This window comes from Mesorhizobium sp. M0894, from assembly GCF_040319725.1.
GTDB lineage: Bacteria > Pseudomonadota > Alphaproteobacteria > Rhizobiales > Rhizobiaceae > Mesorhizobium.
The window spans coordinates 161,887-216,107 of sequence record NZ_JAMYOG010000008.1; the positions used below are offsets into that span (position 1 = coordinate 161,887).

68 protein-coding genes (1 of these 68 running past the window's edge) are annotated in these 54,221 nt (G+C 63.5%); 58 read left to right on the plus strand and 10 right to left on the minus strand.

Going from position 1 to position 54,221, the window contains the following annotated elements:
- Window positions 1-88: 88 nt before the first annotated feature.
- Entirely contained in the window at window positions 89-475 is a 387-nt protein-coding gene (locus NKH91_RS17700) for a helix-turn-helix domain-containing protein (RefSeq protein ID WP_352884277.1), read from the minus strand.
- 73 nt (window positions 476-548) lie between these two features.
- Between NKH91_RS17700 and NKH91_RS17705 the strand changes: the two genes are divergently transcribed.
- From NKH91_RS17705 to NKH91_RS17930, 46 genes are all read left to right on the plus strand, one after another.
- Entirely contained in the window at window positions 549-833 is a 285-nt protein-coding gene (locus NKH91_RS17705; protein WP_352704975.1) for a helix-turn-helix domain-containing protein, read from the plus strand.
- Window positions 830-1,027 (plus strand): hypothetical protein, encoded by a 198-nt coding sequence (locus tag NKH91_RS17710; RefSeq protein WP_352884280.1) that lies wholly within the window; start codon window positions 830-832, stop codon window positions 1,025-1,027. The genes NKH91_RS17705 and NKH91_RS17710 overlap by 4 nt, the downstream gene beginning before the upstream one ends.
- 134 nt (window positions 1,028-1,161) lie before the next feature.
- Window positions 1,162-1,653, plus strand: a complete 492-nt coding sequence (locus NKH91_RS17715; protein WP_352884282.1) for a hypothetical protein — start codon at window positions 1,162-1,164, stop codon at window positions 1,651-1,653.
- On the plus strand, window positions 1,650-2,084 hold the full coding sequence (locus NKH91_RS17720; RefSeq protein WP_352884284.1) for a hypothetical protein: 435 nt from the start codon (window positions 1,650-1,652) through the stop codon (window positions 2,082-2,084). The genes NKH91_RS17715 and NKH91_RS17720 overlap by 4 nt, the downstream gene beginning before the upstream one ends.
- A complete protein-coding gene (locus NKH91_RS17725; RefSeq protein ID WP_352884286.1) occupies window positions 2,081-2,563 on the plus strand; it encodes a GcrA family cell cycle regulator in 483 nt (160 codons plus the stop codon). The genes NKH91_RS17720 and NKH91_RS17725 overlap by 4 nt, the downstream gene beginning before the upstream one ends.
- Complete coding sequence (locus tag NKH91_RS17730) at window positions 2,560-3,123, plus strand: hypothetical protein (protein WP_352884288.1); 564 nt, start codon at window positions 2,560-2,562, stop codon at window positions 3,121-3,123. The genes NKH91_RS17725 and NKH91_RS17730 overlap by 4 nt, the downstream gene beginning before the upstream one ends.
- 367 nt (window positions 3,124-3,490) lie before the next feature.
- Window positions 3,491-6,205 carry a DNA methyltransferase gene (locus tag NKH91_RS17735; RefSeq protein ID WP_352884291.1) on the plus strand — a complete coding sequence of 905 codons (2,715 nt, stop codon included), beginning with the start codon at window positions 3,491-3,493 and terminating at the stop codon, window positions 6,203-6,205.
- Window positions 6,202-6,462 carry a hypothetical protein gene (locus NKH91_RS17740; RefSeq protein ID WP_352884294.1) on the plus strand — a complete coding sequence of 87 codons (261 nt, stop codon included), beginning with the start codon at window positions 6,202-6,204 and terminating at the stop codon, window positions 6,460-6,462. The genes NKH91_RS17735 and NKH91_RS17740 overlap by 4 nt, the downstream gene beginning before the upstream one ends.
- Window positions 6,455-6,787, plus strand: a complete 333-nt coding sequence (locus NKH91_RS17745) for a hypothetical protein (RefSeq protein ID WP_352884297.1) — start codon at window positions 6,455-6,457, stop codon at window positions 6,785-6,787. Before NKH91_RS17740 ends, NKH91_RS17745 begins: the two co-directional genes overlap by 8 nt.
- Window positions 6,780-7,073, plus strand: coding sequence for a hypothetical protein (locus NKH91_RS17750; RefSeq protein WP_352884300.1), 294 nt, complete (start codon window positions 6,780-6,782; stop codon window positions 7,071-7,073). The genes NKH91_RS17745 and NKH91_RS17750 overlap by 8 nt, the downstream gene beginning before the upstream one ends.
- Window positions 7,061-7,309: a hypothetical protein gene (locus NKH91_RS17755; RefSeq protein WP_352884303.1), complete on the plus strand. Its 249-nt coding sequence runs from the start codon at window positions 7,061-7,063 to the stop codon at window positions 7,307-7,309. Before NKH91_RS17750 ends, NKH91_RS17755 begins: the two co-directional genes overlap by 13 nt.
- Window positions 7,309-7,551, plus strand: coding sequence for a hypothetical protein (locus NKH91_RS17760; RefSeq protein WP_352884306.1), 243 nt, complete (start codon window positions 7,309-7,311; stop codon window positions 7,549-7,551). The genes NKH91_RS17755 and NKH91_RS17760 overlap by 1 nt, the downstream gene beginning before the upstream one ends.
- A 5-nt stretch (window positions 7,552-7,556) precedes the next feature.
- The gene (locus tag NKH91_RS17765; RefSeq protein ID WP_352884309.1) at window positions 7,557-9,620 is read left to right on the plus strand and encodes a DNA cytosine methyltransferase; all 2,064 of its coding nucleotides are present in this window, start codon (window positions 7,557-7,559) and stop codon (window positions 9,618-9,620) included.
- Window positions 9,617-10,459: an adenine nucleotide alpha hydrolase family protein gene (locus tag NKH91_RS17770; protein ID WP_352884312.1), complete on the plus strand. Its 843-nt coding sequence runs from the start codon at window positions 9,617-9,619 to the stop codon at window positions 10,457-10,459. Before NKH91_RS17765 ends, NKH91_RS17770 begins: the two co-directional genes overlap by 4 nt.
- Window positions 10,456-10,974, plus strand: coding sequence for a hypothetical protein (locus NKH91_RS17775; protein WP_352884315.1), 519 nt, complete (start codon window positions 10,456-10,458; stop codon window positions 10,972-10,974). Before NKH91_RS17770 ends, NKH91_RS17775 begins: the two co-directional genes overlap by 4 nt.
- The gene (locus NKH91_RS17780) at window positions 10,971-12,206 is read left to right on the plus strand and encodes a DUF7146 domain-containing protein (protein ID WP_352884318.1); all 1,236 of its coding nucleotides are present in this window, start codon (window positions 10,971-10,973) and stop codon (window positions 12,204-12,206) included. The genes NKH91_RS17775 and NKH91_RS17780 overlap by 4 nt, the downstream gene beginning before the upstream one ends.
- 20 nt (window positions 12,207-12,226) lie before the next feature.
- Window positions 12,227-14,014: a DNA primase family protein gene (locus tag NKH91_RS17785; protein WP_352884321.1), complete on the plus strand. Its 1,788-nt coding sequence runs from the start codon at window positions 12,227-12,229 to the stop codon at window positions 14,012-14,014.
- 359 nt (window positions 14,015-14,373) lie between these two features.
- Window positions 14,374-15,210, plus strand: coding sequence for a hypothetical protein (locus NKH91_RS17790; RefSeq protein ID WP_352884323.1), 837 nt, complete (start codon window positions 14,374-14,376; stop codon window positions 15,208-15,210).
- 93 nt (window positions 15,211-15,303) lie between these two features.
- Window positions 15,304-15,840, plus strand: a complete 537-nt coding sequence (locus NKH91_RS17795; protein WP_352884325.1) for a phage tail protein — start codon at window positions 15,304-15,306, stop codon at window positions 15,838-15,840.
- A gap of 142 nt (window positions 15,841-15,982) precedes the next feature.
- Window positions 15,983-16,618, plus strand: coding sequence for a hypothetical protein (locus tag NKH91_RS17800; protein ID WP_352884327.1), 636 nt, complete (start codon window positions 15,983-15,985; stop codon window positions 16,616-16,618).
- The gene (locus tag NKH91_RS17805) at window positions 16,615-18,741 is read left to right on the plus strand and encodes a phage terminase large subunit family protein (RefSeq protein WP_352884329.1); all 2,127 of its coding nucleotides are present in this window, start codon (window positions 16,615-16,617) and stop codon (window positions 18,739-18,741) included. The genes NKH91_RS17800 and NKH91_RS17805 overlap by 4 nt, the downstream gene beginning before the upstream one ends.
- Window positions 18,738-20,342: a phage portal protein gene (locus NKH91_RS17810; RefSeq protein WP_352884331.1), complete on the plus strand. Its 1,605-nt coding sequence runs from the start codon at window positions 18,738-18,740 to the stop codon at window positions 20,340-20,342. The genes NKH91_RS17805 and NKH91_RS17810 overlap by 4 nt, the downstream gene beginning before the upstream one ends.
- Complete coding sequence (locus NKH91_RS17815; protein WP_352884333.1) at window positions 20,342-20,629, plus strand: hypothetical protein; 288 nt, start codon at window positions 20,342-20,344, stop codon at window positions 20,627-20,629. The genes NKH91_RS17810 and NKH91_RS17815 overlap by 1 nt, the downstream gene beginning before the upstream one ends.
- Entirely contained in the window at window positions 20,620-21,543 is a 924-nt protein-coding gene (locus tag NKH91_RS17820; protein ID WP_352884335.1) for a S49 family peptidase, read from the plus strand. The genes NKH91_RS17815 and NKH91_RS17820 overlap by 10 nt, the downstream gene beginning before the upstream one ends.
- Before the next feature lie 117 nt (window positions 21,544-21,660).
- Window positions 21,661-22,089 carry a hypothetical protein gene (locus NKH91_RS17825; RefSeq protein ID WP_352884337.1) on the plus strand — a complete coding sequence of 143 codons (429 nt, stop codon included), beginning with the start codon at window positions 21,661-21,663 and terminating at the stop codon, window positions 22,087-22,089.
- A gap of 64 nt (window positions 22,090-22,153) precedes the next feature.
- On the plus strand, window positions 22,154-22,933 hold the full coding sequence (locus NKH91_RS17830; protein WP_352884339.1) for a hypothetical protein: 780 nt from the start codon (window positions 22,154-22,156) through the stop codon (window positions 22,931-22,933).
- 70 nt (window positions 22,934-23,003) lie between these two features.
- The gene (locus NKH91_RS17835) at window positions 23,004-24,059 is read left to right on the plus strand and encodes a major capsid protein (protein ID WP_352859786.1); all 1,056 of its coding nucleotides are present in this window, start codon (window positions 23,004-23,006) and stop codon (window positions 24,057-24,059) included.
- A 59-nt stretch (window positions 24,060-24,118) separates the two neighbouring features.
- Window positions 24,119-24,355 carry a hypothetical protein gene (locus NKH91_RS17840; protein WP_352859788.1) on the plus strand — a complete coding sequence of 79 codons (237 nt, stop codon included), beginning with the start codon at window positions 24,119-24,121 and terminating at the stop codon, window positions 24,353-24,355.
- Window positions 24,355-24,786 carry a hypothetical protein gene (locus NKH91_RS17845; protein WP_352884340.1) on the plus strand — a complete coding sequence of 144 codons (432 nt, stop codon included), beginning with the start codon at window positions 24,355-24,357 and terminating at the stop codon, window positions 24,784-24,786. The genes NKH91_RS17840 and NKH91_RS17845 overlap by 1 nt, the downstream gene beginning before the upstream one ends.
- Entirely contained in the window at window positions 24,783-25,544 is a 762-nt protein-coding gene (locus NKH91_RS17850; RefSeq protein ID WP_352884342.1) for a hypothetical protein, read from the plus strand. The genes NKH91_RS17845 and NKH91_RS17850 overlap by 4 nt, the downstream gene beginning before the upstream one ends.
- Entirely contained in the window at window positions 25,541-25,744 is a 204-nt protein-coding gene (locus tag NKH91_RS17855) for a hypothetical protein (RefSeq protein WP_352704917.1), read from the plus strand. Before NKH91_RS17850 ends, NKH91_RS17855 begins: the two co-directional genes overlap by 4 nt.
- On the plus strand, window positions 25,744-27,258 hold the full coding sequence (locus tag NKH91_RS17860; RefSeq protein WP_352884344.1) for a phage tail sheath subtilisin-like domain-containing protein: 1,515 nt from the start codon (window positions 25,744-25,746) through the stop codon (window positions 27,256-27,258). Before NKH91_RS17855 ends, NKH91_RS17860 begins: the two co-directional genes overlap by 1 nt.
- A 39-nt stretch (window positions 27,259-27,297) precedes the next feature.
- A complete protein-coding gene (locus NKH91_RS17865; protein ID WP_352884346.1) occupies window positions 27,298-27,663 on the plus strand; it encodes a phage tail tube protein in 366 nt (121 codons plus the stop codon).
- A gap of 2 nt (window positions 27,664-27,665) precedes the next feature.
- Window positions 27,666-27,971, plus strand: a complete 306-nt coding sequence (locus NKH91_RS17870) for a hypothetical protein (protein WP_352884348.1) — start codon at window positions 27,666-27,668, stop codon at window positions 27,969-27,971.
- Between the two features lie 139 nt (window positions 27,972-28,110).
- On the plus strand, window positions 28,111-29,910 hold the full coding sequence (locus NKH91_RS17875) for a phage tail tape measure protein (protein WP_352884350.1): 1,800 nt from the start codon (window positions 28,111-28,113) through the stop codon (window positions 29,908-29,910).
- Window positions 29,910-31,046 (plus strand): DNA circularization N-terminal domain-containing protein, encoded by a 1,137-nt coding sequence (locus NKH91_RS17880; protein ID WP_352884352.1) that lies wholly within the window; start codon window positions 29,910-29,912, stop codon window positions 31,044-31,046. Before NKH91_RS17875 ends, NKH91_RS17880 begins: the two co-directional genes overlap by 1 nt.
- 48 nt (window positions 31,047-31,094) lie before the next feature.
- Entirely contained in the window at window positions 31,095-32,156 is a 1,062-nt protein-coding gene (locus NKH91_RS17885) for a phage baseplate assembly protein (protein WP_352884354.1), read from the plus strand.
- Window positions 32,153-32,602, plus strand: a complete 450-nt coding sequence (locus NKH91_RS17890) for a phage baseplate assembly protein domain-containing protein (RefSeq protein ID WP_352884356.1) — start codon at window positions 32,153-32,155, stop codon at window positions 32,600-32,602. The genes NKH91_RS17885 and NKH91_RS17890 overlap by 4 nt, the downstream gene beginning before the upstream one ends.
- The gene (locus NKH91_RS17895; RefSeq protein ID WP_352884358.1) at window positions 32,602-33,144 is read left to right on the plus strand and encodes a phage GP46 family protein; all 543 of its coding nucleotides are present in this window, start codon (window positions 32,602-32,604) and stop codon (window positions 33,142-33,144) included. The genes NKH91_RS17890 and NKH91_RS17895 overlap by 1 nt, the downstream gene beginning before the upstream one ends.
- Window positions 33,116-34,192: a baseplate J/gp47 family protein gene (locus NKH91_RS17900; RefSeq protein WP_352884360.1), complete on the plus strand. Its 1,077-nt coding sequence runs from the start codon at window positions 33,116-33,118 to the stop codon at window positions 34,190-34,192. Before NKH91_RS17895 ends, NKH91_RS17900 begins: the two co-directional genes overlap by 29 nt.
- Window positions 34,185-34,907, plus strand: coding sequence for a putative phage tail protein (locus NKH91_RS17905; RefSeq protein ID WP_352884362.1), 723 nt, complete (start codon window positions 34,185-34,187; stop codon window positions 34,905-34,907). Before NKH91_RS17900 ends, NKH91_RS17905 begins: the two co-directional genes overlap by 8 nt.
- Before the next feature lie 12 nt (window positions 34,908-34,919).
- Window positions 34,920-35,687: a phage tail protein gene (locus tag NKH91_RS17910; protein WP_352884364.1), complete on the plus strand. Its 768-nt coding sequence runs from the start codon at window positions 34,920-34,922 to the stop codon at window positions 35,685-35,687.
- A gap of 60 nt (window positions 35,688-35,747) precedes the next feature.
- Complete coding sequence (locus NKH91_RS17915) at window positions 35,748-37,160, plus strand: hypothetical protein (protein ID WP_352884366.1); 1,413 nt, start codon at window positions 35,748-35,750, stop codon at window positions 37,158-37,160.
- Window positions 37,157-37,537 (plus strand): hypothetical protein, encoded by a 381-nt coding sequence (locus NKH91_RS17920; RefSeq protein ID WP_352884368.1) that lies wholly within the window; start codon window positions 37,157-37,159, stop codon window positions 37,535-37,537. Before NKH91_RS17915 ends, NKH91_RS17920 begins: the two co-directional genes overlap by 4 nt.
- A 2-nt stretch (window positions 37,538-37,539) precedes the next feature.
- Complete coding sequence (locus NKH91_RS17925; RefSeq protein ID WP_352884370.1) at window positions 37,540-37,902, plus strand: hypothetical protein; 363 nt, start codon at window positions 37,540-37,542, stop codon at window positions 37,900-37,902.
- Window positions 37,892-40,906: a hypothetical protein gene (locus NKH91_RS17930; RefSeq protein WP_352884372.1), complete on the plus strand. Its 3,015-nt coding sequence runs from the start codon at window positions 37,892-37,894 to the stop codon at window positions 40,904-40,906. Before NKH91_RS17925 ends, NKH91_RS17930 begins: the two co-directional genes overlap by 11 nt.
- Here the strand turns inward: NKH91_RS17930 and NKH91_RS17935 are convergent.
- The 3 genes from NKH91_RS17935 to NKH91_RS17945 all read right to left on the minus strand — a co-directional run bounded on the left by NKH91_RS17935 (window position 40,885) and on the right by NKH91_RS17945 (window position 42,661).
- A complete protein-coding gene (locus tag NKH91_RS17935) occupies window positions 40,885-41,991 on the minus strand; it encodes an acyltransferase family protein (RefSeq protein WP_352884374.1) in 1,107 nt (368 codons plus the stop codon). The genes NKH91_RS17930 and NKH91_RS17935 overlap by 22 nt on opposite strands.
- A 143-nt stretch (window positions 41,992-42,134) precedes the next feature.
- A complete protein-coding gene (locus tag NKH91_RS17940; protein ID WP_352884376.1) occupies window positions 42,135-42,281 on the minus strand; it encodes a hypothetical protein in 147 nt (48 codons plus the stop codon).
- Window positions 42,282-42,433: 152 nt separating this feature from the next.
- Window positions 42,434-42,661, minus strand: a complete 228-nt coding sequence (locus NKH91_RS17945; RefSeq protein ID WP_352884378.1) for a hypothetical protein — start codon at window positions 42,659-42,661, stop codon at window positions 42,434-42,436.
- A gap of 32 nt (window positions 42,662-42,693) precedes the next feature.
- On the opposite strand from NKH91_RS17945, the gene NKH91_RS17950 reads away from it, so the two are divergent.
- The 8 genes from NKH91_RS17950 (at window position 42,694) to NKH91_RS17985 (ending at window position 46,861) form a co-directional block, all read left to right on the plus strand.
- Window positions 42,694-43,686: a peptidoglycan-binding domain-containing protein gene (locus NKH91_RS17950; RefSeq protein ID WP_352884380.1), complete on the plus strand. Its 993-nt coding sequence runs from the start codon at window positions 42,694-42,696 to the stop codon at window positions 43,684-43,686.
- 4 nt (window positions 43,687-43,690) lie between these two features.
- Window positions 43,691-44,038: a hypothetical protein gene (locus NKH91_RS17955; RefSeq protein ID WP_352884382.1), complete on the plus strand. Its 348-nt coding sequence runs from the start codon at window positions 43,691-43,693 to the stop codon at window positions 44,036-44,038.
- Between the two features lie 146 nt (window positions 44,039-44,184).
- Window positions 44,185-44,496, plus strand: a complete 312-nt coding sequence (locus NKH91_RS17960; protein WP_352884384.1) for a hypothetical protein — start codon at window positions 44,185-44,187, stop codon at window positions 44,494-44,496.
- Complete coding sequence (locus tag NKH91_RS17965; protein ID WP_352884386.1) at window positions 44,493-44,711, plus strand: hypothetical protein; 219 nt, start codon at window positions 44,493-44,495, stop codon at window positions 44,709-44,711. Before NKH91_RS17960 ends, NKH91_RS17965 begins: the two co-directional genes overlap by 4 nt.
- Window positions 44,708-45,202: a hypothetical protein gene (locus NKH91_RS17970; RefSeq protein ID WP_352884388.1), complete on the plus strand. Its 495-nt coding sequence runs from the start codon at window positions 44,708-44,710 to the stop codon at window positions 45,200-45,202. Before NKH91_RS17965 ends, NKH91_RS17970 begins: the two co-directional genes overlap by 4 nt.
- A gap of 47 nt (window positions 45,203-45,249) precedes the next feature.
- Window positions 45,250-45,462, plus strand: coding sequence for a hypothetical protein (locus NKH91_RS17975; RefSeq protein WP_352884390.1), 213 nt, complete (start codon window positions 45,250-45,252; stop codon window positions 45,460-45,462).
- Window positions 45,463-45,565: 103 nt separating this feature from the next.
- A complete protein-coding gene (locus NKH91_RS17980) occupies window positions 45,566-45,916 on the plus strand; it encodes a hypothetical protein (RefSeq protein ID WP_352884392.1) in 351 nt (116 codons plus the stop codon).
- 99 nt (window positions 45,917-46,015) lie between these two features.
- Window positions 46,016-46,861, plus strand: coding sequence for an ATP-dependent DNA ligase (locus tag NKH91_RS17985; protein WP_352884394.1), 846 nt, complete (start codon window positions 46,016-46,018; stop codon window positions 46,859-46,861).
- Between the two features lie 3 nt (window positions 46,862-46,864).
- On the opposite strand, the gene NKH91_RS17990 is transcribed toward NKH91_RS17985, so the two are convergent.
- Complete coding sequence (locus tag NKH91_RS17990) at window positions 46,865-47,116, minus strand: hypothetical protein (RefSeq protein WP_352884396.1); 252 nt, start codon at window positions 47,114-47,116, stop codon at window positions 46,865-46,867.
- Between the two features lie 51 nt (window positions 47,117-47,167).
- Between NKH91_RS17990 and NKH91_RS17995 the strand changes: the two genes are divergently transcribed.
- Window positions 47,168-47,368 carry a hypothetical protein gene (locus NKH91_RS17995; protein ID WP_352884397.1) on the plus strand — a complete coding sequence of 67 codons (201 nt, stop codon included), beginning with the start codon at window positions 47,168-47,170 and terminating at the stop codon, window positions 47,366-47,368.
- 585 nt (window positions 47,369-47,953) lie between these two features.
- On the opposite strand, the gene NKH91_RS18000 is transcribed toward NKH91_RS17995, so the two are convergent.
- A complete protein-coding gene (locus NKH91_RS18000) occupies window positions 47,954-48,421 on the minus strand; it encodes a YidB family protein (RefSeq protein WP_352844906.1) in 468 nt (155 codons plus the stop codon).
- Between the two features lie 159 nt (window positions 48,422-48,580).
- On the opposite strand from NKH91_RS18000, the gene NKH91_RS18005 reads away from it, so the two are divergent.
- Window positions 48,581-48,838 (plus strand): GlsB/YeaQ/YmgE family stress response membrane protein, encoded by a 258-nt coding sequence (locus NKH91_RS18005; protein WP_023717513.1) that lies wholly within the window; start codon window positions 48,581-48,583, stop codon window positions 48,836-48,838.
- A gap of 45 nt (window positions 48,839-48,883) precedes the next feature.
- Here the strand turns inward: NKH91_RS18005 and NKH91_RS18010 are convergent, their stop codons facing one another.
- From NKH91_RS18010 to NKH91_RS18025, 4 genes are all read right to left on the minus strand, one after another.
- Window positions 48,884-49,507 (minus strand): peptidoglycan recognition protein family protein, encoded by a 624-nt coding sequence (locus tag NKH91_RS18010; protein ID WP_352484574.1) that lies wholly within the window; start codon window positions 49,505-49,507, stop codon window positions 48,884-48,886.
- 141 nt (window positions 49,508-49,648) lie between these two features.
- Complete coding sequence (locus NKH91_RS18015) at window positions 49,649-50,098, minus strand: GFA family protein (protein ID WP_352844905.1); 450 nt, start codon at window positions 50,096-50,098, stop codon at window positions 49,649-49,651.
- 19 nt (window positions 50,099-50,117) lie between these two features.
- Window positions 50,118-51,005: a DMT family transporter gene (locus NKH91_RS18020; protein ID WP_352643576.1), complete on the minus strand. Its 888-nt coding sequence runs from the start codon at window positions 51,003-51,005 to the stop codon at window positions 50,118-50,120.
- An 80-nt stretch (window positions 51,006-51,085) separates the two neighbouring features.
- Window positions 51,086-52,291 carry a glycosyltransferase family 87 protein gene (locus tag NKH91_RS18025; RefSeq protein WP_352884400.1) on the minus strand — a complete coding sequence of 402 codons (1,206 nt, stop codon included), beginning with the start codon at window positions 52,289-52,291 and terminating at the stop codon, window positions 51,086-51,088.
- 300 nt (window positions 52,292-52,591) lie between these two features.
- Here NKH91_RS18025 and tuf point away from each other — a divergent pair, with 300 nt between their 5' ends.
- Both tuf and NKH91_RS18035 read left to right on the plus strand, forming a co-directional pair.
- Complete coding sequence (gene tuf, locus NKH91_RS18030) at window positions 52,592-53,767, plus strand: elongation factor Tu (protein ID WP_127294065.1); 1,176 nt, start codon at window positions 52,592-52,594, stop codon at window positions 53,765-53,767.
- Window positions 53,768-53,917: 150 nt separating this feature from the next.
- Window positions 53,918-54,221, plus strand: partial view of a COG3904 family protein gene (locus NKH91_RS18035; protein ID WP_352844903.1) — the beginning only. The gene runs 1,382 nt beyond the window's last position; the window shows 304 of its 1,686 coding nt (coding positions 1-304); it begins with the start codon at window positions 53,918-53,920; its stop codon lies beyond the right edge, outside the window.

Here is a 54,221-nt window from a genome sequence, read left to right on the forward strand (position 1 = left end):
CGATCTCCGAGCGCATTGCCAGGGACACGCGATCAATCGCAGAGGCGATGAAAGAAATCCATGGCGGGCACTGGCGCGTGCTTATCGATCACGATGTTGGCGTGGTCGCGGTTTCGCGGGATTTTTCGGTGCCGCTCGGCTCGCCCAGCGCGAATCTGGCATAGGTCAGCACGGCGGCCTGGACCTCCCGTGGCGCCGCCGCCAAGCGCATGAAAACCTCGCGCAGCTCGTCGCTGCCGTCTATATCCTGCGGTGAGCCTTCGCCGGTGATGAGCCAGGCTTCCCTGACCCTGTAGGCGCGGGCATAGTCCTTGACCGCGCGGGTGATGCCGGTCCGGCCGCTTTCGTGCTGGATGTAGGTGTTGTAGTTAAAGCCGAAACGCTTCGCGGCGGCCTTTGCATTGTCGAAGCCGCGCATCTCGCGCGCCTGGCGCAGCCGTGCCGCCTGCTCGTCTACTCGGGTTACATCCGTCATGGCGTGACTTTTTCACATTTCTGGTGTGAGTTTCTACTTGACAGATTGATGTGACTTTCTCACACTATCGGTCATGATGGATCATTCGTTCGAACTAGAGACGGTTGTCGACGTGGTCGCCCTGCGAGGCGAGCTCGGCTGGACGCAGCAGCAGCTCGCCGACCATTGCGGCGTCGACCGCTCGACCGTCTCCACCTGGGAGACGAGGCCGCCGACCAAGGGGCCGGCGCTGATCCTGTTGCGCCAACTCCAGGCGTCGCTTTCCGATGCTGCTCGCCCCGGCGGCGTCGCGGCCGGTCCCGAAAAATTCCCCCAAGCCGGGACCGGCCACCCTCTTTCTAGCGAGGCGGCCGAATGACCGCGCTCCGCTGCTCGCCTTCGTTGACCTTCTTACCGCCACCGGCTGAGCCGGTGCACCGGTTGCCGCCAAAGACGCTGCGGCTGTTGAAGCTGCTAGCCGCCTTTGCCCGCGAGCATCCTGCCGACCTTCTGGCGCGCCTGTTACGTGACGAGGCGCGGCGGACGCTGCGTTTGCCGAGGGAACCGCCGTGAGGCTGTGAATGCGGGTTTTCATGCCCGCGAGTTGAACCGCTTTCCACCTCGTCCCGCCATGGGAAATGCAGACCGCATTTCCCGCGCCGGGAAAACTGTGCCCGCATTTTGTTTGAATGAGAAAGAGGGCCGACATGGCCGAAATTTCCAGTCAGTGGTTTTACCGCCTCAAGGCAGCCCAGCGCGACCTGATCGAACGCTGCGGCACGATCGAGCGCTCCGCTTCCATCGCCTCGCTGTCGAAGAGCCAGATGGGCCGCTTCAACAATGCCGGCGATCCCGAGCTGATGCCGCTGTCGGCGGTGCTTTTGCTCGAAGCCGAGTGCGGCACGCCGATGGTCACCAGTGTCATGGCCGAACTGAACGGCCGGCGCCTTGCCGATGCCGACGCGCCAGGTGCCGCCAACGCCACGATGATGGCGGCGCATGCTGATGTCGTCGTGCAGTTCGGTGAACTGATCGCGTCGGCCGCCATGGCTTTCGCCGACGGCAGGCTGACGCCAGCCGAGCTTGCCGGCATCGACCGGGGTGCGGCGAAACTGGAAGTCGCACTTGCCGAACTGCGCAAGGCGGCGGCCGCAGCCCGCGGCGCCGGCGGCCTCAGCCTGGTCAGCGGTGCGGCATGAGGTTCGTCAAGCAGCTGTTCCGGCACGATCCGGCCAATGGTGTCTATGGCGACTGCTACCGCACCGTCGTCGCCTGCCTGCTCGACCTCGATCATGACCAGGTGCCGCATCGGCACGAAGTGCTGAGCAATGAAGAGCAGTGCGGCTCGATGGACGCCTTCCTGCGGGATAGAGGGGTCCACACGATCCGCATCGCGCTCAATGGCGGCGATGTCGACGGCGCACTTGCCGTCGCCGCGACGCTGAGCGACGGGCTGCCCTACCTATTCTCCGGCCAAAGCCGCAACGGCACCAATCACGTGGTGATCGCCCGCGACGATCGCATCATCCACGATCCGTCGCTTGATGACAGCGGCATCGTCGGCCCGACCGATGTTGGCCAGTTCTGGGTCGAATGGCTGGTGTTGCCCCTGAAGGGGTATCCGGTATGAGCGACTGGTCCGCCGACGACCTGCAGGCGCTGCGCGATCTGGCCGGCCAAGGCCTTTCAGCCGCGCAGATTGCCGCTTGTCTGCCGGGTGAGCGCAGCCGCAATGCTGTGATCGGCAAGCTGAAGCGCGGCAACGGCAAGCTCGGCCAGTTGCTCGGCCAGCCGAAGAACCAGGCGATCGGCAGGGCAACGCCCAAGACCGAGACGCCGCCAAAGCGGAAATACCGGCCGGTCATCGTAGCGAAAGCGTCGCCGGTCGAAATCGCACCCGCGCCAGCGGCGGTCGCCAACCTGCCGGCAACGTTGCCGATCACCTTCCTGCAAGCGGTGATGACCGACCGGTGCCTTCACTATGCCGGCGCGCCCTACGATCCTGACGGGCCGGATATGCCGGTCTGCGGCGCCGAGCGGGCGGCGGAACCGCTGCATACGCGGTACTGCCGGCGTCACCTGATCGCGAAGCGGCAGGTTGCGGCATGAAGGCGCTTGGCATCCAAACTATCTACGGCACCGATGGCGAGTACCAGACGCCCTACATGACGCGCGTCTGGGTTGGCCGCCTACGGTTGCACATCTTCCATCGCGGCGACGCCGACCCCGATCCGCACGATCATCCGTGGGATTTCTGGACCTTCCCGCTAACAAGCTATGTCGAGGAATTCACACTACGCATTCTCGACAGTGATCGCAGCCATGATGCGTTGCCGATGGTCGCCCTAAAAATGGGCTGGGTGACAAAGCGCAGACTAGTGCGCGCTTTTCGTATCCACCATCGCCGGGCGAATTATCTACATAGGGTGCTTGGCCGATTTTCTGGAAATTGGTGGCACGACTGGCCAGGTCGATTGCGCGGTCATCCACCTTTGCCATGTTTCGATGGACGCAAGATCGTCACCATCGTTTGGGTCGGCCGGCAGTCCAGAAAGTGGGGCTTCCTCCGCTACCATGACGGCAAATGGTGCTGGACGCCTTGGCGCGACTACATCTTCGGCGGCGGCAAGCATGCGCCCTGTGAGCCACGCGATGGGGGCGCGCAATGACACTCTCTGATCGGCCACGAGTTTACACGCTTTGTGGGAGTAGCCGCTTCCCTGAAGCTTTCCACTTGGCAAATGCTCACCTAAGCATGTGCGGCCACATCGTTATTTCGTTAGGCCTGTTTGGCCACGCTGATGAACCGCGCGGCTCTCGATTCCTGACATCAGACGGTAACGAAGCCTCGCCCGAGAAGAGGAACTTGGATCAGCTTCATTTCCGGAAGATCGATCTCGCTGATGCGATTTTCGTGATTAACGTAGGCGGATACATCGGCTCTTCGACAAGGCGGGAGATTGCATATGCAGTATCCCAAGGTAAGGCCGTCGAGTGGCTGTTTGCGCCCACGACATCGGTCGACGGTGCTGCCGCATGACCGCGCATCCCGACTATGCCGAATTCCTCAAGGCCAAGGTGCGCCTGGCGCCGGCGCTCGGCTTCGACGTCGACCCGGCAACCGTCAATCCGCTGCTGAAGCCGATGACGCAGGCGATTGTGCCATGGGCCTGCCGCGGCGGCCGGCGCGCGCTGTTCCTGCGCTTCGGCCTGCACAAGACCTCGACGCAGCTCGAGATCCTGCGCCAATCGATGATGCATGCCGGCGGCCATGCGCTGCAGGTCGTGCCGCTCGGCGTCAGGCATGAGTTCTTCCTGGAGCAGGCGGAACGGCACCCCGACATCGAGCTGAAGTTCGTCAACCGGCCGAACCAGATGGAGGAGGCCAACAAGCCCGGCCCGGGCAGGAAGTTGATCCACCTGACCAATTACGAGCCGATCCGCGACGGCAAGCTCGACCCTTGCCTGTTCACAGCGGCCTCGCTCGACGAGGCGGCCTGCCTGCGCGGCTTCGGCGGTACGAAAACCTTTCGCGAATTCATGGCGACCTTTGCCGGCGATGATCGCAAGAACGGTCGCAAGCATGCCGGCGTGCGCTATCGCTTCGTCGCCACCGCCATCCCCGATCCGAACGAGTATATCGAGCTGCTCGCGTATGCCGCCTTTCTCGGCGTCATGGATGTCGGCGAGGCCAAGACGCGGTTCTTCAAGCGCGACAGCACCAAGGCCGACCGGCTGACGCTGCACCCGCACAAGGAGGACGAGTTCTGGCTGTGGGTGGCGAGCTGGGCGCTGTTCGTGCAGAAGCCGTCCGACCTCGGCTATTCCGACGAGGGCTATGAGCTGCCCGAGATCGACGTGCGCTGGCACGAAATCCCGTCCGACCATGGTGCGGCCGGCGAGGACAGATCAGGCCAGGCGCGCATGTTCGCCGACGCCGCGCATGGCGTCGTCGACGCTGCCCGCGAGAAGAAGCGCAGTCTCGATGCGCGGATCGAAAAGATGCTGGAAATCCGCGCCGAGGATCCGGCAGCGCACCGCATCATCTGGCATGATCTCGAGACCGAGCGCGTGGCGATCGAGAAGGCCATTCCGACAGTCAAGGCGGTGTGGGGCACGCTCGACGACAAGCCCAAGGAAGATCGCATCGTCGGCTTCGCCCGGGGCGAGTTCGCCGAGCTGGCGACCAAGCCGGTGATCAGCGGTTCCGGCTGCAATTTCCAGAAGCATTGCTGGTGGAACATCTATCTGGGCATCGGCTTCAAGTTCCACGATTTCTTCCAGTCGCTGTTTCGTACCCAGCGATTCGGCCAGACGCGCCGGGTCCGGGCCGACCTGATCCACACCGAGGCCGAGCGCGGCACCAGACGCGAGCTGGAGCGCAAATGGCGCGAGTTCGAGCGCCAAGCCGAGAAGATGTCGGCCATCATCCGGCAATACGGGCTGGCCGAACAGGCGCTGGAAGGCGCGCTGAAGCGCTCGATGGGCGTGACCCGGCGCGAGGTTCGCGGCGAAAACTACCTCGTCGTGCACAACGACACGGTCGAGGAAACGCGCTCGATGGCCGACGACAGCGTCGACCTGATCGTCACCTCGATCCCGTTCTCGACGCAGTATGAATACACGCCGTCTTTCAACGATTTCGGCCACACCGACGACGACGCGCATTTCTGGGCGCAAATGGATTTCTTGACGCCGCAGCTCTTTCGCGTGCTGAAGCCCGGCCGCGTCGCCTGCATCCACGTCAAGGACCGGATCGTGCCGGGCGGCATCAATGGCTACGGCTTCCAGACCATCAATCCGTTCTCCGACGATTGCGCGGCGCACTTCCGCAATCACGGCTTCGCCTTGCTGTCGCGGGTTACGATCGGCACCGATGTCGTACGCGAGAACAACGGCTCCTATCGGCTGGGCTGGACGGAGCAATGCAAGGACGGCACGCGCATGGGCAACGGCATGCCCGAATATGTGCTGCGCTTCCGCAAACCGCCGACGGACCGCTCCAACGGCTATGCCGACCAGCCGGTGGTCAAGGACAAGAACCTGTCCTTCGCCGACCCGACCGAGCAGCCCGACAAGGCGCTGCCGATCGGCGACAATGTCCGGCTGGTGCCGCACGACAAGAAGCTGCGACCGGCACCAGGTGCGGGCTATTCGCGCGGCCGCTGGCAGGTCGACGCGCATGGCGTCTGGCGTTCTTCCGGCGACCGGCCGCTGCTGCCGGACGAATTGCGCCGGCTGATCCATCTGCATCCCAAGCTGATCTATCGCGGCTGGAAGAAATGGTCGGAGGAAAACCCCTACGACCACGCCATCCATGTCGAGCTGACCGAGGTGCTGGCGTCGGAAGGCCGGCTGCCGGCCACCTTCATGCTGGTGCCGCCGCATGCCGAGCACCCCGATATCTGGACCGACGTGGCGCGCATGCGCACGCTCAACATGCTACAGCAGCGCAAGGGCCGCGAGATGCATCTCTGCCCGCTGCAGTTCGACATCGTCGAGCGCGAGATCGAGCAGCATTCGATGGCCGGCGAGACGGTGTTCGACCCGTTCGGCGGCATCATGACGGTGCCCTATTGCGCGCTGCGCATGGGCCGCAAGGCGGTGGCGGTCGAACTCAACCCGGATTACTTCGCCGACGGCGTCACCTATGCCGAGATCGCCGCCGGCGGCGGGCAGGGGCCCAGCATGTTCGACCTGCTCGAGGCTGAGACGGGCGAGGCCGGGCAAATCGACGAGGCGGCGGAATGAACCTCGCGCCGATCGTCACCGACGCCTTCGATCCCAGCCATGTCGATTTCGACGTGTTCGCCATGTTCCTCGAGGCGCGTCGCGTCCATCGCCGCAAGAAGCCGCGCCAGGTCGCCAAAGAGGCCGAGGTCGGGCTCGACGCGGTGCTGCGCGCCGCCCGCGGGCGCAACCCTGGCAGCTACGAGTTCTTCGCGCTGTGCGACTGGATCGGCGAGGAGCCGGCGCTCTTCCTGAAAAGGGAATTCAGGCATGGCTAGTGGTCCTCCCTCATGCGCGCCTGCGGCGTCGCGGCTGGCCACCTACGACTATCGCGGGCTGGGCAGGCTGTTGCGCGCCAGACTGGAAGATGACGGGCGCGGCTGGCGGGCATGCGCCGCCGAGATCGGCGTCTGCGCCTCCGACCTGTCGCGCATCTGCAATGGCCAGAGCGTCTCGGCGCCCAAGGCTATCGCCGTCTGCGACTGGCTGAAGCTCTCCTTCCGCGCCTTCTACGACCCGCCGGACGGTGCCGATCCGGAGCGTGAAACACAGGAAGTGTTTCACGGGAAGAGCACTGAAACAGAGGGGCGGGCAGATGGCTGATGATCCCAAGCGCTACGTCTATTGGGTGCAACTGGTCAACGGCTTCGGGCCCAAATCAAGAGCCTTCGTCGTCGTCTTCGAATGCTTGCACGCCACCACCGCCGACATCGACCGGGAGCTGCGCCAGCACGGCGTCGTCAACGGCTCGCGCCTCGACACTGTCGACGACGGCAAGGGCGGGCGGCTGATCCGCAGCCGCGCCGATTTCATGTTCGGCGTCGCCGGCCTGGTTTCCATCCAATCCTATCACAAACCTTGCTGGGAGCCCGAAGCATGGCCGCTATGAAGAAATCTGCCGCACCCGGCTTTGGCAAGCCGGGCAGCATCGACCCGGCCAGGCTGATGAAGCTGCCGCTCGCCATGCAGGCCGAAGGTATCAGGCTGCTGTTCGAAATGGGCCTGACCGCGAGCCATGTGAAGGCTCGCCTCGGCCTGTCGTCGGGGACAATCAACCAGATCCTCGACAAGGCGCGTCCGTTCACGCGCGGCGGCGACGTCAATGTCGTCGCGGAGGGGATGTGATGCTGCGCCACAAGCTTTCCACACCCGACTTTTCCGAGGTCGAACTCCGGCAAGCGCTGATGCGGCTGGGCGGGGGATGGCTGACCGGCGACGTCGCCCTTGCGGCGATCGTGCTTTGGTCCAGCGGCCAGTTCGACACAAACGCCATCGCCGCCGTCCTGACCGTTCGCGAGGATGCGGTCTGCCGCACCTTGGCGATGGCGCGCGACGGCGCACGTGCGGATGCGAGGGCTCAACGATGAACGCAATGACTGGTTTTGCCCTCGATAACCGCATGACGATCGTGCTGTTCGCCGGCATGGGCGGCGGCTGCGACGGGCTGGAAGAAGCCGGTTTCCACGTCCATGTCGCGATCAACCACGACCCGGTCGCGGTCGCCGTGCATGAGAAACGTCATCGGCACACGAAACACCTGCGCTGCGACGTGTTCGAGGCCGATCCGCGCAAGGTCACCAATGGACGCGGGGTGCGTGTCCTGCATGCCTCGCCGGACTGCACCCATTTCTCGGTTGCCAAGGGCTCGAAGCCGGTCAGCAAGCGCCGCCGCTCACTGGCTTGGGTCATATGCCGCTGGGCCGGCACCGTCCGCCCCGAGACGATCACTATGGAGAACGTCCAGGAGATCAGGACCTGGGGCCCGCTGATCGCCAAGCGCGATCCGGCGACGGGCCGCGTCATGCGGCTCGACGGCTCGATTGCAGCTAAGGGCCAGCGGGTCCCGGTGCAGGATCAATGGCTGATCCCGGATCCTCGCCACAAGGGCCGCATCTGGCGCGCCTGGCTGAAGCATCTGCGCGGGCTCGGCTATAGCTTTGACTATCGGATCCTGGTCTGCGCTGACTATGGTGTCACGACGATTCGGAAGCGCTTCTTCGGCGTCGCCCAGGCAGACGGCCGGCCGATCGTGTGGCCGGCCCGCACGCACGCGCCGCGCAAGGATGCCAAGCAGCTCGGCCTGAAACCATGGCTCGGCGCGCATACAATCATCGACTGGTCTCTGCCGGTGAAATCGATTTTTGGGCGCAAGAAGCCGCTGGCCGAAGCGACATTGCGCCGGACGGCACGCGGCGTCATGCGCTACGTCGTCGATGCGGCAAAGCCGTTCATCGTGCCGATCACGCATTCGGGCGGCGACAGGGTGCACGATGCCGGCGAGCCGCTGCGCACGCTGACCACGGCGCATCGCGGCGAGCTGGCGGTGGTGGCGCCGGCCTTGATCCGGACCGATCAGCAGAGCGCGGCGGCTCGCAACGGCGTGCATTCGGTCGAGGAGCCGATCAATACGCTGCATACGTCGTCTGGCATCGCGATGATGGGCGCGACCATCGTCGGCGCCGGCGGGCGGGCAGCGCAGTTGTCGCCTCGCGATCTCGAGGAGCCGCTTGGAACGACCACGGGCAAGGAGGATCGCGTTCTGGTCGCCGCCCATATGACCAAGTTCAACCAGAACGGCGACGGCTACATGCCGACCGAGCCGTTGGATACAGTCATGGCCGGCGCGCCGCGGCATGCCGTGGTTGCCGCCAGCCTGGTGCAGGCGGGCTATGGCGAACGCGAAGGCCAAGCGCCGCGCAGCCTCGACATCGAGGCGCCGCTTGGCGCACAGGTGGCCGGCGGTGGCAAGCATGCGCTGATCGCGGCTTTCCTTGCACAGCACAACGGCGATCCGCGTGTCGACGGCAGCAATGAGGCGCGGCCCGGCCGGCCGATCGACGAGCCGCTCGGGGCCTTCACCACCAGCCCGCAAGTCGGCGTCAGCGCCGCATTCATCGCACAGCACAACACGGGCGAGCCTGGCCGTTCAGCCGAAGACCCGTTGTCGACTATCGTCACGCTCGGCTCAACGCAGGGCGTGGTCGCCGCAGCGCTCGGCAACATGCATGGCACGAATCGCGACGGCCGGCCCATCGACGAGCCGTTGGCGACCGTTGCCGCTGGCGGCAATCATGCGCATCTGATCCTTGGCTTCCTCCAGCACTATTTCGGCTCTGGCAAGCAGGATGACGACGTGCGCCAGCCGCTCGGCGCGCTCACCGGCAAGGCACGCTACGGCCTGGTCGAAGTGATGGTGAAGGGCGTCCCGCACTACATCGACGACATCGGCATCCGCATGCTTGAACCGGAAGAGGGCGCCGCCGCGCACGGCTTCAAGCCCGGCTCGCTGCCGGACGAAATCACCATCGCCGGCAAGACCCGCCGCCTGACCAAGACCGAGAAATATCACCTGGTCGGCAACAGCGTGCCGCCGCGCATGATCAAGCTGATCGCCGAATGCAACGTCCGACACGCTTTCGCGGAGGCGGCAGAGTGAATCCATATCTTATCACCGGCCCAGCGCTGGTTTCGTTCTCGGGTGGGCGCACCAGTGGCTTTATGCTGCACGAGATACTGCGGGCCTATAACGGCAAGCTACCCGACGATGTGATCGTGGCTTTTGCCAACACCGGCAAGGAACGCGAGGAGACGCTGCGCTTCGTGAATGAGTGCGGGTTGAGATGGGGCGTCCGCATTCATTGGGTAGAATGGCGCGATGGTAAGCCCGGCTTTGCAGAAGTTGACTTCAGCAGTGCCAGCCGCAATGGCCAGCCGTTCTCGGCTCTCATCGCCAAGAAATCCCGTCTCCCCAACGGCCATGAGCGCTGGTGCACCGAGTACCTGAAAGTGCGGCCGATCTTCGAATTGATGCGGCATCAGCTTTGCCTGGAACCGGGCAGCTATGAGGAAATTATCGGCCTGCGGCACGACGAGGGTATGCGTATCTTCCGAGGTATGGACCGCGCTGCGAAAGATGGCCGCAGCGTCTCGTATCCTCTCGCCAAAGCGAAGGTGCTCAAATCTACCGTGTCTGCCTTTTGGGAGACGCAGCCCTTCTTCCTCGATCTGGAGCCATGGGAAGGCAATTGCGACCTTTGCTTCCAAAAAGGGAAAGGGATCCGAAAGCGGATCATCCGAGATCACCCATCCGCCGCAGCGTGGTGGGCCGGTGAAGAGGCCGGCATTGGAGGGCAATTCGACAAGCGGGATAGCGTGGCTGGGCTCGTGAACCAGGTCAGGGTCACTCCTACACTATGGGAGGAATTTTCCGACAGCTTTGACGACAGCATGGAATACGACGTCGAGTGCGGCCTTCACTGCGGGGTGGCAGCATGAACTTGCAGCCCTTCTTGATTGGCGATGGCTGGATAGAAGTGCTCGACGGCAACGATACGGCACGGGACATCTTTAAGCGCCACTACAGTTATAGGTCGCGCCAGCAGATGCGCCGAGCCGAACTCATCATGGGCCCGGGTTTCAAGCTGCTCCTGTTGACAGCAGATGCCGGCGCGCTTTGCGCGTGGCGGAAGGAGAAGCACCGGGCAGACGGGCAGTTCGGTGTCGAATGCGCGATCTTTCGTCGTGAGGGCGGTGACCTTGCCAGCGGATTGCTGACGGCGGCGATGTCGATCGCGTGGGCTCGCTGGCCGGGGGAACGGCTCTTCACGTTTGTCGATCCGCGTGAGGTGGTTCCAACCATGCGCGCGTCGCGACCCACCTGGGGCCATTGTTTCTATCAGGCAGGCTGGCGCTTTGTCGGGATCACCAAAAAGCGCCTCCACATTCTCGACTGCCGCCCGGAATATTTAAACCGCAACAGTGGCAATCCCGCTGCAGGATCGCGCTCATGAGCGAGGCGATAAAACTGTTCATCGAAGATGCGCGCGCGGTGTCGATCGAGGAGGCCGCGAAGATCATGCGGCTGACTTTCAAGCGGACTGGCGTCGAGCATCCGCAGCCTTGCCCGCATTGCTTCGGCACGGACACATTTTCGTTCAACACGAAGAAGGAAAAGTGGAACTGCCGGGCCGGCGGCATAGGCGGCAACGATGCGATCGGCATGGCCGCCCATTGCGAGGGCCTTGACATCAAGAGCCGCGAAGGTCTCCTCGAGGCCTGTTCTGTCGTGCTCGACCGGGACATTCCGGATGAAGGCGAGCGCGAAAGCGACGAGGATCGCGCCGCGCGCAAGAAGCGGCTGGAAGAACGTCGCCTGCAGAACGATGCCGACGCCGCCGCGCGTGCTGACAGCCAGGCCGAATTCCGCGAGAAGGAAAGAGCGAAGGCGCGCGGCATCTATGAAGCGGCTGCCCCTGTTGGGCGGCACGGCCGTCCTGTCGCGGATTACCTCGAGGCGCGCGGCTGCGGCCAGATCGGCCCGGCGCAATGGCTGCGCTATGCGTCCGATCTTCCCTACTGGCACGGCCAGGACGAGCGCGGGCGGCCGCTGGAGCTCTATTCCGGCCCGGCCATGGTCGCGCCTTTCATCGGGCCCGACCTGGTCGCTATCGGCTGCCACATCACCTGGCTCGACCTGAATCGGCCGCCGAAGTACCGGCCACAGCTCTCCGACTCGGACACTGGTGAGTTGCTGCCGACCAAGAAGATGCGCGGCTCGAAGAAGGGCGGGCTGATCCCGCTGTTCGGCGATCCTTCGGTCAAGCGATGGGTCGGCGGCGAGGGGATTGAGAACGGTGCCGCCTTCGCGGCATGGGAAGGTTTTCGCGAGGATACGTTCTACTTCGCCGCCGGCGATCTCGGCAATCTCGCCGGCCCGGCCGATCCCTCGTCACGCTTCGCGCACCCGACGTTGAAGAAGCCGGACGCCAAGGGCGTCGCGCGGCCGGTGATGGTCGCCGGGCCCATACCGAAGCGCGACCAGGATGCCGCCGACGCCATGTGGGTGGCCGATCACGTCCGCGAGCTGGTGTTGCTTGCCGATGGCGATTCCGAGCGGGTGATGACGGCTGCCGCAATGGCTCGGGCCCGTGCAAGGCATGCCCGGCCGGGGCGCATCATCCCGATCGTCTGGCCGCGCGCCGGATATGACTTTTCACGCATGGCAGTCGAGACGGGGGAATAGTGGGCAAGAAAAAGACTGGCATGCCTGAAGAGGTGGCCACCATTCTCGACGAAGCGACGCGCCAGGCCGAAGCAGCCGGGCTGTCCCGCACCCCGCTCGATGTCGATGTGACTGTCGACGAACTGGATGATGGTGAGCCGGGCACCGGGCCGCGCCGGGGCAGCAAGGTCGATATGGAGGCGGTCAAGGCTTGTGCAGGCCTCGACCATTCCGATACCGACAATGCCGAGCGTCTGCTTGCCCACTTCGGCGAGGATCTGCTTGTGCTGGCCCAGGCGAAGGCGCGCAAGGCCGCCTACGCGGTTTGGACTGGCACGCATTGGGATATCGACACCGGCGATCCGCGCTCGCTGGCGGTGGCACAGAACCTCGGCGGGCGCATCGCGCTGGAGATCGAATTCATCGATCACACACCGGCTGAGAAGATCGCGATCGAGCGCGGCCATGAGGCGCTGAAGAAGCTGGAGCAAGAGCGTTCTCCTGGCGAGAAGAAAGTCGCCAAGATGGCGGAGGCGGCCCAAAAGAACCTCGCTGCGCGCATCAGCCGGCGCATGTCGCACGCCGTCTCCTCGAAAAACAAAGGGCGGCTCGAGGCGATGCTCGCCTGTGCAGCACCCCACGTCATGCGCGGGCCTGACGAATTCAACGCCGACCCGCTGAAGGTCGCGCTGCGCGGCCATACCCTGTGCTTCCGCAAAGTGATCAAGACGGTGCGCAATCCCGCCTTCGACGATCCCGACGACAACCGCGAAAACCTGCCCGAATTCATCGTGGCGCCCGTTGCCGAACTGAAGGTGGTCAAGGGCCATCGCCGGCAGGATCTGATCACACAGGTCGTGCCGGTCGATTACGATGCAAAGGCCGGCTGCCCGAAGTGGCTCGCCTTCATGACGCGCATGCTGCCGCACGAAGAGGTTCGGCGCATGGTCCAGGTGGCGGCCGGGCTCGGCCTGATCGGGCTGACCGTGCAAAAGCTATTCTTCCACTATGGCTTCGGCGCCAACGGCAAGTCGGTGTTTCTCGAGGTGCTTTGCCGCCTGCTCGGCGAGGCCTCGGTCACGCTGCCGTCAGAATCGTTCACCGGCGAGGGCAAGGCCGGCGGTTCGGCCAATCCGGATATGGCGCGGCTCTATGGCCGCCGGTTCCTGCGCGTCAAGGAGATGCCGGAGGGCGAGGATCTCCGCGAGAACCTGGTCAAGGACCTGACCGGCGGCGAGCACTTTGCCGTGCGTGACCTGTTCCAGGGCTATTTCGACTTCAAGCCGATCTTCACCGGCCACATGTCCGGCAACGGCTATCCGAAGATCTCCGGCACCGACAACGGCATCTGGCGGCGCATGGCCGTCGTCCACTGGCCGGTCGTCCTCGAGGCGAGCGAGCAGCGCGAGTTCGAGGAGGTCGTTTCCGAATTCCTGCCGGAGCACCCCGGCATCCTGAACTGGCTGGTCGAGGGCGTGATGATCTTCCTGCGCGAAGGCCTCATCGTGCCCGAGGCGGTGCTGGCGAAGACACAGGAGTATCGCGACCAGATGGACCCGACGGCGGCCTTCGTGGCGCGCTGCGTGGTGCGCGAGGAGGGCGAGCCGGTGACGGCCAAGCAGTTCTATCAGGCGTATGTCGACTTCACGGTCGACCAGGGCGGCAAGCCGGTCTCGCTGACCCGCTTCGGCCTGATCATGCAGAAGAAGTACCGGCGCGAGGATGGCCGGATCGTCCACTACCACGGCATCCGCCTCGTCGACGTGCCGCCGCCCAAGCGCGAAGGCGGGTCCGGCCAGCATGATTTCGAGGAGCATCTCCGCTCATGACGCGTCTCCCCGCGACCCCTCGTTCGGCTTGCAGTTTGGCCCGCAAACCCATGCGCGCCTTGAATTCATTGGCTTTTCCATGGCGACACTTGGAGACAGTCGCGCCAGTTCGCGCTACTCGTTTCGCAGTGAATAAGACAGCGAAAACAAAGGGTTGCGACAGTCTGCACCACTTTGGCGAGGGCTATAGGTGTGAAGAGGGGTCCGGGGGAGAAAAGGTTTTATGCGTATAGGCATCGAATAACTATCGCTACTCCCGCAACGACACGTCAACGCATTGAAATCGCTAAACGAACTGTCGCTTAACAACTATCGCTAAACTCCCGCAAACTATCGCAAACTGTCGCAAGGATAAGAAGATGAAGACCGTGACCATTGAGGAATTGCTGACCTGGGCCTTCGTCAATGAATTGCCGAAGGGCGGCGGGGTTGACGGGCTGGACAACGCCAACTCGGCCTGGCGGATGCTGGAGGCGTCGTCATGGGGCAAGATCACCAGCTTTGCCGAGCTTGGCGCGATCATCGACAGGGGAAGGGGTGATACCGAGAATTACTGGATCGAGCAGGGCGAGCCGCATGACGACGCGGTTGCGGTCGGGCGGGCGGTTGCCGGGCTGTCGCGCTGCGACGTGGCGGTGCCGAGGGACTGGAACGCGCTGGCCGACTGGCCGGACACCGAAGGCATGGCCGAAGCGGCGGTCAAGAAGGCCGTCGAGCGCTACATGGTGCGCACGCCGCAACGGCGCGCCGCCGGCATCGTCAGCCTTGTCGTCGGCACCGCCATCCTCGGCCGCGAGCCGGACTTCGTGGCCGAGCCGTCCAAGACGCGCATGATCGAGCGCAGCGGCAAGCCGGCCTGGTTCGTCATGAAGCGGCTGACCGACATCCATGGGCAGACCTATGACCTGGAGGTTCACGGCTATGACGAGCGCAAGCAAAGGCCGGTGAAGGGCGCCTATCGTAAATACGAGTTCTCGACCGATCCGACCGGCGACATCCTCGGCCGGCTCGATTACCAGATATGGGTCGCGGCCCTGCGCCGGCTCGAGGTCGAGATCGCCATGCAGCTGACGGGGCACAGGCTGGTTTATTCGGATCGCTCGATGACGCCATGGCTTGAGGCCGACAGGCCTGGCGTCGCCATCGTCGAAAGGGCGGCAGAGCGGCCCGCGAAAAAAACTGCCGTTGCTTGTTGACGTGCGGGAGAAACTTGACATACATCTGAACACGGTAAAAAAGAAATCACCCCGGCGCCCCAAGCGACCGGGGTTTTTCATTGGGAAAAGGCCGTGACCGTCGAGCTTCATGTCGATGCGTCCGACTTTGAGCAGCTCGGCCGCGCGATTGCCCGGCTGCCGGAGCAGATCAAGGCCAAGGCCGCTGCCCGCGCCATGCGGCGTGTCACCGAGATGGCGCGCAGCCGCATCGTCAAGCGCAATGCCGAGCGCATCGACATCCCGCCGTCGCGGGTGCGGGCGGTGACCACGGCGCAGTTCAATGCGGGCGGCAACACGTCCGATGTTATCCTGAGATCGGGCTGGCTGCCCCTCTACAAGCTCGGCGCAACCCAGACGGCCAAGGGTGTGCGCGTCCGATTGAGAGGATCATATCGCTCTGCCTTCATCGCTGAGATGAAGAGCGGCCATGCTGGCGTGTTCAGGCGACAGGACAAGGACAGGCTTCCGATCCGCGAGCTGTTCGGGCCAAACCCGGCGCACGACATCACGAACAACCCGGAGGTCTACCTCCAGGTGCTGACCGAGCTGATCGAGCAGAGCCTGATGCCTCGCTACCTGCATGAGGTCGAGAACCTCCTGCCCCGCTGACCCCACCCCCGGTGTAGGGACCGTACCAGCGTCTCCGACCCAGACGGGCCCGGGGGAGCCCGGGATTTTTCTAGTAGGCGCGTCGGAAAGCGGTACACGCAAGAACGTGTGATGCACGCGTGCCGCACGGGACACTGCACGCATGGACATCGAAACCGACGCCGACGCAGGCGAGTGGATTTCGATCACGGATGCTGCGGCGCGTTTGAGCGCGGCTGGTGACCGGATCGATCGCTCGACCTTGTCGCGCTACCTGAAGCAGCACGCTCAAGCGTTGCCGACGCGCGAGGAGGGTAAGTCCCACCTGGTCGAGTTCGGCGCGCTGGTCGCGCACCGTGGCGAGAACATTCGGCTGCGCTCGGTCCCGCCGGTCTCCGGGCAGACTGGCCTCGGCCTCAAAGCGAAGGCGCCGCCTTCAAGGTTCGCCGGCAGCCAGTCCGACGGCTTCGCCCGCAAGGCGCAGGCCGACGCCGAGATGCGCGAGATGGACCTCGCCAAGCGTCGCGGTGAACTGACACCGACGGCAGAGGTCGACAAGGCCGGCCGCGATGCGATAGCGCTGATGCAAAGCGCTTTCGACCGGGCGATCGAGAGCGAGGCGGCGAGCCTCTCGGTAAAATATGGCTGGGACGAGCGCGTCGCGCGCATTGCCTTGAAGGGCTTTGTCCGCGTCGGCCTTGACGACTTCAACCGCGAGATCCGCGAGCGCCTCGACCAGCACGAGCGCGAGCGCGCATCCGGCGACACCGGGCCATTCGACCAGGCCGCCTTGCAATGAGCTATCACGATGCGCGGCTTTCCTTTCCGGATCTGCCGCATGGCGCCGAAGTCCTGTTCGCCGGCCTCGAGGCCGCCAGCCGGCCCGTCGCTGACCTGACGATCTCGGAATGGGCCGACCGCTACCGCTTCGTCTCGCCGGAATCGGGGTCGCCCTGGCCCGGCCAGTTCAAGACCGACCGCGTTCCCTACCTGCGCGAGCCGCAGGATTGCCTGCATCCCGACCATCCGGCACGCCGCGTGACCTGCCGCTGGGCGGCGCAGCTCGGCAAGTCGACGGCAATCGAGAACTGGTTCGGCTTCATCGTCGACCAGGCGCCCGGCTCGATGATGATCGTGCTGCCGACCCTCGAGGAAGCGACTAAGTTCAACCGGGTCAAGCTGCAGCCGACGATTGAGGCCAGCCCGCGCATCACCCACAAGGTGATGCCGGTCAACAGCCGCGACGAGCAGGGCTCGACCACTTCGTTCAAGCGCTACGCCGGCGGCTTCTGCCAGATCGTCAATGCGGGCTCCTCCAAGGGCCTGCAGATGGTGTCAATCAAATACCTCGCGATGGACGAGGTCACCGGCTATCCGCGCGACGTCGACGGCCGTGGCAGCCCGCGCGACCAGGCCCGGGCCCGCCAGAAGATGTATGGCGACCTCGCCAAGGAATGGGAAGGCTCGACGCCCGGCATCTCCGGAGAATGTGCAATCACCGGCGATTTCGAAGTCGGCGACCAGCGCTACTACTACGTGCCCTGTCCGCATTGCGGCATCTATCATGTGCTGGAATTCGACCAGTTTCGCGAGCAGCTGCGCGATCCTGATCCGGCGCGCAATCTGCCGGTTCATGTGGCCTGCATCGCCTGCAACGGCGCCATACTCGACGGCCACAAGGCCGAGATGAACGCGCGCGGCCACTGGATCGCCCGCCGCGTCCATGACGGCGAGGAGAAGGTGCCGGACGCGATCGCGCCCCAAGACATCGGCCGCTGGCGCTGCGACCCCTGTGAGGGCCGCTGCCGCGACTGGCAGCCGAGCTATCATCTGTGGGCGGCCTACGCGCCGCGCGAACGCTTCGCCGACATCTGGCACCGCTTCAAGGACGCCGAAGGCGACACGACGAAGCTGCGCACCTTCTACCAGCAGGATCTGGCGTTGCCCTACGATCCGGGCGGCGTCGCCGTCGAATGGGAAAAGATCGTCGAGGCGGCGCGCAAGTTTCCGTTCCCGCGAGCGGTCATCCCGGCCGAAGCGGGCATCATCGTCTCGGCAGCCGACGTCCAGGGCTACGGCATCAAATGGTCGGTCTGGGCGATCGGACCGCGCGACCGCGCCTGGCTGATTGACCGCCAGGTCTTCATGGGCGCGCCGGACCAAGTCGACGATGCTTGGATTGAACTCGCCGACGCGCTCGGCAAGACCTACCGCACGGCCGGCGGCGGTGAGAAGGGCATCGACATTTCCGGCGTCGATTCGGGCTTTGCCACCGACCGCGTCTACCGCTTCTGCGCCTCGCGGCCGAATGTCTACGCGCTCGATGGCCGCCACCAGATCGGCCTGCCATGGCTCGGCACACCGGTGAAGAAGGATATTCGCGACCAGCGCAAGCGCATCATCGCCAAGGTCATGCTCTATCCGGTCGGGCTCTACGACATCAAGACCTCGGTGATGGCAGCACTTGCCAATTTCGTGCTCGGTCCCGACGAGAAGGGCAGCTGGCCGCGCAACACCATCCACCTGTCGAACGAGCTTTGCGACGACGAGTTCGCCAAGGAGATGACGGCGGAGCGGCTGGTCGATCCGGACGAGGAAGCGCGCGCCACGGTCTCGCGCCGGGCGCGCAATTTGATCAGCCCGAAGGCGCCGCGCGAGTGGAAGAAGATCCTCGGCCGCGCCAATGACTGGTTCGACACGACGGTCTACGCCTTCGCGCTGGCCTGGCATCTGAAGCACAAGCGCCGGCTCAATGCCGAGCGCTGGGCCGATCTGTTGACTGAACTGCACGGTAAGCCGGCCGAGCCTGACCTGTTCGAAGCGGCCGAGGACGGGCCGTTCGTGAAGAAGAAAACCGCGCCAACGCCGGAAAGTGATGCGCGGCGCGAGGCCAGAAAAAAGAAGTGGGCGAACCGAAGTTGAGCGCGAAACCCCGTTACCGCATCAAGGCTGGCAGCTCGGTTGTTTCCGATACTGCTCGTCCGCGCCCGGCAGGTAGCTATCTTCGCGACACGCGTTCCGCAATCATCTCGACTCGTCCTGCGATCATGCGCGAGCATCGCGACGAGGTTCGCGCCGCCTGGCGCCGTGCCGCTGGCCTGGCAGCCGACATCATCCAGAATTCCGGCCGCATTCGCGGCGCGGTCGACCAAGTGCTTGCCGACACCGTCGGGGAGGAGTTGGTGCTCACGCCGAAACCGAACCTCTCCAGGCTCGGCTATGACGCCAATGAAACGGTCGAATTCGTCAAGCTGGTCAAGGAATGGTGGAAGAAGCGCGCCTGGAACCAGCGTGAATGCGATTTTCGTGGCAAGTTCACGCTGCCGCAGATGATCGACATGGCGTTGCGCGCCGATGTCGTCTTTGGAGAAGCGGTCGGCGTCTTGAGCTATTTTCCGATATCTCAGCGCCGCCGCTATGGCATCGTCAGCGGAACCAAGCTCTGCCTGATGTCGCCGACCACACTGGTCCAGGATACTAACGAATTCGTCGGCCTTTATCAGGGCGTCATCCACGATCCGAACGGCCGCCCGGTGGCCTACCGATTCGAGGAGCGTCAAGACGGCATCCTGACCAAGCGCGATCATCCGGCCTATGATGCGAACGGTCGGCAAGTCGTCGTTCATGTCTTCGACCCGATGGCGCCAACCGATGTACGCGGCATCTCGCGGCTCGCATCCGCCATCCGGAAGCATATCCAGCATGAAGTGCTGGTCGACGCGACGATCCAGACGCAGATCCTGCAGACGATCTTCGGCATCGCGCTGACCAGCCCCGAACCCTCCAAGGAAGCGTTCGAGGCGATCGAGGCGCTGCCGGACGATAGCGAGATCAGGACCGACTTCATCGACTATTTCCAGGCCGCGCTCGATCGTGCCGCGGAAGGAAAGATTTCGATCAGCGGCGATCCCAAGGTCTCTCACCTGGCGCCCGGCGAGGATCTGAAATTCCTGACCAGCGGCACGCCCGGTCCGCAGTTTCTTCCGGTGTCGGCGGAACTGTCGCGCGACATGGCGCGTGCTCTGGGCATCACCTATGGCGGCCTGACCATGGACAACACCTCGGCGACCTATTCGTCGGTCAACATGGACAACGCCTCGATCTGGCCGATCGTCACGCGACGCCGCAGCCGCGTCGCCTCGCCCTTTTGCCAGGCCTATTATGAGAGCGGCCTGGACGAGGAGATCGGCGAGGGCCGTATCCCGTTCAAGGGCGGCTACGAAGCCTTTGCGGCCAATCGCGATGACGTGCTCTGGACCCTGTGGAACGGGCCGGCCAAACCGACGGCCGACGACGGCAAGAGTGCGAAAGCGGCGACGGAACGGCTTGTGAACGGCACGTCGACCTTCGAGGCCGAATGCGCCGAGCGTGGGCTCGATCCGGAGGAAGTTTTCGAAAGCCGCAAATATTGGCATGACCGCTTCGTGGCTGCCGGGCTGCCTTCGCCCTTCGTCGCTCGAAACGGCGGTGCGCCCGACAACAACGCCGCGGCTGAAGAAGAGCCGGCAAAGAAAGCCGCCTGATGCCAACCATGATCAAAATCGCCGGCGTCTCGGTCGACGCGGAAGACCCGTGTGCGCTCTATCAGGCGCTTTATGCGGCCAAGCTGAAGCTGATTGCCGGCGAACGGGTCGAGGAGACGGAAGTGCGATCGCCGGTAACCCACCGGCGCGTCCGCATATCGGTCGGCAGCGTCGCTGCGCTCGACGCCGAGTTGATGCGGCTCGCCGCAGCCTGTTCGGCCAAGCAAGGCAAGCGCTCCCGCTACGCCAAGACGATACGCTTTGTTGGAGGCGGTCCATGTCGATAGCCTTTGAACGAATCTGCGGCGCCCTCTTCGACAGGCCGCATCTCTATCATGCTGGCAAGGCCGAGACTTTGCTGCAGATGCTCGGGCCGCGCCTTACAGGTCACCCGATCACCATCGTCAACGCACCAGGCGCGGTCGACCATGTCGCCTTTGCCAATGGCCGTCCGTCTGCTGGTGTGCTGGGCGATAGCATGGGTCGCCGCCTCGACCAGCGCGGCATCGTCCCGTTCGAAATGATCGAGAATGTCGCTGTCATTCCGGTCGAAGGCACTTTGGTCCAGAAGGGCGCGTGGATCGGCGCGTCGTCTGGCGAAACGTCGTACCAGGGACTGATCACGCAATTCGCCCGTGCCGAGCGCAGCACGGCTGTCAAGGGAGCCGTGGTCGAGATCGACAGTTTCGGCGGGCAGGTCAACGGCGCCTTCGAGGCTGCAGCCGCCCTACGCTCGCTGTCCAAGGCCAAGCCGACGATCGCCATCCTGACCGACTTCGCCTATTCGTCCGGCTATCTCCTCGCCAGCCAGGCGCGGCAGATTATCATGCCGGAGTTCGGCGGCGCCGGTTCGATCGGCGTCGTCATGATGCATGCCGATTTTTCCGGCAATCTCGAGCAGGAAGGCATCAAGGTCACCTTCATCCATGCCGGCAAGCACAAGGTTGACGGCAATCCCTACCAGCCGCTGGCCGCCGGCGTTCAGGAGAAATGGCAGACCGAGGTCGAGCAGATGCGCGACCGGTTCGCCGGTGTCGTCGCGCAAGGGCGTGGCAAGCGGATGTCAAAGGCGGCGGCGCTGAAGACCGAGGCAGAAGCCTTTTCGGCGGCCGAAGCTGTCGAGCTCGGCCTCGCCGATGCGGTCGGCGACAGCCAGGAGGCTTTCGCGGCTTTCATAAAGGACATCAACGGAAAGGCCTGACAGATGGCGAACAGCATGTTGGCCGCAGTCCGCGCAGCAACGCTCGCGGCAGCGGATGAGCTTTCCCCCGAAGGGGAAAATACCGGCGCCGATGCGCCTCACAGCAAGGAGACTGACATGTCGAAAGACGCGCAGCCCGCCGGCGGCAGCAACACCGAAGCCGGCATTCCAAAAGCAGATCACGATGCGGCTGTAGCAACCGCCGAAAAGACCGGCCGAGCGGCTGGCGCACAGGAGGCGACGGAACGCCTCTCCGCCGCTATCGGCGCCGAAGGCGTCAAAGGCGATGCGGGCCGCATGTCGGCGGCGCTCGATCTGGTGGTCAAGTCGCCGGGCATGAGCGGTGCCGATGTCGCCGCCTTCGTCGTCGCCAATGTTGCGGCGGCCAAGCCAGCAGCAAGCGCGGATGCCGCGGCTTACGAGAAGACCCGCCTGGCCGCCGCCGGCCTGGCGCAGCCCGGCGGTAAGGACGCATCTCAGGACGCGACCAGCCGGATCCTCGGCAACTATCGCGCCTCGACCGGAGCGCCTGCCAAACAAGGCTGACGGCCGCGCCGGCTGACAGCTCAATCCCAGCAACGACAACTACAACTCACCGAAAGGGTTGATCATGACCAGCATTCCTTTTGCACAGCCGGGCATGGCGGCCCGCGACGTGTCCGAAACCTTTACGTCCGCCGAGATCTTCAACTCGGCCATTCCCCATCCGGTCACGGAAGATTTTCCGGTGGCTGCCGATGTGGCCCTGCAGGCCTTCTCGGTCGTCGGCCTCGCAGCATCCGGCCTGAGCCTCGCCATGGCGACGCTGCTTTATGCGCCTGGCAGCAAGGCCACCGGTCGGCTGGTCTTCTCCGGCGTCGGCACCGTCGACGACACGATCACCATCGGCGCGACTGTCTATACGTTAAAGGCGGCGCCGACCACTGTCGCCGGGCAGGTGAAGATCGGCGCCACGGCGGCCGAGACCGCCAGCAACCTGATCGCGGCCATCAATGCCGGTGCAGGTGCTGGCACGGCTTATGGCTCTCTCACCGTGGCGCATCCGGACGTCAGTGCGCAATCTGACGCGGCCGGCATCGTCGGCCTTGTCGCCAAGGTGGCAGGCGCGGCGGGTAATGCGATCGCTACCACCGAGGCCGGAACGGCAACTGCCTTTGCCAATACCACGCTGGTCGGCGGTGTCGATCAGGTCGGCGTCGCGCCGATCGGGATCACCACGGCGCCCGTGGTCGACACCGACGCCGCGCAGCGCGTCGCCATCTATCGTGCCGGCAACTTCAACCCGGACGCACTCAACTGGCATGCCTCCTTCGATACGGACGCCAAGAGGGAAGCCGCCTTCCGCGGCGCCCTCACGCCAACCAACATCGTCGTCCGCAAGCGTCTCTGACGCGAAAACAGCAACTCCCCTTCCACGCAATCGCGGCTGAGGCCGCCTCTTTTCACAAAGGGCCACGACCATGGCGGACTTCGACCACTATGAACTCTGGGACACGCACACTCTGCTGGGTGTGTTCCGCGAACTCGACATCGTGCCGAGCTACTGGCTCGATCTGCTCTTCCCCAACCAGATGTCGTCGACCGACGAGTATATCGACCTGGAGAAGATCCCGCGCTCTGGCCGCAAGCTCGCGCCCTTCGTCGCGCCGATGGCGCAGGGTCGCGCCATCTACGAAGAGGGTGCGCGCCTCGAGCGCTTCAAGCCTGGCTACGTCAAGGCAAGCGATCCCGTCTCGCCGCTGCGCGCCTTGACCCGCCGTCCGGGCACGCTGCTCGGTCCCAACGCCCAAAGCCCGGCCGCCCGCTACGACGCGGTAAAAGCCGACATTCTTCAGTTTCACCGCGTCGCCGTCGAACGGCTATGGGAATGGATGGCGGCGAAGGCGATCATCGACGGCAAGGTTGTCATCGAAGGCAAGGACATGCCGCAGCGTCTGGTCGATTTCGGCCGCGCCAGCGGCCACACCGTCGTGCTCGGGGTTGGCGCCCGCTGGGGCGACGCCGGCGTCTCCATCCTGGACGACATTCAGAGCTGGGCCGACATGATGCATTCGGCCGAGTTCGGCGGCGCTCCGAACCGCATCACCGTCGGCACCGATGCCTGGGGCGTCATGCGCCGCGACCCGGAAATTCTAGGCGAAATGGACCTGACCCGGCGCGGCAATGCTGATTTGACCATCAAGACCGGGCTGATGACCACCGGCGAGGTTCGCTATGGCGGCACGCTCGGCGGCGGCATCGAGGTCTGGGTCTACAAGGACTATTACACCGTCAGCGGCGTTGTTACGCCGTTCATGTCTCCGAAGGACGTGGTCTTGTCCGGCCCGAATGTGCAGGGCTATCGCTGCTTTGGCACGATCGTCGACCTGCATGCCCAGTTCGAGGCGCTGCCGATCTTCCCGCGTAACTATGTTCCGGAAGGTGATGTCGCCATCGAGCAAATCCTCACCCAGTCGGCGCCGCTGATGGTGCCGGTCAACCCCAACGCCACGCTGAAGGCGACCGTCCTGGCCTAATCGCCACCGGGTCCGCCCTCGTTCGTCCGGCAATCCTCAAATCGAACTGGAGACTTATCATGGTCAAAGCCATCGCTTTGAACACGGTCCACCTGTGCAAGACGCCGGGCGAGAAGACCCCGGAAGGCAAGGTGGCCAAACGCGCCGAAATCGAAATCAAGGCGCCAGGGGCCATCCTCGACCTCGACAAGAAGCAGTTCGAGGATCTTGTCGCCAAGGGCGCGGTTCGCTCGGCTACCAAGGTCGACCTTGCCCGCGCGGATACGGCCGCCGAAATGGACCTCGGAACGGCCTGATGATCGACTGGAACGAGGCTTTGGCGGCGACCGATTCGACCGTCGCCGAGGTCTTCGACCGCGAAAGCTTCCGCGTCGTGCCGACGGCGCGGCGCGTCGGCGTAAACGATACCCGCATGGCCGATCCAGATCGCGTCGGGTTTTCCTTCCTCGGCTCGATCGATTTCGGCCCTGCGGCCCTTGCGCCCGGCTTCTCGCATCCGTCCATGATGTCTTCGGATCGCGACCGAGCGCGCGAAATGCCGGCGCATGAGGCCGTCGTAACCGCGCTGTCGACCGACTGGCCCGAGCCGGTCAAGGTCGAGGACCAGATCGTCTGGCTTGACCCGGAGACCGGCGTTGAGAAGGGCCGCTTTCTTGTCGCGGCCAATCCGGTGGACGGCGGCAAGCGCCTGGCGCTCTTCGTCAACCGCACCAAGGGCCGGCCATGACCATTGCCGCCGAAATCACCCGGCTGGCCGCTGTCGAAAGCCTGTGCCCGACCGTCGCGATGCTTGCCGGCACCGCGCTGCCGACCTTGGCGCGCCACCGCGTCTTCGACAGCCGCCGGCCTTCGACCGATGAACTTGACGCCGGCGAGGAATACACGCCGGTCCTGTCGCTGTTCACCCGCAAGTCGGAATCGCCGCGCCGTGGCCAGGGCCAAGGTAGTGTAGCGAGGAACGGCCGCACCATGCTCGAGGTGGTGGCGGAGCTCTGCGTGTCGGCGCAGGACGAGGACGGCTCGCCCTATACCGACGCCATGGTCGGCTCCGACCCGAAGGCGCGCATCGTGCTGTCGGCGCTCTGCGCGCAGGTGCGTTTCGTGCTGACGCAAGGGCCAACAGGCACGCTCTTTCGCCAGATCGTCATGGCGATCGAGAGCATCGACGAGGAGGGCTTTGCCGTCCCCGAGCTCGGCCTGCGCTGGCAGCGCACCACCATGCTGTTCGACTGCCAGATACCCGACGACGATTTCTCCGGCGGGGCAGGGCTGCCGCAGCCGGCCGCGCGCATCGCAGCGCTTCTGCCCGACAATTCCTACGCCAAGGCCACCCTGGCCAATATGGCCGCGCAGTTCGTCGCCGCCGCACCATTGCCGATCATCGACACGATCGCCTTCGAAGTAAAGCAGACCGGCGTCTCCGGTGAGATGGGTCCTGCCGCCGCGATTGCGCAACCCTTTCCTGAGATCGAGGAAGAGACATGACCACGCTCGTTCACGTCAGACTGGCGGATGCCGCACATCGCATGCCGCACCCGTTCAACCCGAGCGTCGACTTTCCGGCCGAAGGGCTGACCGTGGACCGCGAGGACCCGGCCTGGATGCAGCTCATCAATGACGGCTCGCTGACGATCGTCGAAAAAGAAGCGCCTGCCACGGCAGGCAAGCGCAAGGAGAAAAACTGATGGGCATCCTGTTCAACAACATCCCCGGCGCCGGCCTGGTCGCGCCGCTGTTTGCCTTCGAGGTGACCTCCGGCGGCAGCTACCAGTCGGCCTCGCGCCTGCTGCTGATCGGCCATAAGAACACCGGCGCGCTAATTGCAGACAATACCCCGACGCCGGTCGGCTCGGCGCAGGAAGCCGTAGCACTTTGCGGCGCCGGCTCGATGCTGGCTGAAATGGCGCGTGTCGCGTTCTTGAACGCGCCGACGCAGGAGACATGGATCTTGGCGGTACCGGCGACCGGCACGGCGCGCGTCGACACCATCAAGGTCAATTCGGTTCCGGCCGGCGGCGGCGTCGCCACCGTCGAGATCGGCGGCGAGCCGGTGCAGGTGCAGATCGCCGCCGGCGACAGCGTCAATACCGTCGCCGCCGCCCTTGCTGCTGCCATCAACGCCTATTTCAACGCGCTGACCGGTGCGGCGCTGTCGGTCGCCGCGACGGTCGCCACGGACACGGTGACGGTGACCGCCCGCCATCTCGGCCTGATCTATGTCGACTATGACTTCTATGTGCCGACCGTCGTTGCCGGCAACGCCTTTGCCGGCGCTGCCGTCACCATCACCAACACCGTGGTGCCGACCGGCAGCCCGGACCTGTCGGCGGCTCTGGCCGCACTCGGCGACGATCCCTTCGACTGGATCGTCTCGCCCTTTTCGGATGCCACCAACATCGCCCGCTACACGGCGGCGATGAACGATGTGTCCGGCCGCTGGGCATACAATCGCCAGGTCTATGGCCATGTCTTCACCACCGCGGCCGGCACGCTGTCGGCGCTGACCACGATCGGCCTGGCGCTCAACGACCGTCACCTGACCATCCACCCCCGTCTGCCTGTCGCTGCCGGCAATCCGACGCCGGCCTGGCTGGCCGCATCTGCCCGCACGGCGCGCATCGTGCCGTGGCTGTCCGACGACGCCACGGGCAATGTCTCGCGCAACCAGAAGGGCCTTGTCGTGCAAGGAGAGCGGCCGCCGCGCGATCGATCGCTGGTGCCGACCTATGCCGGCCGCAACACCATGCTGCGCTCCGGCATCTCGACCGTCATCGTCAACACCGATGGCGGCGTGGCGATCGACAAGGTCATCACCACTTACCAGAAGGATGCCAACGCGCAGCCGGACGAGACGTTTCGCGACATCCAGGCGATCGGCCAGCTCGTCGCCATCCTGCGCTATTTCCGCGCGCAGTTGTCCTATGAGCACGGCCAGAAGGCGCTTGCCGACGAAAACCCCGGCGGCCTCGGCGCGATCTCGACGCCGAAGTCGATCAAGGCGACGCTGGTGCATGCCGCCGACACGCTGGAAAACCGGGGCGTGCTGGAAAACGCGCGCGGCTTTGCCGACCGGCTGATCGTCCAGCGAAACAGCCAGAGCGCCAACCGCGTCGACATCATGGCGCCGATCGACCGCGTCAACCCGCTCGACGTGATTGCCGCCAACGCGATGCTCTACAGCCAGTATCGCGCCGTCTGATCGCCGCCTGACCATCCATTCAACTGAGAGGAAAAACCGATGCAGAATTTCGGCGGAGAAATGACGTTCGGTCTTTCGACCGGCGAGCGGATCGTGGTGCGCGGTGCCGCCGAGATCATGCCGTCCAATGTCGAGATCACCGGCGCGGCCAACCAGGACGGATCGGTGTATCGCACGTCCGAGCCGACCGGCTTCAAGGCGAACCTCACCTTCGAGGATTTGCCGACAGACGACTGGAACCGGCTGATGCGGGCTTCCGGCTTCAACGTGACGCTCAACGAAAGCTTCACCGGCGTTCAGCATCTGTGGACCGAAGCCGCCTTCACCGGCACGCCGACAGTCAACCGGGCGAGCGGTGAAGTCACCGGCGTGGCGCTGATCGCCCGCGTCTACCGGAAGATCTGACGATGGCGGAAACAGTCGTTCCGCTGTCGAAGCGCTATGAGGCGCACGGCGAAGCCTTCGAAAGCGTCACACTGCGCGAGCCGCGCTTCGAGGATTTGCTGGCGCTGGGCGAGCCCTACGAAATACAGCGCGCCGGCGGCAACAATGTCGTGATCGAGAACGTCGACACCGTCGCTGACTATGTCCGCCGCTGTGTCGTGGCGCCGGGGATCGAGAAGCTGGTCGTGCTTGAGCTGGCCGATGCCAGGCTGGTGCGCGATGCGGTGATCGGTTTTTTTATGCGTACCGCGCCGGCGGTCACCGAGTAGGCGACGTCATAGGCATTCAAGCCGATGATCTGATGTTCTTCTTCAACTGGCAGCCAGGCACGGTGCTGCCGATGCCGTTTTCCGACATCGCCATGCTGCACAGGCGTGGCATTGAATTCCTGAAGCGTAGGCCGAAGACATGAGCAACCGCACGATCGAGGCCATATTGCGCCTGTCGGCGAAGCTCGGCCCGATGGGTGCCTTCGGCCAGTTGTCCAGCAAGCTCAACCAGGTCAATCAGAAAGCTTTAGCGTTTAACCGCACGCAAGGACTGATGGCGCGCAACAGCATGTTGGCGGCAAACGCCGTCCGCGGGCTTGTCGCCTATGGTCTGGTGCGCAGGGCCGGTCAAATGGTGACAAACTTCGCCGGCGCCGAACGGCGGCTGAACCGTATCGCCATCAATGCCGATGCCGGCAAGGACAAGCTGGGCGAGATGTTCCGCACGGTCGATCGTGCTGCGCTCGATTATTCGATGACGCAGGACAGCATCACGGACGGTCTCGAATCGCTTGTCGCTTCCGGACGCAGCCTCGACGATGCGCTGTCTTTCCTGCCTTCCGTGGCCGCCACAGCGCAGGCGGCCGGTGCCGAAATCGCCGACATAGCAACCACGGCCGATGCGATCGGCAGCTCGTTCCATTTCGCCGGCAACAACATGCAGCGCGCCTTCGACATCCTTGTGACGTCGGGCAAGCAGGGCAAGTTCGAGTTGAAGGACATGGCCCAGTACCTTCCGTCGCTGGCGCCCGCCATGGCCTCTCTTGGGTATGAGGGTGAGAAGGGGTTGGGCAAGCTCGCGTCCATGCTGCAGACGGTGCGCTTGCAGACCGGTGACGCGAGTTCTGCCGCGACCAATTTGCAGAACGTCTTGCAGAAGATGGAATCGAACGAGACGGCGAAGCGCTTTAAGAAGTTCGGCGTCGATCTGCGCAAGGAAATGGCCAAGGCACGCAAGGAAGGCCGCGACCTCATCGATGTGTTCATCGAACTCACCGAACGGGCGCTCAAAGGCGATCTGTCGAAGATCCCGCAACTGTTCACCGATGCCCAATTCCAGCAAGGCATGCGCGCCCTTTTGCAGGGCCGCGACGCCATGGAGGGTTTCCAGAAGGCGCTCGAAAATGTCGACGGCGCGACCATGCGCGATCTCGGCCGCGTCCTCGATGATAACCAGTCGAAGATCGACCGCATGGGTGCATCGTGGGAGCGCATGGTGCGCGCGATCGGGTCGGGTATTGCACCCGCCGCCACCGGCGCCATGGACTTCGTCAGCTCCAACATGGACAAGGCGCAGTTCATCAATACCGAGCTCGACAAGCAGGGCATGGGCTTCTGGGAGAAGCGCATGTGGTGGCTGCGCAATGGCTTCGACAATCAGGACCAGGGACTGACCGCGTTCAAGGGCGGATGGCGGTCGCCCGAAGGCCTGGTCGCCGCCAAAGGGCCGATGAGCGCCAGCCCGGAATTGCCGTCGCGCCGTCAGGACCAGCCGGGCCGCACGCCGATCCCGACACCTCGCCCGGTTGCGCCGAGCGTGGCCGAGCAATACCGGCTCTACGGTCGCGGCCACGCAGCCGCCGTGCGCAACAGCGTTCAGGTCGAGAAGCCGTCCGGCTACTTCGGCAACGAAATCGATTTCAGCGCGATGGAACGAGCCACGGACGCCGCAGCTGCCGACCTGAAGGGAGCCGGCGTCGAGACGGCATCGTCCGTTGCTGACAGCGGCAAGCAGGCCGGTGACAGCATCAAGTCGGGTGCCGACACTCTGGCATCGGTCGCGGGCAAGCTGGAAGCGGCAATCGTCGCCGGCGCCAATGCGCTTGCCGGCGCTGCCCGCAGTGCTGCCGCCGACCTGTCGCGGCCTATCGGCTCGCTTAAGGCGGTGCGCGCCGACACCGGCAAGTCCAATGCCGGCCATCTTATGGGGCCACGTTGATGCGCGACTGGCTGAAAGCCTTCCGGCCCGCGTCATTCCGTGGCGTGCCGTTCTTCGTCGAGGCCGAGGAAGCCGAAGGCGGCCGGCGCGTCGCCATCTCGCCGATCGCCTATTCCGATCTGCATGTCACCGAAGACATGGGCGGCGATGTCAGGCGGTTCAGCCTGTCGGCCTATGTCGCCGGCGACATTGCCGATGCGAATGCCCGAGCCTTCACCGCGGCGCTCAACGCACCGGGCGCCGCGACGCTTATCCTGCCGATGGGCGGCCCGGTACTGGTTAGGGTGCCGCGCTGGTCGCTGTCGCGTGAGCGCGGCCGTGCCGGCTATGTCGGTTTCGACATAGAATTCGTTGCGGCCGGCCTGCCGTCGTTGCCTTTCGCCGCCGTGCCCGGCGCCTTTGCGGTTGCCGGCAAGATCGCCGCCGGCATCGACATGATCGCGTCTGCCGCCGCTTTCCGCATGCGCGATGTCGCGCCCGGTCAGGCGGCGCCCTCTGCGCTTGCCGCCGCGGGCGCTGCGGCGCTTATGGCTTCGGTCGCCGATGCGGCGGAGTTGCCGGCCGAAAAGCGGCCCGCCATCGCCGACGCGATAGCGACGATCACGCGCCTGTCGACAGAACCTGTTGCCCAGGCCGGGCCGATCGCTGCGGCGATTGCCTCGACGGTTGGCGCCATTGCCGATCTGGCGAGCCCGGCCGAGGCGGGCGATGCCTTCGCGGCCGCTGCCGTACCAGCTGGAAATGATGTTTTCGACCTGGTGTCGGCCGCCGTCTTCGCTGCAGGGTTTTGCCAGGCGCTTGCTGCCGGCGATTATATTTCGCGCCAAGATGCGCGCCGTGCCCGTGACCGCATTGCGCCGGTCGTCGATCCCGTCCTCGAGGCCTTGTCCTCGGGCCTCGACGTTGCGGTCAGCGAATGGCTGTCAGATATCGCGGCGACCGCGGCATCCGACCTCAGTGCCGTTGCCGCCAATCGGGCGCCGCTGGTCAGCATTCAGACCGAAATATCATTGCCCGCGACGGCGCTGGCCTACGCGCTTTATGGCGATGCTGGCCGCGCCGGCGAGCTGGTCCAGCGCAACAGCGTCGCCACCCCGGCGGCCATGCCGATCAGCTTCGAAGCCATCGCCCCTTAGCCTACGTGTACACGCTGCCCTCACAGGGCAGCCTGAGAGGATCGTGCCTTGCCGCTTGAGACCATTGCCATCCAGGCAGGCGGGCTGTTCTTGCCCTGGCAGGATGTCTCGATCTCGATCTCGGCCGAGGAGGCTGTGCGCAGCGCCGTCGTCACCGGGCACATACCGCCAGGCGCCTCACCACCTTGGCCCGACGACAGGGCCAGCGTGACGGCGAACGGCACGCTGCTGCTGACCGGCTATGTTCGCGACCTCAGGCCCGACCAGGGATCGGACGACTGGCGCGCGACCATCTCGTTGGTTTCGCGGACGGTCGACGCGGTCGAGACCTCGATCCTGCACAAGACCGGCCTGGTCGAGAACAAGGACATCAAGGGCATCGGCGAGGCCTTCGACAATTGCGGCATCGGCATTGAGGCGAAGGGATCGTTCGAAACCATCGCCAAGCACCAGATCGAACCGGGCGAATCGCTCTATTCGACTTTGGAGCCGCTGGCGCGCGCCGAGGCGGCGATCATCCACGACACGCCGCAAGGCAAATTGCGCATCGTCCAGAAACCGGAGGGGTCGCATAGCGGCGGCCTGGCGGCTGGCGTCAACATCATCTCCGCGGCAGCGGAATTTTCGGGCGAGGGCAGGTTCAACCCGGTCATCGTTCGCGGCCAGCAATCGCGCGGCACGACGCCCCAGGCGCTGCGGCCTGAGGCCAAGGCGTCCGACGCCTCGGTCGGCCGCAGCCGCCCCAAGATCGTCGTTCTCGACGGCGAGGCTACGACGAAGCATATGAAGAACGCGGTCGAATGGGAGGCCCGCGCGGCGGCCGGCCTTGCCGTTAACGCGACCATCACCGTGTCGGGCTGGCGCGATGCCGGCGGCAGGATAAGGACGCCGAACTTTCTGGTCTATGTCCGCCATCCGCGCATCTATCTCGACCAGATGATGGTCATCAAATCCGTGGAACTGACGCAGGATACGCAAGCCGATGGTGACGGCACGCGGGCGACCCTGACGCTGACCGATCCGCGCGCGCTCGGAGGCTCTTCGTCCGGTTCGAAGTCGGGCAAGGGATGGTCGGCGCCGGAGCCAACGGCGGAGTATTCGGCGCAATGAAATCTTCCGCACACCTGACGCGTTTCGAGATCGATTCTTCGCGCTTCGACAATGGCCAGCTGCTGATCTCCGGTCGCGGACTTGCCGGCGAGACGTTCAAGGATCTGCTCTACGTTCAGCCGCATGGCGCCGCCAGTCGTCCGCCCAAGGGCGCGATCGGCGTTGCCATGGTCATGCCTGGCCGCCGCACCCAGGCGATGCTCATGGGCATCGAGCATGCGCAGCACCGGCCCGACCTGCCGGACGGCGCCGCGGCACTTTACGATGCGTCTGGAAACATCATCAAACTATTCGCCGGAGGCGTGACCATGGATTTCGGCTCGCGAACCATCACGCTGACCGGCGGCACCTGGAATTTGAAAGGCGACCTTAACGTCGACGGCAACATCACCGCCACCGGCTCGATCATGGACGCCGGCGGCAACACACCGCACCACACGCACTGATGATGATCAGGATCGTTCCACTCACCGGCGACGGCGAACCGCTGCTGTCGCCCGATACGCTATGGGACGGTACGTCGGGCGACTGGGCCATAGAAGGCGACGACAAGGCCAATGCCGGCGGCCTGCGCGCCAAAGCGGAACTTGCCACCGCCGTGCTGCTCTGCCTGATGACCGATGCGCGCGTCGAGCCGGACGAATTGCCGCCCGAAGAGCAGAACCGCGGCTGGCCCGGCGACAGTTTCGACCTTCGCACCGACCTCGGCGAGACGGTGATCGGTTCGAAACTCTGGCTGCTGCGCCGCTCGACGGCAAACGATGCGACCGCATTGCGGGCCGAAGACTATGCCCGTGCCGCCCTGCAGACACTGATCGACCAGAAGGCTGCGGCCACTGTCGAGGTGACCGGTACGGCCGACCCGGCGCAGCGGCGCATCGATTTGAAAATCACCTTGAAGGACCGCGATGGCGCGGTCGTCTTCGATCGCCGCTTCGGCGTCCTGTGGGAGCAACTGCGTGGCCTGGACCGTCCTCTCGCCAACTGAGATTTCGACCCGGCTGCGCGGCACCTTGCGTCGCTACCTGCCGGGCACCGATGCACTGGTCTGGCCGAACAATCTGACGGCGATCGTCAAGACGGTCGCAGCCGGCATGCATGACATGCATCTGCGCGCCGCCTGGCTTTACGACCAGATTTTCGCCACCACGGCCAGCGTCCAGCATCTGGAACGGCACGGTGCCGAACTCGGCATCTATCGCCGGCCGATGGCGCGCGCCGAGGGCGTGGTAACGCTCAATGGCTATGCCGACACCATCTATCCGGCCGGCATCGCCTTTATTGCCGGCAACCGGCTCTATCGCTCGGTTTCCGATGCGCGCTCCAACCTGGCTGGTTTGCTCGCGCTGACCATCCTGTCCGACGATTATGGCGTCGCCACCAACATCGCCGCCGGCGAGACTTTGCAGCGCGCCGACCCGACGCAGTTCCCGAACCTCGAGCTTGAAGCGACCGTGGCCGGCGGCGGCATCGGCGGCGGTGCCGATACGGAGACGGATGCCAGCCTCCGCGCGCGCATCCTCGACCGCAAGCGCAGGCCGCCGCAGGGCGGCGCCTATTCGGACTACGAGCAGTTTGCCCGTGCCGTGCCCGGCGTCACTCAGGCGTGGGCCTTTGCGTTCGCGGATGCGCCCGGGACGGTCGGCGTCTGGTTCCTGTTCGAAGGCCGCGTCAATGGCATTCCTGAGGCCGGCGACATTGCCCTGGTGCAGGATGCGCTTGAGCAGCGCCGCCTGATCCGGGCCGGCTTGTCAGTCTCGGCACCGATCCCGTCTCCGCTCGACATCACCATCGCCAATCTTGCCGTCGACACGGTGCAGACGCGCGCTGCGATTGCCGCTTCGATCGCCGCCATGCTGGTCAGGCGCGCCCGACCGGGCGTCGCTTCCGCGCCGTTCACCCTGTCGCGCTCGTGGATTTCTGAAGCGATCAGCCTTGCCGTCGGCGAGGACCGTCACTTCCTGATCAACCCGTCCGGCGACATCATCTATGTCGGCGGCGAGATGCCGGTGCTGGGCGCGGTAAACTATGTCTGACCGCTGGCCCCGCTATCCCGGCGAGGACGAGCTTGCCTTCTTCCATTTCGCCCCCGACGACCCGTTCATCGGCGCGCCGCCGCAGGGCGATGTCCTGTCCGATCCCTCGGATGAGGCCGCAGAAGGTTTTCTGACGGCGCTGCTGCCCAAGGGTGCGGCATGGGGCACGCCCGACAACCAGGCGCTTGATCCGCTGTCAGTGCTGTCGCGGTTCTGGCGCGCGGTCGGCTCGGCCTTTGCCGATGCATATCGGGCGCTGTTCGGGGTAGCGCTCGAATCGACGGCGGTCACCCTGGTCACTTCGCTGGACGACTGGGAAATCGAATACGGGCTGCCCGATCCCTGCCTCGGGCCGGACCAGACGATCGACGCGCGCATGCGCTCGCTGCTGCTGAAAATCCGCTCGGGCGGCACCATCACGCCGGCCGATTTCATCAAGCTCGCCGCCGATGCCGGCTATGCGATCTCGATCGAGGAGCCGACACCGTTCCGGGCCGGCGCCTCGACTTGCGGCGGCCCTGAGGCAATCGCCGGCGGCGATGTCGTCGAGTATGTCTGGATCGTCAGCGTACCCGGCGTTTCGGTGGAATATTTCCGCGCCGGCGATGGCCGCGCCGGCGAGACGCCGCTCGGCCGGCTCGGCCTGCCCGACGATCTTATCTGCCTGTTCAACGCGCTGAAGCCAGCCTGGACCACCATCGTTTTTTCCGTTTGAAAAGAGGCCGCCATGAAGTTCGTCAATCCGCGCAATGCGCCGCCCTCCGAGGAGCGCATTCCTTACTGGAACGAGAACCGGCCGGCCGGCCTTACCGGCGCCATCCCGCCGGCCGATGTCTTCAACGATCCGCAGGACGAGATCCTGAAGGTTATCGTCGAAGCCGGCCTCACACCCGATGCTGCGGACAAGACACAGCTCTGGCAGGCGCTGCAGGCGCTGATCGCCGACATTGTTTCGGGCAGCACGCCGTCGATCGAGGTGCCGCCCGGATCGGTCTCGATGTTTGCCGCCGCTACAGCGCCGACCGGCTGGCTGAAATGCAATGGCCAGGCAGTCAGCCGCGCCACCTATGCCGATCTGTTCGCGGCGATCGGCACCAGCTGGGGCGCCGGCGATGCAGTCACCACCTTCAACGTGCCGGACTTTCGTGGCGAATTCCTGCGCGGCTTTGACGACGGCCGCGGCATCGACACCGGGCGCGTCTTCGGCAGCCTGCAGGACTATGCGACGGCGCGGCCGCAGAACGACACCGTCCAGCGCGTCGATCCGTTAACCGGCGATCCCGTCACGCTTAAGCAGGCGGGCAACCCGTCGGCGGCGACCAATCCGTCGCAGGTCGGCTTTGTTCGCGCCTCGAAGCTCGGCGAGCGCATCGTCACTGGTGATTTCGATCCGGGCGGCGGCGGCAACCCTTATGTCGACATCGTCAACGTCGTGACCGGCGATGACGAGACCCGGCCGCGCAACCGGGCCGTGCTGTATATAATCAAAACTTGACGCCTCGCGACGCGCATCGGCCGGTTCGGCCTCAAGCTCTTCTCACAACTGGATTGACCCATGGCCGCACCCGACCTGTTTGGGATACTCGATGTCGTCAAGAAACTGACGCCGCCGGCGGGCATGGGCACCGCCCACGTCGACGGCTTCTCCTGGGCTCGCAACGGCCTGTCCTATGGCGATTCGACCAAGCTGACCGCCGACGACTGGAACCGCATCATCGCCAATCTGCGCGTCGTGCTGATCGCCTCCGGGGTAAATCTTTCAACGCTCGACCCGGCCGATCCGGCGCTGCTGAAGACGGTGCTGGAGCTCTATCTCGGCGCGGCTGTCACCGACATCCTGTCCGGCGTCGATGTCGGCGGCTACGGCATGATGGCCAAGGCTATCTATGACGCCAACAATGACGGGCTGATCGATATCGACCATGGCGGCACCGGCGCATCGAGCCTGATCGATGCCGCCGACAATCTGTCGGCCATGTCGACCGACATCGCCAGCGCCGCCACTGCCGATCTCAGCGATGCCACCGGCATCAATGTCCGCATCACCGGCACCGACGCGATCTCTTCCTTCGGCTCGGCGCAGGCCGGCGCCATCCGCCGCCTGACCTTCGCCGCGGCGCTGACGCTGACCCATAACGCCACCAGCATGATGCTGATCGGCGGCGCCGACCTTGCGATCGAGGCCGGCGATACCGCCTGGATGCAGTCGCTCGGATCCGGCAACTGGCGCATGCTCGGCTTTTTCAGGGCAAGCGGCGCGGCGCTCAGCAGCATCCTGCGGCAAGGCTCAAACCCGCTGCCGACCGCCGAAGGCGATATCCGCTGGGATACCGACGACGACATCCTGGTCATCGGCGACGGCGCCGGGCAAAGGCTGTTCCTGGCGGCGCCGGCAGGCCTGGTGGCGGGCGACCTGCTCTATGCGACGGCGCCGAAGGTTCTGGCGCGCCTGCCCAAGGGCGCGGCGCGGCGCACGCTGCGCATGAATGCCGCCGCGACCGCGCCGGAATATGGCGGCGGGAACGGCGTGCCCGATGCCGTGCTGGAGGACCAGAAGGCCTCGGGTGTGAACGGCGGCTCTTCGGCGCCTGGCCTCGGCGCTTGGGTGACGCATATCCTCAACACCAAGGTTAGCGATCCCTACAATCTAATGGCGCTGGCCAGCAACGTCTTCACGCCGGCGAACGATGGCCGGGTTGAATGGCAGGTCGTCGGCTATGGCACCGAACTGCAGGTTCGCCTGTTCGACGTGACCGCTGGAGCCGAGGTCGGCATCGGTATGGGCGCTGGAGGTAACACGTCGCCGGATACCGGTTGCATTGCGCTCGGCGGTGCGGCGGTCGTCGGCGGCCACGGCTATCGCCTGGAATGGCGCACTTCACACTCGCACGCCAACGGTCTTGGCCTCGCCTTCGGCTTCGGCTCGATCGAGGTCTATGCCCGCTTGAAATATTGGGGAGACGCATGAGCAATTTCGTCCTCGTCGAAAACGGGATCGTCATTCAGTCCGACCGCTCTGGCGCTCAGCCCGATAGTTTCGTCGCAGCCGGCGACGAAGTCTGCCCCGGCTTCCTGTTCGACGGCGAAGTCTTCACCGCGCCCGTACCGGTGCCGGTCATCCCCGATCGGGTTTCGGCACGGCAGTTCAAGCTGCAGCTTCTCTCCGCCGGCCTGCTCGCCGAGGTCGAAGCATGGATCGCCGCGCAAGGCACGGCCGTCCAGATCGCCTATGACAACAGCGGCAGCTTCGTGCGCGCCGATCCGACGATGCAGGCCGGCTTTGCCGCCCTGGGCTTTTCAGGCACCGAGATCGACGCGTTCTTCACCGCCGCGGCGGCGCTCTGAAAATGGCCAAATACGTCTTTCCCGATGTCGAGCCGATCCGGCCCGGCTACGATTTCCAGATGCGCCTCCAGTTCCCACAGGATCTGTGGGATGCGGAAGAGATCGGCAGCGGCCGGCTGGTGGCGCAGTTTCGCGCCGCCGTGCCCGGCCCGGTGCTGTTCGAAGCCGACACGCTTGATCTGACGATCCAGCGCGAGGCGCCGCGTACGCTGGCCTTCTTCCTGTCGGAGGATGCCACCAAGCCTTTCATCGCCTCGACCATCGTCGTGTTCGATATCGCCCGCTTGGACGGTGGCGGCAGCCGCATCGTCCTCGACAAAGTGATCTGGCCAGTTCTGGAGACGGTGACCCGCGATGTCGTATAACGCGACCCTCGAAATTCCCAATGTCGTCGTCGTCTCCGGCCCGGCCGGGCAATCCTTCCGGCCGGTCGATGACGCCGCCGAGCTGACCGCCGATTTCGGCCGCGACGGCGACCGCGCCATTATCCGCGCCAATGGCGACGAGTGGCTGAAGACGGCAGGCGTGTGGGCCGCGACCGGCGAAAATTTCTGGGGCACACTGCTGGCGCAGGGCGCCGCTCAGGTCCAGCAGGCCGCCGCGTCGGCAACGCAGGCGCAAAGCATCGCCGATGAGTTCGGCGACCTCGAGGCCGGCATCACGCTGGCGCAGGCGGCCGCCGCGGCGGCTGCGGGCAATGCCGGCCAGACGGCGGCCGATCGTGCGCAGACCGGCCTCGATCGGGCGGCGACCGGCGCTGATGCCGGCCAAACCGCGGCCGATCGCATCGCCACTGCCGCCGACCGCGCGCAGACGGGTCTCGATCGCGCCGCGACCGCCGCCGATGCCGGCCAGACGGCGGCCGATCGTGTCGCCACCACTGCCGACCGGGCGCAAACCGGCATCGATCGCGCGGCGACCAGCGCCGATGCCGGCCAGACCGCGGCCGATCGTGTGGCGACCGCTGCCGATGTCGCTCTGGCCAATGCGGCTATCGGCGGCACCATCTACGACACCACGGCCGCTGGCATCGCCGCTACCACCAATGGGCAGTTCTTTATCGTCAAGGGCGACGGCGTCAACACCTATGCCCTGATGTACAAGAACGTCGCCACGGTCGCGACGCTGGTCGCCAGCTATCCCAGCAAAGAATCTCTCGACCTTCTGCTTGCGATGTTGGCGACAGGGGCAATCGCCCGTACCAACCTTTTCAATCCGGCGGCCGCTATAGACGGACAGATCGTCAGTGCTTCCAATGGAAACCTTTCGCCGAGCTCGACATACTTCACGTCTGCTCCGATCCCTGTCGTTGCCGGGCAGAGCTACACGGTACCAGCGAGAAACTCGCTCGCTTGGAAGAACGCCGCTGGCGTTTTCCTTTCAGGCTCTGGAACGGTAGCCGCCGTCGAAAGCACTATCGTTGCTCCGGCCAATGCCGTTTCGCTTCAGATATCAGTCGTCAAATCGCAATTGTTGCCGGCGGCGATGAGCGTCGTACATGGCACCACGTTGCCGTATCCACGAATTGGCTATGATGAGGTCATCGACGGCGGTGCCATTCGCCCGAATTCGCTGAAAGGCGCCGCGATCGTCGACCATTCGATAACGCCGAAGCAGGTCAACTTTATTGCCGAGAGCAAGAACAAGTTCGACAAGACTGCAGTAACCGACGGGTTCATGAGTGCGTCCGGCGTCATCACCACGCCCAGCGGGGTCTATTCTATATCAGACTACATCGACGTCGAACCGTTGACCGCCTATCACGGTGCTGACGCCAACGGCGGCATGCGGTTCTGGACGTTCTTTTACGATGTAGGTGTCGTGGCACCCGGTGGTTCAAACGCCTCCGGCACGGATTTCACCACGCCGGCCGGCGTCAAAAAAGTTAAGGTTAGTGTCCCGACAGTGGGTCTGGATACTTTCCAGTTAGAGCTTGGGAGCGTCAAAACAGCCTATGAACAGTTCGGCTATGGTTGGTCAAAAGATAAGGCAGCGGGCGCGCTAGCGAACTTCTTTAACAAAACCACAGACACCCTCGATGCCATACCGCAGGGCACGACGAACAAGCACTTCACTTCTACGTCGAAGGTTAATCTGGAACTGTTGGCTTCGATACTGCTCAACGGCTTCTCATCGGTAAAATCCAAAATACTGGCAAACATCTCCGATGTAACGATCCAGGTCATTGGCGATAGCACCGGTAATGACGACACCGACTGGGTGAGGCCATGGTCACAGTGGTTGGCCAGTCTCTACCCAGATAAGACGGTAAAATACTATCTATGGGACGAGTCTCTGTCCGGCTATCGCGCGCCCGTCACGCTCGGCGTTGGAACCGGAGCGCATACGATTTATATCTATAACGGGTCCCAATCAGGAGCGCCGCCAAACTACTTCTTTGGGTCCTACTATGCTGTCGCCATTGGCGCAATAACGCCCGATCTAGTGATTTGGAACCACGGCCACAATGTCACTACCGACTCGGACCCCGCGACAAGGGGACAGTTTTTGAATGCTATGGAATGGATTAAGCGCGTCAGGCCGAATGCCGCCCACGTCATCACAATGCAGAATCCGCGCCGCGACGACACCGGATCTGACCTGCAAATCCATGTTGCGCAGGCCCTAGCTGCTCAATATGGCGACTCGGTAGTCGACGTTTATGATAGGTTCATTGCAGCCGCAAAGCCCCCGGAATGGTACGCCGACAACGTCCACCCGAATGCCACGGGTCAAGCCGTATGGACCGAGATCGTCAAGCAGGCGTGGTCAGGGTGCCTCCCAGCCACCATTGCGCCCAATGCAGCCTTCACGAACACGAGGGCCCAGAACCTTCTCAATCTGGACGCATCTGGCGTCGATCAAGGCTATGGCTATTTCAAAAACTATATTAACGGGACGCCTGCCGGTTGGACTGTGCAGGGAGGCGCGACTTTTGCGAAAGACCTGGCTATCTTCGACGCCGAAATGGGGGATACATTCTCTGTCAAGATCACGGGGGCAGCAGCTTTGGCCGGGGCGCAGCGGAGCTTGTCCGCTCCGGCTCTAACCATGCTAAAGGCCGCCGGCTTCGGGACCCTAGCTATTCGAAAATATGTGCCTCCGGCGTCAGACCAAGCCGCTGGTCGAACGGCGTTCCTCCAGTCTGGAACAGGGGCTGTAAACTGTCAGTCGCAGCCCGATATCTATCGTCAGGGCAAATGGGTGTGGGACATCTTGGCCAGTCAACCGGCCGGTGGCCTGATCACTTTCGCGACCCCTCGGATATACACCAATACTTCGGCCATCGCTTCGGTCGTACACGTCGGTCGCGTCGTTCTTGTGGCGGGAGCTGTGCCGCGTGACGATCAGGCGGCCCCGTCAGCGTGATCTGGTGCGGCCGACCCTATCGAACGCGGCGGTCTGCTTGCGGTGGCTCTGCCCACCGCAATGAGCGGCTTCTCGACAAGCCTGTGCAGAACGTAGGCGGCCGCCAGCGATGCCAGATAGGCGAAACTGAAGGACACCGCCCAATGCGGAGAAAAGTGCAGTTTCTGGAAGGCCATGACGCAAACGTTCGCGACGAGCACATGGGTGAGGTAGACTGCGTAGGTCAAGCGGCCGACGGAAGCGAGAGGAGCGAACGAGAGCAGACGTCCAATCTCTCGATCCGGCTTCAGCCAAAGCGCACCGATCAAAATGGCGGCATTGAAGGAAATCGCGAGGTTCCAGCAAGTCGCCCGCGTGATGAACGTCCCAAAGCCATAGGCAGCAACGATCGCTGCGAGAGCTGCGTAAGGCGTGACGCGGTGCAGAAGAAATACGCGGACTTTCTCGGCATGAAAGGCCGCGACGGCAAAGCCTGCTCCAAAACCCAGCCCGACGTAGCCTCGCAGTAGGTACGACGTGCCTTCGCCCATCGCAATTAGAGCAACGGGGCAGACCACGGCCAGGACTGTCGACACACGTGGCCAGCGAGCTGAGAGCACAAGCAAAAACGGCCAGAGAATATAGAATTTCTCCTCGATTCCGATCGTCCAAGACTGCCCGAAGATGTTGCCTGATGCATCCGGCTTGTACTCGCTATTCATCGAAACCATGAACCAGAAAGAATTGATGTAATCTCCCATGTCCGATCTATCGTGCTTGACGTAGATGGAAGCCACGGCCGCAATGCCATATAGCAAAACGGTGACATAATAGAGTGGCAGGATGCGGAAAGCGCGGCGGATGTAGAAGCTACGCAGGCTGATCGAACCTGTACTTTCTCGCTCCGACATCAACAACCATGTGATCAGCCATCCGCTTAGAGCGAAGAAAATGTCCACGCCGACCGTGCCGTTGATAAATGCCGGCATGTGCGGCAAATGGTTTGCAACGGTGAAGATAATGCAAATGGCGCGGACGCCATCGAGCGCCGGATGATAACTCACAATTTGTGAGCCCGCGCTTCCAGCCGCTTTGTGCATGCTCATTAGCCCCTACCGTACTGCCGATATGCTTTTCGCATGGGAAGTCAACAGGGCCGCCGCGATAGGCTTTGGGGCAACTTGATCCGTATCGCCATCTTTTTCAGCTAATTGTGCAGCGCAAGATAAACGCCGACACGACTGAAGAGTCAATCCGCACGGCTCGATCTGCCATCGCGGCGACGCTTCCTGTAATCACGGTAAAACGGGGCCGCTACGAACAGCGCCAAGCCTACCCAGCAAGCGATAAACCAGCCGATAACCATGTAGCCAAATGTGTTGTTGATGTAGCTCATCGGCATCTCCCGTCACCAATTTCTCCCGGTTTAGGCGATTTCGGGCTGATCGGAAACCATCCGGGATCACAATTTCTCAACCTGCCCGAACGGGCCGGCTAATCCCCACAAGAACACCATGGACACCACGTTCAAGGGCGCCGCGAAGCGCATCACCGACGAAGCTTGTTCGACCACCAAATGAGATACAACGATCCCAGCTTCAGCATCGGCAAGCGTCTCTCCCGTTCGCGGTCTCGTAGTTCGCGATAGATCTTCACCTTCAGCGTGCCGCCAGGCAGATTGATCCGCAACGCCATTTGATTGTCCGCCAGATTGTGCAGCGCAATAATAGGCACTTGCCCGGCCAGCGAGTCAATTCGAACAACCCCGCCCTTCATTCAACTGCCCGTGAGGGCGGAAAGGAACTGCTATGGCAAAGAAGCCCGTCGCTCGCAGCGTCGAGTCTCTGAAGGTCCTATTGGCGCAGATCAACAAGCTCGCACCAAACCGGTCTAAGGCCTCGGATGGCTGGATCGGCGACGTCAAGCACATGGCCCGGCACTCGGACCATAACCCCGAGCCCGACGGCACCGTCGACGCGCGGGACTTCACAAACGACCCATCCGGCGGCTGCGACATGCGCAAGGTCTGCGACGCGATTGCCGCATCGAGGGACGCCCGCGTCAGTTACATGATCTGCAACGGTCAGATCATGTCCGGCCGCAAGGGTCCTAAGCCGTGGGTCTGGCGCAAGTATTCTGGCGCGAACGGTCACTACCACCACGGTCACATCTCGGTCCTCGACGAAGGCCAGGACGACAAGACCCCGTGGAAGATCGAGGCCGCTTTCAGGAAGGTTCCCGTGACCTCCGCGTCGAAGCCTGTCGTGCTGACCAAGAAGCAGGTCAACTCGGTCATGCACCTCGGGTCCAAGGGCGACTTCGTCAAGACGCTCCAGGAGAACCTTAACACGCTTGGTTACCCTCACATCGAACCTGATGGGATTTTCGGCGACGACACCGACGCCAACGTCAGGGCGTTCCAGAATGACGCGAAGCTCGACCGTGTCGACGGTTGGGCAGGACCGGCGACCGTCGGTGCGATCAGCAAAGAACTCGAGAAGCGGAAAACCGCACCGAAGATGGCTGCCGCAGAGAAGGTGGTCGACGACGCCGCAGCCGACGGCAAGAGTTTCTCCACGACTGAGGTCGTCACCGCGGTCACTGGAGCGACGGGCACTTTGACCGTAGCTAAGGAGGGCGTGGACGCCGTCAAAGAGAGCACCTCGTCGATCATGGACCTCGCCACGTCGGTGGGCCCGTGGCTGTTGCTCGCGATCGTCCTCGCGGGCGGCGCGGCCTACATCATCTACGAGCGCCGGAACAAGCGTCTTGAGGCTCAGGCCGTGAAGAAGGTGCTGTGACCCTATGGGCGCGCTCGCTCTTGCCAAGCTGGCGTGGGACGTTCTGACGTCCCGCATCGGCCTGCCGCTCGTCGTCGCGGCCGCGATCATCATCGGCTACGAGGGTCTGCCGATCGGCCCGCTGCGCCACATCCCGTTCGCCGGCCAATACCTCGCCATGATCACCGATGGACGCGTCGATCGCGTTCGCGCCCAGGAACGCGTCAACGTCGAGAACGAGGCGCGCGCCCGGGCCATGGCGCTCGTCGAACAGAGGAACCACGACAATGCGGAAATCACCGATCTCGATGCTGCTCATCTGTGCGCTGAGCTTGGCGGCCGCTGGGTGCCAAACGAAAACCGCTGCGACTGAAGGCGCCGGCTTCTCGCTGCTGACGCCGGCAGCTGAGACGCGCGACTTCATCATCAAGAACGACCGGCCATTCGCCAACCAGGTGGCCGGCAACAACCGGACGTGCCAGCGCGCGCCGGCCTGCACGAAGTAGGGCGGGTCTGAACTTGGGCGACGTCGCATTCGCAGCCTCCGGTCCAGTCCCGATCCCTCTAGATGACGTAGGTTCGATCTTTCTTTCGCAGGGCCTCCTCGGCGCCATCTGCCTGGCGCTCGTCTACTTCATCCTCATGTTGCGCGCCGAGCTCCGGGATGTCCGTGCCGCTCACAAGGTGGAGCTCGCGGCGAAGGATTCCCTCATCAACGACCTTCAGGAGGAGCGGCTAAAGGAGGCGCGGGTTGGCTTCGATCTGGCCAAGTCGTTCCAGTCCACGATGGATGCATTCGCGATGACAGTCAGAGGAAGGGATTCCAGATGACTTCACTCAGAAAGCTGCTCTGGCTCGACCGGGTCGGCCCGGTGACCCACAACGAAGTGCCCTCGGCCGAGCGGCCTGCGGAAAAAGAGCGCGAGGTGAAGGCGGCAACCTCCAAGCTGATCGTTAGCGCGATCGATCTGCGCCGGAAGAGCTGGGAGGTTCGCAGGGATCTTGCGGGAAGAGTTCTCAGCATAGTCTCAGGAGACGACAAATGATCCATGGTCCGGAGTTCTCACCGAACAGAGTAGTCGCCGGTTCCGTCGTCGCCATTATCCTCTACTGGATCTTATCCATCGTTGTGGACCACCATCTGCTGAGGGATATCGTCAACTCCCTATCTTTCGGCGTGTCGCTCATCATAGCCATGACATGGGGACCATCCGCCTATCGGGCGGCCAGGGCGAATGTTGCCGGCGGGGAGTGGATGCTGATCCTGGGCACGTTCCTGCTCTGGTCCGTCGTCCTGATCCAACGCACCTATGTGATCCTCTACAATTGGGCTGGCCAGCCGGTTTCGTGGCAGGAATCGGCGGTGCCGGGCTTCTGGCCTTACTGCTATGTGTTGGCCGGCATGCTGTTCATCGCAGCGCCTGGCGTCAGGAGCGAGGGCATCAGAAAAAAGACTGTCTGGGCCTTGGTCGCGGCCGTCGCGACGGCATCGCTCGTTGCGGGCTTTCTCATCGGAGCGTCGGTCAGCAGCTACTAGATCCCGCGCCCGGCGGCTCCGGGCAACCTCCCAAAGGGAACACTTACATGACCACGACCATCAAGGTGAACACCAACGGCAACTACGTTTCGACAATCAAGATCAACGGCGTGGAGTCCGGCACGGTCGGTCCAGGCTTCCCGGCTGAAAAGTCGTTCGGCCTTCCGCACAACAACGGCGGCCCGTCGGTCTTCGAAGTGTTCGAGCGCCAAGCCACGCCCGAGGAGATCGAAGCGGCGAAGGCCGCCGGGGCCCGCTGATCTCCCGACGCCAGCAACATGATGGCCCGCCGTGCCGAAAGGTACGGCGGGCTTTTTTCGTTTGACGGCCGGGGATTGACTCGCAAGCCGCGACATGAACGGAATGGGAACATCCAACGGGGTTCTCATGCATCTCGCCATCGATATTTCCGACATGCCGGCCGGCGACGCGGTCGACAGCTTCGTCGTCCTGCCGCCGTCCAGCGCTCGCTCCGACGCCGCCTTGCGCGAGGTCGAGGCCTTTCTGAAGGGCTGCTTCCCGGAATACGATTTTCTCGCCAATGGCGAGGCCACGCCATTCGACGGCGATTACCAGGTGCTGCCGATCTGCGGTGTCGTCGGCGACGATCCGGACACGCTGCGCATGCTCGACTATCCCGAGCAATCGGTGATGATGGGCATTGCCGCGGCGCTCAAGGGCTTCAGGCCCGGCCGGCCGCCGGCGCTGAACTAGAATCACGTTCCGTTCACTCTGGCTAATACAAGCTTTGTACCTAGTATTCACTGGGTGCGTAAAATTGTAAGTACCGGTCGCCTCGAGTTCATTCCGCCGATGGAGCCCAAGCTGGTCGCCAAGCCGCCCGAGGGTGAACATTGGATGCATGAGATCAAGCTCGACGGCTACCGCGCCCAGATCGTCATCAACAGCGCCGACGATATCCGGGTCTTCACCAAGTCCGGCGCCGATTGGACCAGCAAGTTCACCGGCCTCGTCGAAGCCGCGCGCGAGCTCGAAGTCGAAAACGCGATCTTCGATGGTGAGGCGGTGCTCACCAACAAGGCCGGGCTGCCCGACTTCGACGCGCTGCAGAAGTCCGTGCACAGCGATCCCTACGCCACGATCCTCGGCGCCTTCGACATCATGCATCTGGACGGCCACGATCTGCGCGACGTCGGCTGCAAGGCGCGCAGGGAAATGCTCTACAGCATCATCAAGCCGAACAGCAGGATCCAGTTCAGCGAGGCCCTGCCAGGCGACCCGAAGGCGATCTTCTATCTCGCCGACCAGGCGGGGCTCGAGGGGATCGTCTCCAAGCGCGCCGACAGCCCGTATCGCAGCGGCCCCACATCGAACTGGTTGAAGACAAAGAGCTGGACGGTCGACGAATTCGAACTGCTCGGCGTCAAGCGCGAAGCCGGCAAGGCGGCATTCGCCTATTTGGCCGAGCCGGGCACCGGGAAATATCGCGGTTCGGCCTTCATCACCCTGGGCCGTGACATGAAAGAGCGGCTGTGGAAGCGTGTGCAGGAACACGCCGGCCCACCGCCGGAGGCCATGAAGAAGCGGCCGGCGACGCAGTGGGTCGGGCCCGGGGTGAAGCTGCGCGTCAAGCATCTTCGCGGCGACCACAGCCACATACGCCATGCATCGCTGCTCGGCTTTAGCGATGAGGAATAGCAGTCAGCCGTCGAACAGGTGCTTGGAGCCTGTCGTCACCATCCAGTTCGCCCGGTCAATATGGCTGCGAACAGCGTTGCGGGCGCGCACCGGTTCAAGAGCCGGGTCGATGCCGAGAATGAGATCTGCCATCTCCTCTACGCTGGCACTGTCGGCGCAGGCGTCCAAGATCTGCAGGTAGATGGTGAAATTCTCTTTGTCGTAAACGGTGATGGAGTCCGACCACGGAACTTCTTCAAGGAGTCCAGGTTTCATAACGAACATGCCTTTTCAGATTGCCATATCACCCTGGATGATGCCGCGGGCTTGGCATTCGTCAAGGGCCAGCGCTATATCGACCGGATGGCGAAAGGCTGGACATTACAATCATTGATCGATGGCAAGATGCGGCTAATCGCGTTCTGCCACAATCCAAAATGCCACCACAATCAGGCGCTCGACCTGGAGGCAAGGCCAAGCTCGGCCCTGACGCGCCGGCGATGTCGGATGATCTCATTCCAAAGCTGAAGTGCGCCAGGTGCGGCGGCAAGCAGGTCGGCCTGACCTACACTCCCGCCTAGGACGAGATGAAACGCGTGGACCTGAGCGCTTATCGTAAGGCGAGGGAAGGGCGCTGACCGCGCCCAGAAAGCGCCCCGATACGACCCCGAAGCGCCCAGTTTCAGGGGAAATAGCTGGGCACAAACGGCACAAAAAAGCCTGGAAATCCGCCATTCCTGCGGTTTGAACGCTCGTTTACACCGAACATGTCGGAAGTCGGCAGGGCGGCACTATCCACGAGTGACACGCCTCCTGATCCCGACGGCAGAATTTGACACGGCCAAAGGCAGCAGTGACACGGCGCGTTGATTTCATTGTATTTCTAGGAGCCTTCCAAGCTGAATATGCGGGTTCGATTCCCGCTACCCGCTCCAGATTTCCCGCAGCCGCGGCGTCCCTCGCGCACGATCCCGAAGCAGGCACTGCCAAGTGAAGCGCTTTGCCGATAATTCAAAGTGTTGGTTGCGCGTCCAGACGGACGCGCAACGACCTTAATCCGTTGTTTTATGCATGTCGTTGTACCAAACCGCAGGCGGTGTTGGGCGACATGCCTTAACTCGCGAATTTGCTGAATATGGACGCGAGCTGGTTCTGCTGCGGCACTTGCCCGTTCGGCGTCAGCTGGTCGACAAGCCCTGGCAAGGCTGCGGACAGTTGCTTGAGCAGGTCCTGCTGGTTCAGCCCCGTCCTTTGCGCGATCTCCTGAATGATTTGTGGCCCGAGAGCGCTGCCCAGATCGCTGGGGTTGATCGGCTGGTTCTGACCGGTACCGACCCACGAATTGGCGACGTTGCCGTGGCCGGCGTCCTTCAGTTTGTCGAGCAGGCCGCCCAGACCGCCGAGCAGGCCGCCATCGGCGGATGCTGTTGTATCAGGCGAGACGGGGGCAGGGCTTTGCGTTGCCTCCGGCTGGGCGGAACTTCCACCGCTCAGCATTTTTCCCACCAAAAGTGCGCCGAGCGCGATCATCAGCGGCTTGGCGACGTTGCCGCCGGGAACGGCATTGTCAAACAGTCCCATTGTGGATCTCCATGTCAAATTGCCCGTCCGTCTCCGACAATGACGCATCCATGGCGAATTTCAAGCCGGTTTGAGCTTTCCGTAATCATGATTTTCAAGTTGGCTTGAGCTTTGCTTAATAATGTGGAAGTAATCGAGCGCGGGGAACGGAGAGGAAAAATGTCAATATTAAGCTGGATTATTCTCGGCGTCATCGCCGGCTTCATAGGCAGCAAGATCGTCAATAAAAGCGGGCAAGGCCTTGTGCTCGACATCGTGCTCGGGATTGTCGGGGCCATCGTCGGAGGGCTCATCTTCAGCGCGTTTGGCGCGTCGGGCGTTACCGGGCTCAACATCTATAGCCTGATCGTAGCCGTGGTCGGTGCCGTGGTTGTCCTCTGGGCCTATCATCAGTTCAGCGGCAAGAGGGCTCTATAGAAGCCGTCCGGCAGTTGCGTCGGCATTCGGGTGAATGCCGACCGCCTATCTGATCCTTCTGAGGATTTCGCGGATCAGCGTGTTGAGGCCGGCTTCCAGCCCTCTCACCATGATCGGCCATAGTTCCTCCAGCAATCGCTGCCATACGGCATCCCGCCCAATCCTCACCGGCAGATTTGGCATCGAGCTCATTGCCGCCGTCACGTCGCGGCGCAGCCGCTCGCCGCAGCCGCTTGCGCCGCTGATCGTCGGATCGAAAGGCAGCCGGGTGAAATCCCATTTTCCGCGTTGCTCGATGCCGAGATTGCTTTCGACCTCGGCGTGCGAGAGCACCGTTTTGGGCGTGACCTTGATGCGGTAATATTTGCAGAGTTCGGCGACAACCGCGGTCATCGCGTCCCACTGCGCCCTGGTCATCGGATAGCGGCCGGCATCGAACGGCCTTTCCTCCGCCCCGGCCATGCAACAGAGCGAAACCCCGATCGAGCCGCCGTTGCAGTTGAGCGTGTGCGCGGCATATCCCGGTTTTACCCGGCCGGAATTGAGCGCGATCGAAGGCCGGCCCCTGACCAGACGGCCATTCCCCTCGACCAGTATGTGATATGCATCCTTGTCGGTATCGCCGGCCGAATGCGAGCCCGCCGTCCAATGGCAAATGACGCGCCTCATCGCAACATTGGGCAACCACTCGGGCGGTAATGCCACAGAAATCCCCGCGACATAGGTTCGGTGACGGAGCACAGTATAGTTTCTTTGGCGACGGACGCGAAAACGAAACGATAATTTGGTTGAGCGTTTTCTAACGGTCAGCTATTCGTCGGCATCTCCAGCGACCACGTGTTCTTCATATTGCGGCAGGTCGTCGGTGATCGTGAACCACTTCGCCTTGGAGCCGACAAAGATGTGCTGCGTCGGGCGGATGGTCGGCTCGTCGACCAGGGTTCCCATGGCGACATGCACGAAAGCACCGCCGCGGACCACCGAATAGAGCAACGAGCCGCAAGTCTTGCAGTGCGCGTTATGGCCGGTTTCGTCGCCGAAGATCATGAGATTGTCCTCGCCCCTGGTCAGGCTCAGCCTGTCGCGTTCGATGCCGGCGAATGGCTTGAACGCCGAACCGGTGGTGCGCCGGCAGTTCGAGCAGTGGCAGTTCGCGGCATAGATGAACGCGTCCGCCACCGCATACTGAACGGCGCCGCACAGGCACTTTCCGGTGAGCGTGCGGTTGCTTGCATGCTGGTTGCTTTCCGGGCTTGCCATGCGCTTCTCCACTTCCGCTCTAGGCGACGACAGTCAACCGGCGCTTGCGCTCGTCGAGCGAGACGATTGTCAACCCGCTGGCCACCACCAGCAGGATACCGCAGATGGCCAGCGCATTCGGGAGTTGCCGGAATACCACCAGGCCCGAAATCACCGCCCAGACGGTGAAGCAATAGTAGAACGGCGCCACCACGCTGGTCGGCCCGACGCGATAGGCCATGAAGATGAAGAAGTGGCCGAAGATCAGGAACAGTCCGGCCCCCGCCATCAGCAGCAGGTGATGGGTTTCAGGCACGACCCACTGCTCGGAAAGCAGATGCGCGACGCCGGCGCCGGCGAGCACCACGACCACCGCGGAAATGGCAACAACCATCCCCGGCACCTCGGCGGCGACCTTGCGTCCCGCCAGATCGCGTGCCGCGGACAGAGCGGCATTGCCCAGCGCCAGCAGGGCGTAGACCGAAATCCCCTGCATCGTCGGTTGTGCCACCATCACCGCGCCGATAAAGCCAAGGCCGATCAGCGCCAGCCGCACCCCGCCGATCCGTTCGCCAAACAGCATCGAGGAGCCGACCAGCATCAGCAACGGCGTGATCTGCCCGAGCGCGGTCGAATCGGCGATCTGCATGTTGGCGAGCGCCACCACGTAGCAAAGGATAGCACCCAGTTCGAGCAGGTTCCTGCGCAACACCTTCGCGTCGAGGATCAGCGGAATCTGCTTGCCATAGCCCAGCATGAACAGCAGCGGAATGCCCCACAATGTTGCCGCAGCGCCGCGCAGGAACAGCACCTCATAGGGCGGCAGTCCCGCGGTTGCGAGCTTCATCATCGTGTCGTTCACGATGTAGGACCCGGTCGAAACGACCATGAACAGCGGGCCTCGTATGGCAGTCGGGATGAAATGCATGGGCCGACGAAATCAGACCGGCGCAGCAGCGGCAATGGGCCAGCGGCAAGCGAACGGATTTCCAGCGGCAATTGAACGGATTATGGCTTCAATTCACGTTGAGCGCTCCAGCCCGCGAAGCCAAGTGTCGGAAAAGCCTGCCATGCGCGGCCGACCACCAGGCCCAATACAAGCAGCGCCGAGAGAAAGGCGGTGGCCAGGTGTTCCGAGGGGCCCGAGACGAGCAGAATGCCGGCAAAGATCACGACAGCGCATTCTTTCGCCGAAAATCCTGATTTTCCCAGAAACGCCAGCGGGATTGCGAGAGCCACGAAATCATAGATGAACGCGTAGGGCGAAGCGAGAATCGTCGCGGTCGCGAGCGCTGCTGCCTTGACGTCGAACGCCACCTTTTGACGCCATATCCAGACAATGCCGGCGCTCAGGACTGCGATGAGCAGGCCCTGCGCGGTCCATGCGAGCGTCCAACTCCACCCGAGCGCGCGGACAAAACCGTAGAGGCTTTGAAGTTTGGAAAAGTCAGCCCTGCCATCGACGAGAATGGTGCCGTTGACCTTGGCGGCGGCATCGAAGAAATCGGACCAAATCTCGGCGCCGAAGAGGCCGATGGAAAGCATGATCATGACGGTGGTGGAAACAGCGGCCCAACCGATCACTCGCCAAAAGCCTCCAGCGATGAGCGCAAGCGGGATCATCAGACCGAATTGCGGCTTATAGGTGAGCAGGCCGAAGCAGAGGCCGGCCAGCGCGGGGCGTTTTTCGATCGAGGCGATGGCTGCGCCAAGCAACGCAGCGGTAATGAAGCCGTTTTGGCCGACCACGGTATTCCAAAGCACGGGGGGCCAGGCCATGGCTGCCAGAATCGCAACGCGTGTGTTCCCGATCAGCCGTATGGCGGCGGCGTAGAGCGTTATCCCGGTCGCCATCCATGCAACCAATGCAGCGGGATAGGATAGCAACGCCAGTGCGGCGGTCACGATCAGGAAAGTCGGAGGATACTGCCATGAAAAATAGCCGTCGAAGCTAGCACCGCTTTCAGCGGTCGCGATGCTCTTGTGCAGGTCCCAATTATAGGCATCGGCGGCATAGCCTTGCAGGACAAGCTTGCCAGCCCCCCAGAATGCGATGAAGTCGGTCGCCAGCGGCTGCCCGTTTTCGTCGAACAGCCAGCTGCCGATCAATATCGAAATGCCAAGAACAAAGATGTAAGTGCAGATCAAGCCGCATATGGCCAGATAGATCAGACGTTGCAGGTTCTGCCCTGTCGCGATGGTGGCAATCCGCATGATGCTCATTTACCCGCAAGTGCCCAGGCGCCATTCTGCTCCAGTGTCATTAAGCCAGTGTCATTAAGGGAGTGTCATTAAGGGTTTGTGGCGCCACCGGCCTTGGGTCGTGCTCATCTTACATTTCCGTCTTGCCATTCCCATATCGGCCACATCCCCTAAATCGGATCATGGGTTCGAACCGAGTGAGCCGCGCTCAGCCACAAGGCACTTGTGTTTTTCGGCCTTAGTCGCTAATCGCCCCGCATTCGACTGAACTGAAGGTCCAGGCCGTCCTCAGGCCGTCCAAGGAAAGAGACTATGGCAAAAGGTAAATTCGAGCGCACTAAGCCTCATGTGAACATTGGCACGATTGGTCACGTCGACCACGGCAAGACGTCGCTGACGGCGGCGATCACCAAGTATTTTGGCGAATACAAGCGCTACGACCAGATCGATGCGGCGCCGGAAGAAAAGGCGCGCGGCATCACCATTTCGACGGCACACGTCGAATACGAGACGGCTGCCCGCCACTATGCCCATGTCGACTGCCCCGGCCACGCCGACTATGTGAAGAACATGATCACCGGTGCCGCGCAGATGGACGGCGCGATCCTGGTCGTGTCGGCCGCCGACGGCCCGATGCCGCAGACCCGCGAGCACATCCTTTTGGCCCGCCAGGTCGGCGTGCCCTCGATCGTGGTGTTTTTGAACAAGGTCGACCAGGTCGACGACGCCGAGCTGCTCGAGCTGGTCGAGCTCGAGGTGCGTGAGCTCCTGACCAAGAACGAGTTCCCCGGCGACGACATTCCGATCGTCAAGGGTTCGGCGCTTGCCGCGCTTGAAGATTCTGACAAGAAGATCGGCGAGGACGCGATCCGCGAATTGATGGCGGCGGTCGATGCCTACATCCCGACGCCGGTTCGTCCGCTCGACAAGCCGTTCCTGATGCCGATCGAGGACGTGTTCTCGATCTCGGGCCGCGGCACGGTGGTGACCGGCCGCGTCGAGCGCGGCGTCGTCAAGGTCGGCGAGGAGCTGGAGATCATCGGCATCCGTCCGACCACCAAGACGACCTGCACGGGCGTCGAGATGTTCCGCAAGCTGCTCGACCAGGGCCAGGCCGGCGACAACATCGGCGCGCTGTTGCGCGGTGTCGACCGTGAAGGCGTCGAGCGCGGCCAGGTTCTGGCCAAGCCCGGCACCGTCAAGCCGCACAAGAAGTTCGTCGCCGAAGCCTACATCCTGACCAAGGACGAGGGCGGCCGTCACACGCCGTTCTTCACCAACTACCGTCCGCAGTTCTATTTCCGCACGACGGACGTAACCGGCATCGTGTCGCTGCCGGAAGGCACCGAGATGGTGATGCCGGGCGATAACATCACCGTCGATGTCGAGCTGATCGTGCCGATCGCCATGGAAGAGAAGCTGCGCTTCGCCATCCGTGAAGGCGGCCGCACCGTCGGTGCCGGCATCGTCGTCACCATCAAAGAGTAATCAACGCCGGCGTTGCCGGTCGAGATCGAATGCGAAAGGGCGGTCTTCGGGCCGCCTTTTTGATTCGAATAGATTAACCGCCTTGCTTCAAATCCTGTTGCAAGCGCCTCTGCCGTAACTAGTATAGGTTGCATCGAGGGGGCTGCCCGAATGGTTCCATGGCGCCGTTTGCATAGTCAGGCATTGTGGTCGTTAGGACTGATCTGCCTGGTGTCGTTGCTCGCTATGGGCCACGCTGCCTTCGCAGCCGATGCCAAGAAATCCACGCCGGAAAAATCCACGCCGGATCTCGGCCCGACGATGCGGTTCGTCGTCGTCCGCAGCAGCGCGCCGGGCTGCGAGCCGACCTGTCCGGAATGGATATCGGCGGAAGGCTCGATAGAAGCCGGCACGCCGGCTCTGTTCAAACGCACGCTGAAGGCGCTTGGCGGCCGAAAGCTGCCGATCGTCGTCG

Coding starts and splice junctions, on each gene's coding strand:
- NKH91_RS17700 (WP_352884277.1), bottom strand. CDS start 475: ATGACGGATGTAACCCGAGTAGACGAGCAGGCGGCACGGCTGCGCCAG.
- NKH91_RS17705 (WP_352704975.1), top strand. CDS start 549: ATGATGGATCATTCGTTCGAACTAGAGACGGTTGTCGACGTGGTCGCC.
- NKH91_RS17710 (WP_352884280.1), top strand. CDS start 830: ATGACCGCGCTCCGCTGCTCGCCTTCGTTGACCTTCTTACCGCCACCG.
- NKH91_RS17715 (WP_352884282.1), top strand. CDS start 1,162: ATGGCCGAAATTTCCAGTCAGTGGTTTTACCGCCTCAAGGCAGCCCAG.
- NKH91_RS17720 (WP_352884284.1), top strand. CDS start 1,650: ATGAGGTTCGTCAAGCAGCTGTTCCGGCACGATCCGGCCAATGGTGTC.
- NKH91_RS17725 (WP_352884286.1), top strand. CDS start 2,081: ATGAGCGACTGGTCCGCCGACGACCTGCAGGCGCTGCGCGATCTGGCC.
- NKH91_RS17730 (WP_352884288.1), top strand. CDS start 2,560: ATGAAGGCGCTTGGCATCCAAACTATCTACGGCACCGATGGCGAGTAC.
- NKH91_RS17735 (WP_352884291.1), top strand. CDS start 3,491: ATGACCGCGCATCCCGACTATGCCGAATTCCTCAAGGCCAAGGTGCGC.
- NKH91_RS17740 (WP_352884294.1), top strand. CDS start 6,202: ATGAACCTCGCGCCGATCGTCACCGACGCCTTCGATCCCAGCCATGTC.
- NKH91_RS17745 (WP_352884297.1), top strand. CDS start 6,455: ATGGCTAGTGGTCCTCCCTCATGCGCGCCTGCGGCGTCGCGGCTGGCC.
- NKH91_RS17750 (WP_352884300.1), top strand. CDS start 6,780: ATGGCTGATGATCCCAAGCGCTACGTCTATTGGGTGCAACTGGTCAAC.
- NKH91_RS17755 (WP_352884303.1), top strand. CDS start 7,061: ATGGCCGCTATGAAGAAATCTGCCGCACCCGGCTTTGGCAAGCCGGGC.
- NKH91_RS17760 (WP_352884306.1), top strand. CDS start 7,309: ATGCTGCGCCACAAGCTTTCCACACCCGACTTTTCCGAGGTCGAACTC.
- NKH91_RS17765 (WP_352884309.1), top strand. CDS start 7,557: ATGACTGGTTTTGCCCTCGATAACCGCATGACGATCGTGCTGTTCGCC.
- NKH91_RS17775 (WP_352884315.1), top strand. CDS start 10,456: ATGAACTTGCAGCCCTTCTTGATTGGCGATGGCTGGATAGAAGTGCTC.
- NKH91_RS17780 (WP_352884318.1), top strand. CDS start 10,971: ATGAGCGAGGCGATAAAACTGTTCATCGAAGATGCGCGCGCGGTGTCG.
- NKH91_RS17785 (WP_352884321.1), top strand. CDS start 12,227: ATGCCTGAAGAGGTGGCCACCATTCTCGACGAAGCGACGCGCCAGGCC.
- NKH91_RS17790 (WP_352884323.1), top strand. CDS start 14,374: ATGAAGACCGTGACCATTGAGGAATTGCTGACCTGGGCCTTCGTCAAT.
- NKH91_RS17800 (WP_352884327.1), top strand. CDS start 15,983: ATGGACATCGAAACCGACGCCGACGCAGGCGAGTGGATTTCGATCACG.
- NKH91_RS17805 (WP_352884329.1), top strand. CDS start 16,615: ATGAGCTATCACGATGCGCGGCTTTCCTTTCCGGATCTGCCGCATGGC.
- NKH91_RS17815 (WP_352884333.1), top strand. CDS start 20,342: ATGCCAACCATGATCAAAATCGCCGGCGTCTCGGTCGACGCGGAAGAC.
- NKH91_RS17820 (WP_352884335.1), top strand. CDS start 20,620: ATGTCGATAGCCTTTGAACGAATCTGCGGCGCCCTCTTCGACAGGCCG.
- NKH91_RS17825 (WP_352884337.1), top strand. CDS start 21,661: ATGTCGAAAGACGCGCAGCCCGCCGGCGGCAGCAACACCGAAGCCGGC.
- NKH91_RS17830 (WP_352884339.1), top strand. CDS start 22,154: ATGACCAGCATTCCTTTTGCACAGCCGGGCATGGCGGCCCGCGACGTG.
- NKH91_RS17835 (WP_352859786.1), top strand. CDS start 23,004: ATGGCGGACTTCGACCACTATGAACTCTGGGACACGCACACTCTGCTG.
- NKH91_RS17840 (WP_352859788.1), top strand. CDS start 24,119: ATGGTCAAAGCCATCGCTTTGAACACGGTCCACCTGTGCAAGACGCCG.
- NKH91_RS17845 (WP_352884340.1), top strand. CDS start 24,355: ATGATCGACTGGAACGAGGCTTTGGCGGCGACCGATTCGACCGTCGCC.
- NKH91_RS17850 (WP_352884342.1), top strand. CDS start 24,783: ATGACCATTGCCGCCGAAATCACCCGGCTGGCCGCTGTCGAAAGCCTG.
- NKH91_RS17855 (WP_352704917.1), top strand. CDS start 25,541: ATGACCACGCTCGTTCACGTCAGACTGGCGGATGCCGCACATCGCATG.
- NKH91_RS17860 (WP_352884344.1), top strand. CDS start 25,744: ATGGGCATCCTGTTCAACAACATCCCCGGCGCCGGCCTGGTCGCGCCG.
- NKH91_RS17865 (WP_352884346.1), top strand. CDS start 27,298: ATGCAGAATTTCGGCGGAGAAATGACGTTCGGTCTTTCGACCGGCGAG.
- NKH91_RS17870 (WP_352884348.1), top strand. CDS start 27,666: ATGGCGGAAACAGTCGTTCCGCTGTCGAAGCGCTATGAGGCGCACGGC.
- NKH91_RS17875 (WP_352884350.1), top strand. CDS start 28,111: ATGAGCAACCGCACGATCGAGGCCATATTGCGCCTGTCGGCGAAGCTC.
- NKH91_RS17880 (WP_352884352.1), top strand. CDS start 29,910: ATGCGCGACTGGCTGAAAGCCTTCCGGCCCGCGTCATTCCGTGGCGTG.
- NKH91_RS17890 (WP_352884356.1), top strand. CDS start 32,153: ATGAAATCTTCCGCACACCTGACGCGTTTCGAGATCGATTCTTCGCGC.
- NKH91_RS17895 (WP_352884358.1), top strand. CDS start 32,602: ATGATGATCAGGATCGTTCCACTCACCGGCGACGGCGAACCGCTGCTG.
- NKH91_RS17905 (WP_352884362.1), top strand. CDS start 34,185: ATGTCTGACCGCTGGCCCCGCTATCCCGGCGAGGACGAGCTTGCCTTC.
- NKH91_RS17910 (WP_352884364.1), top strand. CDS start 34,920: ATGAAGTTCGTCAATCCGCGCAATGCGCCGCCCTCCGAGGAGCGCATT.
- NKH91_RS17915 (WP_352884366.1), top strand. CDS start 35,748: ATGGCCGCACCCGACCTGTTTGGGATACTCGATGTCGTCAAGAAACTG.
- NKH91_RS17920 (WP_352884368.1), top strand. CDS start 37,157: ATGAGCAATTTCGTCCTCGTCGAAAACGGGATCGTCATTCAGTCCGAC.
- NKH91_RS17925 (WP_352884370.1), top strand. CDS start 37,540: ATGGCCAAATACGTCTTTCCCGATGTCGAGCCGATCCGGCCCGGCTAC.
- NKH91_RS17930 (WP_352884372.1), top strand. CDS start 37,892: ATGTCGTATAACGCGACCCTCGAAATTCCCAATGTCGTCGTCGTCTCC.
- NKH91_RS17935 (WP_352884374.1), bottom strand. CDS start 41,991: ATGAGCATGCACAAAGCGGCTGGAAGCGCGGGCTCACAAATTGTGAGT.
- NKH91_RS17940 (WP_352884376.1), bottom strand. CDS start 42,281: ATGAGCTACATCAACAACACATTTGGCTACATGGTTATCGGCTGGTTT.
- NKH91_RS17945 (WP_352884378.1), bottom strand. CDS start 42,661: ATGAAGGGCGGGGTTGTTCGAATTGACTCGCTGGCCGGGCAAGTGCCT.
- NKH91_RS17950 (WP_352884380.1), top strand. CDS start 42,694: ATGGCAAAGAAGCCCGTCGCTCGCAGCGTCGAGTCTCTGAAGGTCCTA.
- NKH91_RS17955 (WP_352884382.1), top strand. CDS start 43,691: ATGGGCGCGCTCGCTCTTGCCAAGCTGGCGTGGGACGTTCTGACGTCC.
- NKH91_RS17965 (WP_352884386.1), top strand. CDS start 44,493: ATGACTTCACTCAGAAAGCTGCTCTGGCTCGACCGGGTCGGCCCGGTG.
- NKH91_RS17970 (WP_352884388.1), top strand. CDS start 44,708: ATGATCCATGGTCCGGAGTTCTCACCGAACAGAGTAGTCGCCGGTTCC.
- NKH91_RS17975 (WP_352884390.1), top strand. CDS start 45,250: ATGACCACGACCATCAAGGTGAACACCAACGGCAACTACGTTTCGACA.
- NKH91_RS17980 (WP_352884392.1), top strand. CDS start 45,566: ATGGGAACATCCAACGGGGTTCTCATGCATCTCGCCATCGATATTTCC.
- NKH91_RS17985 (WP_352884394.1), top strand. CDS start 46,016: ATGGAGCCCAAGCTGGTCGCCAAGCCGCCCGAGGGTGAACATTGGATG.
- NKH91_RS17990 (WP_352884396.1), bottom strand. CDS start 47,116: ATGAAACCTGGACTCCTTGAAGAAGTTCCGTGGTCGGACTCCATCACC.
- NKH91_RS18000 (WP_352844906.1), bottom strand. CDS start 48,421: ATGGGACTGTTTGACAATGCCGTTCCCGGCGGCAACGTCGCCAAGCCG.
- NKH91_RS18005 (WP_023717513.1), top strand. CDS start 48,581: ATGTCAATATTAAGCTGGATTATTCTCGGCGTCATCGCCGGCTTCATA.
- NKH91_RS18010 (WP_352484574.1), bottom strand. CDS start 49,507: ATGAGGCGCGTCATTTGCCATTGGACGGCGGGCTCGCATTCGGCCGGC.
- NKH91_RS18015 (WP_352844905.1), bottom strand. CDS start 50,098: ATGGCAAGCCCGGAAAGCAACCAGCATGCAAGCAACCGCACGCTCACC.
- NKH91_RS18020 (WP_352643576.1), bottom strand. CDS start 51,005: ATGCATTTCATCCCGACTGCCATACGAGGCCCGCTGTTCATGGTCGTT.
- NKH91_RS18025 (WP_352884400.1), bottom strand. CDS start 52,291: ATGCGGATTGCCACCATCGCGACAGGGCAGAACCTGCAACGTCTGATC.
- tuf (WP_127294065.1), top strand. CDS start 52,592: ATGGCAAAAGGTAAATTCGAGCGCACTAAGCCTCATGTGAACATTGGC.